This window comes from Defluviitoga sp. (assembly GCF_035349255.1).
GTDB lineage: Bacteria > Thermotogota > Thermotogae > Petrotogales > Petrotogaceae > Defluviitoga.
In genome coordinates, this window is sequence record NZ_DAOPSE010000007.1 from 1 (window position 1) to 57,671 (window position 57,671).

The following is a 57,671-nucleotide window of genomic DNA, read 5'->3' on the forward strand; positions in this document are numbered from 1 at the left end:
TTGTTTATTTTTTATTAATCCAATCACATTAATTTTACAAATAATACGCTTCATAATATTTTACTTTAACCAATTTTAATTATTTTTTATCAAGGAAATCCTCTTTATAAATCGTTTTGGATTTCAAATGATTTTTTCAATTGATAACTCTTCTTTCCGTAAAAGATCTTTGACAATAGATTCTACCTAAATTTATTTTTTAGGTTACCACAAAAAGAATATTCTGGTTGCAAAGTCGCCTGCTAACTTTCCGAATCTATATAGGTTAACTGATTCTAATTCTTGGGTCAAGCATCGCAAGTGCAATGTCTGCAATTAAATTTCCTATTTGAGTCATAAAGGCTATGAACATTAAAAAAGTCATTACTAAATATTGATCATGATTTAGCAATGCGTTATAAAAAAAGGGACCCATTGTTGGTAAATTTAAAACAATCGATGTGATTATTGTACCGCTGAATATTTCAGGCAGTTGCATGCCTGCTATACTTACTAAGGGGTTAACAGCATTCTTTATTACATGACGTCTAACAACTTTGTCTTCTAATCCACGAGCTTTTAGAGAAGTAACAAACGGAGCATTGACAACATCAAGCATATTACCCCTCATAACTCTCATTAAACCAGCAAGACCTGAGAATCCTATCACTACAATAGGTAACCAAATATGTTTTAGCAAATCAACCAACTTAGCCCAACTCCATGGAGCTCCAATATATTGAACCGAAAATAAACCTCCTATTGAAGTTACTCCCATTTGCAGAGCTAACCACATAAAAACTAAAGCAAGAAAAAAAACTGGCACAGAAATTCCTAAAAATCCTACAAAGGTAAGAATATAATCACTAACAGAATATTGATGCATTGATGTGTAGATTCCAGCAGGAACAGCTATTATCCATTGAAATATGATAGTCAAAAGGGCAATTGAAACCGTCCAACCCATTCTTTCCCAAATTAATTCACCCACAGGTCTTTTATAGGCAAATGAATACCCGAAATCTCCTTTTGTAATAATACCTTTTATCCACAGAAAATACCTCTGTATAGGAGGCTTGTCAAGTCCTAAAGATTTTTGCAATTCAATCACCTGTTCAGGAGATACGCGGGGATTGTTAAGATATTGGGTGGCGAAATCACCAGGCTGAAGTTCTGTAATGACAAAACAAATAACAGAAATTAAAATCATCATTGGAATCATGATGAGTAATCTTCTAATAATGAATGTTGTCATCTTTCAATCCTCCAATGTCTATATATTTCTAACAACATTAAACTTGATAGTCATGAATAAAGTGAGGGAGAGAGAAAATCTCCCTCACTATTAACAATAAAGACTATTTTTTAAATATTGTTTCATTAGAATATACAATAACTCCTTCTTCATTTAAAAAATAATTTGCGATATTTGCTTGTTTAGCGGATAACTCCATACCTTTACAAACAAATATAAATGGAACATAATAAGCATAAAGTGCTTGCCAATCATCATAATAAATTTTTCTTAATATTTGGTCCATTGTGACCTGAGCTTTTTCAAAATCTTCATAAACTCTTAACTCCCAATCTAACATTTCTTCAAATATTACTTCTCCTGTTTCTTTATTCATAGTTGAAAGGTGATTGTAATACAAATGATTTCCGGGTTGCCAAATAGCCTTTCTTAATTGAGGATCGGGTTGATTTCCAAAAGCTCCCAGTGCTGCTTCAAAATCACCAGATTGTGTAGTTTGTGAAACCAAAGTTGGATCAAGTATTTGTAAATAAACTTTAACTCCTATTTTTTCCAAATCTTGAGAAAATATATAAGCAATATCTTGAAATTCTTGAGCACTCGATGCTGTTAAAACAAATTCAAATCTTTTACCGCTGGGTAATTCTCTCCAACCATCACCGTTTCGATCTTTTATACCAATTGAATCGAGCATTTGTCCCGCCTTTTGTAAATCATATTTTCTTCTAATATTTTCTATGTTTGGATTGTAAAAAGACTTATTGCTTGGAAGAACTGGAGTTCCACCATAAACTGCCAACGTATTATACACTTCCTCTATTATTCTATCTCTATTTAAAGCATATTCCATTGCAAATCTAAATCTTTCATTCCTGAATACTTCTTTAAGTTCGGGATTTTTGGCATCAAAATTAAATGTGACATGTACAGGACTGGGTGTTGGTTTTATTGGTTGACCTTTAAAAACTTGTATTTTTCCTTTTGATATTTCTTCTTGCTTTAAATAGGGATAATCTCTTGGTGATACCGTCATATAATCTATTTTACCAGCTAGAAATTGAGCATTTGCCACTTCATCATCCTGAATAATTATGTAAACTAATTCGTTGACGTATGGAAGTTTATTACCCCATTTATCAACTTTCCAATAATATGGATTTTTCTCTAAAACAACTTTTTGCTCTGTCACATATTCTTTTAAAACAAATGGACCTGTTCCTGCAAATTCAGTTGGTGGTGTATTTGTTAGCCATAGGCGGTTAACCGATCCCATATCGCTTTTGTCAATTTTTGACTCTAATTTGTGTTGAGGAAGGATGTAAGCATGGCTAAGAACATTAAAAAAAGCTCCGTAAGGTTCTGGCAGATAAGCTTTTACGGTTCTATCATCAACTTTTTCCCACCTAACAAGTTCTCCGGCGATCGTGAATCTTGCAATTTCGTTACCTTCAGCAAACCTGTTCATTATAAAATAATTCATAGTGAATATTACATCATCTGCCGTGAATGGTTGACCATCACTCCACTTAATATCCCTTAAATGAAAAATTACCTCTTTTTCATCCTCGGAAGTTTCCCATGATTCTGCCAAAGCTGGTTCAATAACATTTGTGATAGGATTGAGATCAACTAGTCCTCTTAAAAATTGACCTGCTATAGTATAAGCTACATTATCTAGTGTGCCATAATAATTAAAAGATTGAGGTGCACTGGAAAGTCTTATCGTAAGAGTACCTCCAAGCTTAGGTTTTTCGGGGGTAAACATCTCATCAACGACAAAATTTGCTGCAAATATACTTAAAGCTAAAATGCCGACTAATAACAACGTGAGAAACTTTTTCATACCTAATAACCTCCTTTTGATAATTTTAAAATACTCAACCTGTAACTCAACATAGTTAAGGTGGTAAAGTAAGAATTTGACGTGACTAATTTGTGATAAAGTAAATACATTATCTTCCACAATAAAAATTTGTAACCTGTTTTCTTAACTATCTCATAAAACATTTATTTTTGCAAATCGGTAAAAACGAGCTTTTTTTATATATTTACCAATAATTAGTAATAGATAGTCAAGAATAACTGAAATTCTAAAAAATTGATATATTGTTATTACTTATTACTTATTACTTATTAAATACTAATTATCTATTTTTATTTTAGAACTTTAATTTAGAACAAAAATTTTCAAATCTTGTTTTTTTAATCATATAAATGGCACGCCACCTTATGTTCTGCTCCCAACAACTCCGGTTGAATTTTATCGCAAGCATCAATCTTATATGTGCATCTAGGATGAAAAGGGCATCCTAATGGTGGATTTATAGGACTTGGAGGCTCTCCTGTCACTAAAACTTTGTCCAACTTTCTATTCCCTGGATCCCAACTTGGCATAGAACTCATTAATACCTTTGTATAAGGATGTAGAGGATTCTCAAATAGCTCGTCTGCAGGTGCTTCTTCTATAGCATTTCCCAAATAAATAACCACTATCTTATCACTCACATGATGGATTAAATCTAAATTGTGAGATATAAAAAGGTATGATATTTTAAACTCGTTTTGAATTTCTTTTAATAACTCGATTATTTGGTTTTGAACTGAAACATCGAGAGCAGAAGTAGGTTCATCACATATAATTAATCTTGGTTTTAAGGTTAAAGCTCTAGCAATTGCAATTCGTTGTCTTTGACCGCCACTAAATTCATGTGGATATCTTGTGGTATAAGTTGCACTCAAGCCAACTCTTTCTAATAATTCGTTTATATAATCAATTTCTTCTTTTTTATTTTTAAACACTCTATGTATTTGAAGGGGTTCTTTAATTATTTCTCCAACTGTTAACCTTGGATCCAAAGAATCATAAGGATTTTGAAAGATCATTTGAATACTTTTTCTAAAAGTACTCTTTATTGACTTATCAAGCTTATTTGTTACATCATATTCATTTCCTTTCTCATCATAAAAATAAAGTGAACCTTCCGTTGGATCATATATCTTCGTTATTATTCTACCAAGAGTCGTTTTTCCGCATCCTGATTCTCCAACAATACCTATACTCTCAAAATCGTTTATTTCAATATTTATACTTTCTAGTGCTTTGACATAACCGGTAACTTTTAAAAACACTCCCCCTCTTATTGGAAAATATTTTTTTATATTCTTAGCCTTAATTATCTTCAAGTTTATTACCTCCATTCACATACAACCAACAAGATACCAAATGATCGTTTCCTATATTGATTTCATGGGGCTCTTCTTCTTTACAAATATTTCTGACAAAACTACAACGTGGATTAAATCTACATCCATCTGGAAAATGCTGGGGGGAAGGAACTGTTCCAGGAATATACGGTAGCGTTTTTGACTTATACTCCCTTCTGATTTTTGACTCCATCAAACCTTTTGTATACGGATGTTTAGGTTCTTTAAAAATTTCCTCTGTAGTGCCCTTTTCTACAAGCTTTCCTGCATACATAACATGTACTCTATCCGCCATTTCAGAGATTACTCCCAAATCATGAGTTATGAAAATTATTGAATTTCCAAATTCTTCTTGAATTGATTTCATTAAATTGAGAACTTGAGCTTGAACTGTGACATCTAGAGCAGTTGTTGGCTCATCTGCAATTAAAATTCTGGGATTAGTTAGAAGATTTAATGCAATCATAGCTCTTTGCAACATTCCTCCACTCATTTCATGAGGATATTGCTCATATCTTTTTTCAGGTTCTGGAATACCAACTCTTCTCATCATATCAATTCCCTTATCTCTACTCTCAGTTTTTGATAATTTTAAATGGGTTTTGCAAACTTCGTACATTTGTTCTCCAATTGTGTATAGAGGATCAAATGAAGACATCGGTTCTTGAAAAATCATACCTATTTCTTTTCCTCGAACTTTCTTGAAATCTTCCTCTTCTATTTCCAAAATATTTTTATCTTGATATAATATTTCTCCCGAAAGAATGGTAGCTTTTGGATTTAGTAACTTCATTATAGCCAAATTAGTTACAGTCTTGCCACAGCCTGATTCTCCAACCAATCCTAGAGTTTCTTTCTCTTTTAGTACAAAACTTATATTGTCAACAGCCTTAGAAATTCCTTCAAAGGTCTTAAAATAAATTTTCAAATTGTTTATCTCCAGAATGTTTTTTGAATTTTTCATGCTCTTTCACCCACTTTGTAAGGATCGGCGACATCCCTTAGAGATTCACCTACGAAATTAAAAGATAGAACAGCTAGAACGATAAAAATACCTGGTATCAAAAGCCATGGATAAGAAGAAAGAGCAGATAGAGATTGAGCTTGTCCTAGTAACAGTCCCCAACTGGTCATCGGTTCTTTGATACCCAGTCCTAAAAAGCTCATGGAACTTTCTCCCAAAATCATACCCGGAATTGAAAGTGTAGATACAACTATTAAATAGGACATTGTGTTTGGAATAAGATGTTTGGTAATTATCTTAAAACCAGAAGCTCCCATTGTTTTAGCTGCAATGACAAATTCTTTTTCCCGTAAACTAAGAACCATCCCCCTTACTACTCTTGCTACACCCATCCAACCTATGAACGAAAGAACCATCACAATAGCAAAATATACCATGGTACTCGGCCACTGCGGGGGAATAATCATTGCCAAAGCCAACCAAAGTGGAATTTGTGGAAAAGAACGAAGTAACTCAGTAAGCCTTTGAATAACTACATCTACCCATCCACCAAAGTATCCTGAAATAGCACCCATAATAGCACCAATAATCACGCTTATGAAAGTACCAACAAGTCCAATGGTCATAGAAACCCTAGAACCGTAAACAACCCTTGACAACAAATCTCTACCAAATTTATCTGTGCCAAACAAGCACAACAATGCATTTGTATCTTTAGAAATCCCAAAAAGGTGTAAGTCGCTTTCAAATATTCCCCATAATTTGTAACTGTCTCCATGAACAAAAAACTTTATCGGAACTATTTCACTAGTATCTTCTACATAAGTTAGTTGAAGTGTAACCGGATGTCTTTCTCTTTTTAAAGGGTGTATATAAGGGCCGATGAATTTGCCTTCATGAATCCATCTTACCTTACTTGGGGGAGCGTAGGTATAATTCCTATTTGAAGTCATATAACTATAAGGGGCTATAAATTCTGCAAAGATTACCATTATATACAAGAAAATTAGGATTATTAAACCAACTACTCCTAATTTATTTTTAAAGAATGCATTAACCATTCTTTTAGTTTGATCTTTCACACAAAGTCGCCTCCTAACTTTCCGAATCTAAATAGGTTAACTGATTCTAATTCTTGGGTCAAGCATCGCAAGTGCAATGTCTGCAATTAAATTTCCTATTTGAGTCATAAAGGCTATGAACATTAAAAAAGTCATTACTAAATATTGATCATGATTTAGCAATGCGTTATAAAAAAAGGGACCCATTGTTGGTAAATTTAAAACAATCGATGTGATTATTGTACCGCTGAATATTTCAGGCAGTTGCATGCCTGCTATACTTACTAAGGGGTTAACAGCATTCTTTATTACATGACGTCTAACAACTTTGTCTTCTAATCCACGAGCTTTTAGAGAAGTAACAAACGGAGCATTGACAACATCAAGCATATTACCCCTCATAACTCTCATTAAACCAGCAAGACCTGAGAATCCTATCACTACAATAGGTAACCAAATATGTTTTAGCAAATCAACCAACTTAGCCCAACTCCATGGAGCTCCAATATATTGAACCGAAAATAAACCTCCTATTGAAGTTACTCCCATTTGCAGAGCTAACCACATAAAAACTAAAGCAAGAAAAAAAACTGGCACAGAAATTCCTAAAAATCCTACAAAGGTAAGAATATAATCACTAACAGAATATTGATGCATTGATGTGTAGATTCCAGCAGGAACAGCTATTATCCATTGAAATATGATAGTCAAAAGGGCAATTGAAACCGTCCAACCCATTCTTTCCCAAATTAATTCACCCACAGGTCTTTTATAGGCAAATGAATACCCAAAATCTCCTTTTGTAATAATACCTTTTATCCAGATAAAATACCTCTGAACAGGGGGTTTGTCTAAACCCAACATCTCATTAAGCCTTACTAAATGCTCAGGAGAAATATTTGGATTTTCCATAAATTGAGAAGCAAAACTTCCTGGCTGTAACTCCGTTATGATAAAGCACATTACAGATATTAGAAACATTGTTGGAATCATGATTAACAATCTTCTCACAATGAATGACCACATGTAAATTCCTCCACTTTTAAACAATTTAAAAGTTAATGCTCATTAATCGGAGTTTCATACACTGGCAGAATTGATATTAAAAAACGCTTTGTTGACTACAATAAATGTATGAAACTCCGTGCAATTTATTTTTTAAATTGGCTTAGTAAATCTGTTTAGCCGATCTTTTTTATTTAACAAAAATTGTATAATAACTGTAAACCACTGGTCCATTTCCGTTTAATTGGAAAACATTACCTATACGTTTATTCCAGCCCCAAATATCCATCGGTTTACAAACGAATATATATGGAACTTTATCTGCGTAAATCTCTTGCCAGCGATCATAATATTTTTTTCTTTCGTATGGATCCATAGTAGTTTGTCCTTTTTCAAAAAGTTCATAAACCTCCAATTCCCAATCTAACATATTTTCAAAAACTGGTTTCCCAGTTTGTGGATCCCTAGTAGATATATGATTATAATAAAGCGGTCCACTCGGCTGCCATATCTCTTTCCTTAATTGAGGATCAGGTTGATTTCCAAAAGCATACATAGACATTTCAAAATTTCCCGCTAAGAGGGTTTCCATTATTACAGAAATATCTAAAAACTGCAAATGAAGTTTTACTCCGATCTTTTTCACATCTTCTGAAAAAATATAGGCAATTTCTTGGGCTTGTTGAGCAGTAGTAGTCAAAAATACTATTTCAAGATTTTTTCCACTTGGTAAATTCCTTATGCCATCTTTATCTGTATCTTTTAATCCTAGTTTATCTAATAGTTCTGCCGATTTAGTCAGATCATAAGGTCTTCTAATCTCTTCGATTTTTGGGTTATAAAAGAAATTTGAGGGTAAAGTCGGTGTCCCACCATAAACTGCTAATGTATTATATACTTCTTCTATTATTCTATCTCTATCCAAAGCGTATTCCATCGCCCTTCTAAAATCGTCTTCCCTAAATAGTTTTCGTAACTCAGGATCTTTCGCGTCTAAATTAAAGGTAATATGAAAAGGACTTGGTGTAGGATTAACTGGTTCTGCGGCAAAAATTCTAAATGGTGCGCCTGCTAATTCTTGACTTTTCAAAGTTGGATAATCTTTTGGATCTAGTACTGCAAAATCAACTTCTCCTGTCATAAATTTGGCCATTGTAACTTCAGGGTCAGGAATAACTATAAAGTTTATCCTATCAATATATGGCAAACGATTTCCCCACTTATCAACTTTCCAATAGTTAGGATTCTTCTTAAGAACAATTTTTTGATCAGTAACATATCGTTCAATAGTAAAAGGTCCTGTCCCAACTATTTCATTTGGAGGTGTGCTAGTAGTCCATATAAAGTTTACAGAACTCAGATCATTCTTATCAATTAAAGGTTCAAGTACATGTTTAGGAAATATTTTTACATGAGAAAGTGTCATAAGAAATGGACCAAAGGGTTCGGGTAATATAGCTTTCACAGTCATATCGTCAATTTTTTCCCATTTAACCAATTCTCCGGCTATTGTCAATCTAGGTATTGCATTATTAATAGCTTTTTCATTCATTGCAAAATATTTTAATGTAAACATAACGTCATCGGCACTAAAAGGATGTCCATCTGACCATTTGACATCTCTTAAATGAAAAATTACTTCTCTTCCATCCTCTGATATCTCCCAAGATTCGGCTAAAGCTGGTTCAGGCTGCTGATAAACAGGTTGCAAATCAATCAAAGGATTCAGAACGTGTATCATCACACTGAACGCGGGTGTAAAAAATGTCGCATAAAGATTAAAAGAATCTGGAGCACCGTTTAAAGCTAAATTCACTTCACCTCCCATTTTTGGCTCCTCAGGCGTTAGCCAATCAGGGACAACAAAATCTGCCGCAAAAACACTAAAAGCTAAAATCCCAACTAACAATAGCATAAAAAACTTTTTCATTTTCAAAAACCTCCTCTAAAAATTTTAAAAACTTTTAAAAGTAATAATGTAAATAAACTTGCTATATGAAATAAAATATGCATTATTTCCTGACTCTAACTTAATTTAATTCAAATGATTTCATCCTTTTACGGCTCCTGCTGTTAAACCACTTATAAACTGTTTTGACATTAATAAATAAAGTATTATCATTGGTATACTCGCAATCACCATCCCTGCAAACAAACTTGCCCAATCGGTCATATATTGTCCAAAGAATATAGTCATGCCAAGCTGGATGGTTTTTAAACTATCTGACCGGATAAAAAGAAGGGGAAAAAAGAAATCGTTCCACCATGGAACAAAATTAACCAAGGCAACTGTCGCTAGTGCAGGTCTAACTAAAGGCAACATTATCTTATAAAATATTTGAAATTCATTACATCCATCTACGCGTGCAGCATCAGATAATTCTGAAGGTATGGTTTTGAAAAAACCGGTAAATAGAAAAACAGACATAGGCATTCCACTAGCAGAATAAGTAAAAATTAGAGACAACCTGGTATCAAGTAAATTTAAATCTCTCATTAAAATAAACAGAGGTACTATTCCTAATCTTATAGGAATCATAATACCTGCAAGAAAAATCATAAACACTAAATTATTAAATTTAAAATTAAATTTAGCTAATGCATAAGCAGCCAAAGAAGCACAAAAAAGGAGAATGATTAATGAAGAAATAGTTATTAAAACGCTATTCAAAAAATATACTTTAAAATTTGCTTCATTCCATACCTTTATGAAATTCTGAAAGTTCCATTTCTTTGGCAAATTAAAAGGATTAAAAAATATTTCTGGAGTTGTTTTAAAGGATGATATAAACATTATAAAAATTGGATAAATAGATATAACTGCAAGAATTGTAAGGAACATATAATTTAAGACAACCAATATTTTTTTAGTCATTTTCTCACCCTTCAATATTCGATTTCGCTTTTTTGCATAATTCTTATTCCAAAATATGAAGCAAACCCAATTATGATCAACATTACTACTGCAATGGCGGATGCTACTCCTATATTTCCTCCCGCAGCCCCTGTCGTAGGATCTCCAAAAGCTGTTCTATAGAAAAACGTTGCTAACAAATCCGTCGAATAATGAGGATTACCACTTGAACCTTGCATAACAAAAACCAATTCAAAAGCATTAAAATCCCAAATGAAAGTAAGTATAGTAACCATAATTATCGTTGGTTTCAAAAGTGGAAGAGTTATGTATCTAAACAAATGCCATTTGTTTGCTCCATCGACTATTGCAGCTTCGTTCAATTCTTGAGGTATACTCTGTAGACCTGCCTTAAAAACAAGAACAGGATAGCCAAACCATCTCCAAAAATTTATCAATATAATTGTGTTTAAAGCAGTACTTTCTTGACCAAGCCATGGTGCTACCCACTTTTCCAGTCCTATAAGACTCAAAAATTGGCTAACAGCACCCCAATTTGGATTTAAAAGTAGTAACCACAAGAACCCTACAACAACCATCGATAACGTATAAGTAAGAAAATAAACAGCTTGAAAAAATTCCATCACCGGTTTTTCTTTATTTAATTGAATTGCGATATACAAACCAATAGTTGTTTGAAGAATAAAAGTCGTTAAAAAAAACTTCGCATTATGTCCGAGCGCTTTCCAAAATTTTTCTTTATATGGATATTCCCTAAGTACTTTGCGAAAATTTTCGAATCCTATAAACTCTTTTCTGATAAATCCATCCCAGGAAAAGAAACTGTATCCTAAAGCAGATACTAATGGATATATCATAAAAAGTCCGTATAGAATAACGCCTGGCAATAGAAAAAAGAGGTAAGGGTGTTTTTGAATCCATTTTTTCATGCAATTCCTTCTTTCGTTTGAAAGTTGGGTGTTACACAAAATAACCCGTGTGTAACACCCTTATTCAAATCAACTATTTTTTAAATGGTTCATACCAAGTTGCTATTCCTTGTTGTATTTTTCTCAGAGTAGTTTCTATATTTTGTGTTCCGGCCATTAATGCTTGAAGCTCATTTTGCAAAAGTGTTGAGCCACTTGGTTCTCCATATCTAAATGCAGTTAACATCATAAAAGGAGTAGGATTTGCAACATTAACGACTTCCCTTAAAGCCTTGTCTGTCGGTTCAACCCCTGGAACAGCTGAAATTTGAGCAAGCTCATCTGTAAACATTTGCCCAAATTTTTGACTAGCTGTAAATCTAATAAATTTGGTCGCTTCTTCTATATATTTGCAGTCTGCATTAATTCCATAAGAACCATCAACATAGATTGAACTATATGCTGGCGTGTCTTCCGTTTCTCCAGGAACGATAAAAGCACCTATTTCAACCGCTGGATTCATTTGTTTTATTGTACCAATTTCATAAGAACCCGCAACCCACATAACAGCCATTTCTTGTGCAAACATTATTTGCATGTCTGTATATCCTACTCCCGTATAATTGCGAGGTAAATATGGCCTCAGTTCAAGTATTTTTTCCAAAGCTCTTTTCATCTCTTCAGATTCAAAAGTTTTCTCACCTGAAACTACAGCTTCGTAAAATTCATCTCCACCATAAAAAGTTGGAGCAACTCCTCCAAATAAGGTTTCTAGGGTCCAAGCATCTTTTGTTCCATTAGCAAAAGGTATATATCCTGCATTTTTAATTTTTTCTGCAGTATTTAAAAATTCTTCCCAAGTTTTAGGTGTTTCAAGATGAAGTTCATTGAAAAGTCTCTTGTTATATAGAACAAGTACATGCTGTACAGCAAAAGGTACACCATAAATTTTTCCATCTCTTCTACTAGTTGCACCTTCTAAGACGTATTCCGGGAAATTTTCCAATTCAGGAATTTTATCATCCAAAGGCAATAAAAATCCCGCATTAGCCAAAGGTTCCATTCCTCCATATGCTCTTAGCTGGATTATATCTGGTCCCATACCTCCTTGTAAGGCAGTGGCAAGAATAGTGTTATACTCTGTATTTCGATAAGCAGTAAAGTTAATGTGAATATTTGGATATTCTTTGTTGAATTCCGAGATAAATTTTTGATAAGCTTTTATATCCTCAGTTCTCCAACTCCAAAAATCTAACTCAATTACGCCCTTTTCTCCAACCGCAGCTATTACATTTGTTACAGGAACTAGCACTAGAACCAAAAAAGTTAAAAACAATATAAACTTCTTCATTGCATAAAACCTCCTTTTGAGTATTGGTAAAACAAATCATTAAAACTTCATTAAACTATCTAATCCGATAATTTTTTATGCCTTTTCATCTGAATTAGCTCAATTCAAAAGATGTTCTAGTTGGTCAAAGTATCCTACAAAATAAGCATATGAAATATTTAAAAAATTTTATTTTGATGGCTAGATATCTAATTACAGGCTTTATGAACAATTTATAAATCTTTAAAACATTATGCTACTTCATCATTGCCAAAAACATCAAAACTTATAAGCACAATTAATATAATGACTGTAAAAAGTTTTTCATTCCTACAAACCTCTATTATGTAGTTAAAAACACTTGAAAAGTTTGAGCAAAATATTTAAAATATACTTTGTACCAGGTAAAAATACTAATATATATGTGACAAAGTAAATACATAGTTAATAAGATTATTGGTTTGTAATTTGTTTTTTTAATTATCCCATAAAATTATAAGTGTTTGCAAATTGAAAAAAACGATATTTTTTTATTTAATTGCCAATAATTAATCATAATAACTAAAAACAACATATTTTCAATAGATTTAGATTTGACATATTGTCATTACTTAATGTACAATTAAGATAAAAAGAAAGAAGGTGTATTAATTATGATATTCCAAGGAATAGACGTATTAGAAAAAAATCATTTTAAAGAACTAAACAATAAAAAAATTGCATTAATAACTAATTATTCTTTTGTAAATAAGATCATGGAAGATGGGATTGATTTAATGTTCAAAAATAATATCAATGTAGTTAAGATATTTACTCCTGAACATGGGCTTTATGGCTTACCTGATGGGCAAGAATTTAACGATCAAATTCATCCTATTTATAAGATTCCTGTAATAAGTTTATATGGTGAAAATAAAAAACCTACTTCTGAGCAACTAAAAGACGTTGATGTTCTTGTTTATGATATTCAAGATGTTGGATTAAGATTTTATACCTTTATATACACCTTAGCTTATTCTTTAATCGCTGCTAGCGAAAACGCTAAGAAATTTATAGTTTTAGATAGAATAAATCCCTTAGGAAGAATAGTTTTTGGACCTAGAATTAAAAAAGATTTTTTTACATTTGTTGGCAATTATGAACTTCCTTTAAGATACGGTCTCACCCCTGGTGAACTGGCAAGATACTACAAGAAATATCTTAAATTAGATATTGATTTAGAAGTTATTCAAATTGAAGGATGGCAAGGAGACACTTTCGATAAATTACAGTTAAAATGGAATATTCCTTCTCCTGCTTTACCCACTTTCGAAAGCACGGTAGCATATAGTGGTATGTGTTTAATTGAAGGTTCAAACATAAGTGAAGGGAGAGGAACACCTAAACCTTTTTGTTTTATTGGCGCACCATGGATAAACGAAAACGAATTATATGATTTCTTACGTAAAAAATTCCCTAATCTGATTTTAAGAAAAAGAAACTTTATACCAAATTTTTCTAAATTTCAAGGACGACTATGTAATGGTGTAGAATTTTTCCCTGAAACAAAAGATAACTTTGTAATAGTAGCAGTTGAGATGGTCAGATATTTAGCTCAAAAAGAAGATTTCGAATTTAGAAAATATATAGATAGAGAAAATCTTCATCAAAAAGATCACATTGAAAATTTACTAGGAGTTGAAAAGACAATATTTTTTGAAGACGATTTTTCATACTTAGAAGATTGGAACAAAAGTGCTCAAGAATTTATTGATTTTTGTGATGATATTTTACTATATGGAGGAATAAACCTATGGAAGATTTAGATAGAATATTGGGGAAATTATTTTTAATAGGTATACACGGGACGAGTTTAAATAAAGAAAATATGAAAGCATTGAATGCGATCAAACCTGGGGCAATAATTTTCTTTTCAAGAAACGTACAACACAAAAATCAGCTACACAAATTCATAGAAGATATTAAAAATTTTCTTGGTTATGAACCTCTGTTTAGTATTGATCAAGAAGGTGGAATGGTGACTCGTTTAGAAAAAAGTTTTTCTGTTGCTCCAAGTGCTATGGCTGTTGCTGCCACAGGCTATAGCGAAAACGCTTATATAGCAGCTAATACCCTCGCAAAAGAAATGCTAGCGGTTGGAATAGATTGGGATTATGCCCCCGTTGTTGATATAAACAATAATCCTTTAAACTCAGCAATAGGTATCAGAAGTTTTTCTGATGATAAGAATGTTGTACTCAAATTTGCATCTGAATTTGTTAAAGGATTACATGATGGTGGAGTGCTTTCATGTTTAAAGCATTTTCCTGGAATTGGAAATGTAAATATAGATCCTCACTTAGATCTTCCTCAATCAAATCTAAGTAAAGAAGAGCTTTTGCTGAATGAACTATTTCCTTTCTTAAACATAAAATCTTCATCTTGGATGCCCACCCATATTTACTTACCAAGGATACAAAACACAAGAGAGCCTGTTTCTGTTTCCAAAGAAATTCTTACTGATTTTGTTAGGAATGAATTAGATTTTAAAGGTGTGTTGGTTTCCGATGATTTACAAATGGGTGGGGTAAGCAATTTTTATTCTATAGAAGAAGCTACAATAAAAGCATTGAATGCTGGTATGGATATTGTTACTATATGTCATTCCTTTGATGAACAAGCAAAAGCTAAAGAAGCTGTTGTATTTGAATATAAAAATAATAATGACTTTAAAAAGATAGTTAAAAAGGCCTTAGAAAGAATAAACAATTTACATAATTATTCTCGCAATTTAAAAAATAAACTCTCAACTGAAGTTTCTTTAGCAGATGTTGGTTGTAAAAAACACTTAGACATTATGCAAAATATTTGTGATCAATCAATTACCTCCTTTATCGATAAAAAGTCTTCAAAGGAAGAAATTTCATCTATTGAAAAGTTAGATAATGTTTTTTACTTTTTAAAAGTTAAAAATACGATTGGAGTTGAAGACAGTGAGAATAAAAGTAAATGGTTAATTAATCAAATTTCTAAAGATTTCAAACTCAGTCCAATAGACCTAACACAATCCAAAAAAGAAGATGTCATTAATTTATCAAAAAATAAAATTAATTTGATCTTTACTGAAAACGCCTACTTGAATGAAGAGATATCAGATTTAATTTTAAAGATAGCTCACACATCTAAAGAAACATATTTAGTTGCACTAAGAAATCCTTATGATATCTTTTTACCTCAGATAAAGTATGGATTATGCTCATATGGATATCAATTAAATTCACAAATATCCTTGTATAAAACATTGAAGGGGGAAATGAAACCAATTGGAAAATTACCTATTGATCGGAGGTCTGAATATGCTAGAATTTCTAGAAACAGAAAAGAGTAATCCCAAAACCGCAAATTTAGATGAACTGAACATCTATGACATTTTAAGGGTGATTAATCAAGAAGACGCTACTGTGCCTTTAACAATTACAGAAAATTTGCAGACAATTGTTTCAATAGTAGAAATTTGTATTTCTACCATTGAAAATGGTGGAAGAATCGTGTATGTTGGAGCAGGAACTAGTGGTCGAGTCGCAGTCATAGATGCCGTTGAAACTGTTCCTACGTTTGATGTTGAACCTGGAACTTTTTTACCAATAATTGCCGGGGGAGAAAAAGCTTTTTTTACTGCGACTGAAAATGTAGAAGATTTTGAAGAAGGAGGCATAAAAGATCTAGAAAAAAACAATATAAGAGCACAAGATTTTGTAATGGGAATAACCGCTAGTGGTAGAACACCTTATGTAAAAGGAGCCTTAACAAAGGCACGTGAAATTGGTTGTAAGACAGCGTTAATTTGTAATGTTAAAGATCCAGAATTAAAAGATTTTTGTGATATTGTCTTATCTTTAAGAACAGGTCCTGAGGTAATCACAGGAAGTACTCGAATGAAAGCTGGCTCTGCTCAAAAAATGGTTTTGAATATGATAAGTACTACAACTATGATAAAATTAGGTAAAACTTACAAAAATTATATGGTTGATGTAAAAGTTATGAACAAAAAGCTTGAGGAAAGAGCAATTAGAATTATTTCTGAAATAACAGGATTAGATAGAAATACAAGTAGAGACTATTTACTAAAAGCTAACATGAAACCTAAATTAGCTATCTTAATGATATTGTCAGGTAAGGATAAAAATTCTTGTGAAAATGTTCTAAAAGAAACGAACGTTCTTAATGAAGCTTTGAAAAAATTGGGGGTGTGAGGAAATTATGGAAAAAGTACCAATACCACTTTATTATCAATTGTACCTTGAACTTAAAGAGAAACTTATAGAAGAATATAAAAAAGGTGAAAAATTTTTAACCGAAATGGAAATTTGTGAAAAATATGGTGTATCAAGACCTACGGTAAGAAAAGCACTAGATGAATTAGAAAGAGAAGGACTTATTGAAAGGAAAAGAGGCCAAGGTACCTTTTATACTGGCATTAAACAAGAAGAAGAATTAAGTAAATTAACTGGTTTTACCGAAGAAGCTCTAAAACAAGGGCATAAGACTTACTCATTAGTCTTAGAAAATAAGTTAGTAGAAATACCTACCGAATTGATAAAAGACTTTGAACTTCCTAAAAATGCTAGGGTAGTTCTCTTAAAAAGAGTGAGATATTTAGACGAAGAACCATATGCAATTGAAACAGCTTATTTAAACCCTGGGGCGGATATAAGAGTCTTGAATATAATTGAAAGAAATATGGGAAAAGAATCTTTGTATCAAATATTAAATAATGAGTACGGAATTAAATTTTCAAAAGCTATAGAAACTCTGGAAGTTACTAGACTAACAAAAGAAGAGGCAAAATATTTATCTCAAAAAGAAGGAGAACCAGCTGCACTCAGAACACGTTACACTTACACAGAAGCTAACCAATGCATTGAGTATGTAATTTCCATATACAGAGGAGATAAATATAAATTTAGAGTGGTGAGGGAAGTTTGAAGTTTCTAGGAATGGATGGTGGAGGTACCCATATTGCAGTTTCTATAGTTAATGAAAAAGGAAACAACCTGATGGAATTTGAAATAAATACCGGCGTTAATCTAACTTCTGTTGATCAAGAAAGATTAAAAAATATTTTTAAGGAAATTTATTACAAAACAGGTTTTGTTGATGGAATTGTTGTTAGTTTTTCAGGAGCAGGAACACAAAAAAGAAAAGATAATTTAAAATCTATAATTAAAGATGTCTTTAAAATCGATGAAATCATAGTATATAATGACGGAGAATCTATTCTCTACGCGTGTTATAATGGAAATAATGAGGCACTTGTAATTTCAGGAACAGGTACCGTTGTAATGGGAATGACCTCAGAAAAGCAAATAATAAGAAGTGGAGGATGGGGTCATCTTTTTAATGATGTTGGTGGAGGATTCTGGATCGCAACAAGAATTATTCAGGAGGCTTTCAGATATCGAGATGAATTAAGAGAATTCGATCCGATTTTTGAAAGACTTAAAATATATTACAGGGTAGATGCAATTGAAGAACTTACGAGTTTACAGGGAAAAGAAGATTTCAAAACGATTATTTCTTCTTTTACTAAAGATGCTTTAAAAGAACCTACTCTGTTAGTTAAAGAAATAGTTGAAGAAGGAATACAAGATCTTTCATTTAGGTGTAAAATGATATTAGACAAGCTTGCTCTTAAAGAAATTTACACACATGGAGGATTATTTGAGTCCAAATTCTACCAAAGTGTATTTAAAGAATTTATGCATCCATATTCTATATTACCTTTAAAAATAAATGTTAGCGAACAAATGGCATTACTTGCAAAAAAACATTCTACATAAAGGAGTGATTGCGTGTCTTATACATTAGAAGAAATTCTTAGAATACCGGCTTTGTTAGAAAATTTGAAAGATTTTAAGTTTGATTTTTCAAAAGATAAAAGTTATCTGTTTGTAGGGTGTGGCTCTTCTTTTAATTTGGGTTTTATCGCGAAAACATTGTTAAATATGAACGGTTATAAAGCAGATGTGATAACTAGTGGTTACGTAATGTTATTTAATAAGATTCCTAAAAGTGACGTCGCAATTCTAATCACCAGAACAGGAGAGACAACTGAAACTGTAAAAGCTGCACAAACTATTAAAAACTTCGGCATTAAAACCATTGGGATAACTTGTGCAAAAGATTCTACTATCAGTAAAATTTCTGATGAAAGTATAATATTAGATTTTGCTGAAGAAAAAAGCGTTGTTATGACGGGTTCTTTCGTCCTTATTTTGGCATTGCTTGTAAATGGTATCAATAAATATGATTTTTCTGAAGAAAGCAAAAAAGTTTTAAACTCATCAACCGAAGTTATTGACAAGCTAGATCTCAGCAAATATGAACATTTTGTTTTTTTAGGTTATGATGAAAATCTAGGTGTCTCAAAAGAAGGAGCTTTAAAATTACAAGAAATGGCTTTGCAATACGTTGAATATCATGAACCACTCGAATATAGACATGGACCAATATCAAGGCTTACTGAAAAAACTCTGGTTGTTATTAATTCAAAAGACAATCTTGAAGAAAAAAAATTAAAAAAAGACATAGAAAAATTAGGAGCCACAACATTAGAAATTTCCTTTCAAGGAGAAATAAAAGTCCCCAACTTCAATGGTTTTGAAATCCCTCTAAGACTGATACCTATACAATATTTAGGATACAAAAAAGCAATCCAAATGGGATATAACCCTGATACCCCAAGAAATTTATCAAAGTCGGTAAAGCTCGAATAGGAGGCTTAGATTATGAAGTTGGAAAAAGTCTTAATCGTTGATCCAATAAAAGGAGAATTTACAGGAGACGTTGAAATAGAAGGTAAAAAAATCACTAAAGTCTCTGTAAAAGATTACTATAGCTATGACAACATTGTTATGCCGGGTTTTGTTGACGTTCATACTCATGGTCAAAAAGGTATCAATGTTATGGATGCATCAAGTGAAGATTTCAAAAAATGGGCGGAAAACAATTTCTCATATGGAGTTACCTCTTTTATACCCTCGACAGTTTCTGCTTCTAAAGATCAAATTCTCAAAGTTTTGGAAAATTCAAAAGATGTTGGTTTATCGATAGAAGGAATTCACTTAGAAGGTCCATTTATAAGTCTAGAAAAGAAAGGAGCTCAAAATCCACAATACATTAGAAAACCCACTATTGAAGAACTCGAAGAAATCATAACTGAACAAGTCAAATTGATAACTATGGCTCCCGAAGTTGAAAACTTTTTTGATGTCATTGATTATTTAAAAGAAAAAAATGTAGTTATATCTCTAGGACATACTAACGCGGACTTTAATCTCTTTAAAAAAGCTTTTCAATCTGGAATAAATAGAATAACTCATTTTTCTAATGCATTAACTCCCTTGCATCATAGAAATATAGGTGGAACAGGGTCGGCACTATATTTGGACTTCCATCTAGAAATGATTTGTGACGGTATACACCTGAGTCGAGAATTCGTGGATCTAACTTATCAAATCAAAGGGTCAGACAAAATCATTTTGATAACCGATTCTTTTGAAGGTGCTGCACTTGAAGATGGTCATTATAAATTAGGAGGATTAGACGTAACAGTTAAAGACGCAAAAGCTTTCTTAGCAGATGGAACTATAGCTAGCAGCACTCTTGTATTTAACGAAGGAGTAAAAAACTTCAAAAAATTTACAAATTGTTCTCTCCAAGAACTAGCTAAAGTATCTTCTTATAATGCATTAAGAAACCTTAATATTTTAAATAAAGGAAGAATTGAAACTGGATACGTCGCTAATCTTGTGATTTTAGATAAAAATTTAGATTTAGTTCAGACAATATTCGAAGGAAGACGTGTATTTTAAAATCCGAGACTTCTTTAATGCTTATATTTTATGATTAAGTACAAAATTCAATAACAACTGAAAATCCTAAACAGAAGACATAATTTTTGTGGTATAATTTAATATAATGAAAAACTAGGGGGAGGCTAGATCAAAGCCTCCCATTTGCTTTATTAATTGGAGGTGAGTATTTTTGATAAAATCGGATAATGATTTCGATGTAATAGTTGTAGGAGCAGGTCACGCTGGAATTGAAGCTTCTTTAGCTTCAGCTAAAATGGGAATGAAGACATTACTTTTAAACATAAACTTGGATACTGTAGGTTGGACACCATGTAATCCAGCAATTGGTGGTCCTGCCAAAGGAGTTGTTACACGAGAAATTGATGCACTAGGAGGAGTACAAGCAAAAGTAGCCGATGACACGATGATAAATATACGTATGTTAAATACCAGTAAAGGAATAGCCGTGAGAGCTTTGAGGGCTCAAGTTGACAAATACGAGTATTCAAGAAGAATGAAAGAAATTTTAGAATCCACTAATAATTTAATTTTAAGGCAAGGCATTGTAAAAAAAATATTAGTTGATGGAAAAAGAGTAATAGGTGTAGAAACAGAATTAGGAATGAAATATTTCGCTAAAGCTGTCATTTTAACAACAGGAACATTTTTGAGAGGAAAAATATTTGTTGGAAGAGAATCTTTTGAATCAGGAAGAATCGGTGAATTACCTGCAAATTCATTAACTTTTTCGTTAATAGAAAATGGATTGAAAGTCGGTAGATTTAAAACAGATACTTCTCCTAGAATTCGTAATGATTCTGTTGATTTTACGAAGTTTGAAGTTCAAAATACTTCTGATGAACCTCTGGCTTTTTCATACTGGAATGAACCTAAATTACTATCAAAAGAATATCCCTGTTATCTTGGAAAAACCAATAATAATACCCATGAAGTTATAATGAAATATATTGATTATTCTCCCTGGTACGGAACAATAAAATTATTGTCAAGTAAAGGTCCAAGATACTGCCCTTCCATAGAAGATAAGGTTATGAAGTTTCATAAGGATTCTCACCAATTTTTTCTTGAGCCTGAATCAAAATATTCGAAAGAAATTTATTTAAACGGATTAAGCACAAGCCTACCTTATGAAGCTCAACTAGAAATGCTTAGAACAATTCCAGGCCTTGAAAATGCGATAATAGTAAGACCTGCTTACGCTATAGAATATGACTTTATTTATCCTAAACAATTGAAACACAATTTAGAAACAAAAGAGATTGAAGGATTGTTTTTAGCAGGTCAGATAAATGGAACAAGCGGATATGAAGAAGCAGCAGGGCAAGGTATTATCGCTGGAATAAATGCTGCTCTTAAAGTTAAAAATGAAGAGCCTTTTATTTTAGATCGATCTGAGGCTTATTTAGGGGTATTAATTGATGATTTAATAACAAAAGGAGTAGACGAACCATATAGACTCCTTACATCACGTGCCGAGTACCGGTTATTATTAAGGCATGACAATGCACATCTAAGATTATATAAATATGGTTACAAGTATGGTTTGCTAAACAAAGAGCAATACGAAAAAGTTCTAAATCTTGAAAAGCAGATAGAATATCATATTTCAAGACTAAATCAAATCAATATTAATCCAAGTGAAGTAAATGAGATACTACTTGAAAAAAGTTCCTCGAAAATAAAAAGTAGTGTTAAATTTGGGGAACTGTTAAGAAGAACTGAAATTTCTTATCATGATATTAAACATTTAGATCCTGAAGAGATTAAAGAAAAAGAAGTGATAGAACAAGTTGACATATTTTTTAAATATGAGGGATATTTCAAAAGAATGAACGAAGAAATTGCTAGGATGAAAGAACTAGAAAAAGTGACAATTCCAAACGATATAGACTATGATGAAATACCTAATATAGCGTTTGAAGCGAAAGAAAAGTTAAAACAAATAAAGCCAGAAACGCTTGGACAGATGTCAAGAATTCCTGGAATAAATCCAGCAGATATAATAAACCTAAATATCTATTTAAAACAGAAATATAAATCTAAATAAAAAATAACTGCCTGAGCGAGGCTTCTCAAGCAGTTATTTTTTTATCCAAGAATTTTTTTATTTTATAGTATATTTTAAAACAAACACATCTTTCATATCGTCTGCACCCAAATCAGGTGACTCAGAATAACCTCCAAGATAAAGATTTCCCTTATTATCTATGTCTATAGAGAAAGCAACATCGTCTCCGTAACCGCCGATAATTCTTTCGCTGAGTAAATTCCCGTTTACATCATATTCTAATATGACAATGTCTTTGTCTTTATAATCTTTATTTGGATTTGTAATATAACCTGTTACAAAAATATGACCATTAGGAGCTATAGCTAGCGAGTATCCATGATCACCTTCTATATCTCCATAAAATCTTTCCCATACAATTTTACCGTTATAGTCAACTTTTACAACATAAATGTCAGTCCACTTTGTTTTCCAAGAACCTTCATAACCAACAGCGACATAACCACCTGGAACTTCCTTAACGTCGAAACCTCTTGCATATTCTCTTGGAGAAAATACTTTAGTCCAAATTTCTTCTCCGTTCTTATCCACTTTAGTTAGATAAAATTTTGTTAAGTTTTCGAAAATTTGTACAATCGTTCCCGCTATAATAAAATTGCCATCAGATGTTTTTTCTATACTCAATGGTTTAGTATCAGATCCAGGAACAAAATAAGGTAGCCATTTTTGATAAACGATATTGCCAGATTTATCTAATTTTACTATAATGCCCCTCATGTTTAATGTTTCGGGATCAGAACCATAACCAATTACTATAAAACCATCATTTACTTCCACAAAATCAGTACCTTTATCCTGTCCTAATTTTGTCAAATTTTTTGTAAATTTGTTTTTACCTATCTTATTAATATATATATCAAAATCACTTCCATATGAACCCGATGTACCAACAATGACTAAATCACCATCTGATGCGACTCCACCACTACTAATCCAATCATTATAGATACCGCCTAATGTGTTCTCATAAACCAAATTACCTACTTGATCAAACTTTAAGATCAACATATCTTCGTTAAAACCCATCTCATCTGTGTAACCAAAAGCATACACTCCATCTTCCACTGCTGCTACTTTGAATATTTCTTGGGCACCTGGTAGGGTATAAACTCTTCCCCAATCCAAAGTGACTGAAGCCATGGAAAGAATGGAAACAACTAAAATCAATACTAACAAAATTTTGGTCTTCACCACAATCCCTCCTATCTTTTATAATTTTTTTAAAATTTTGATTACTTATAGATACAAATTTTACTTATGAGACAATTTAAAATCAATTAAATTTTAAATTCTACATAATTATAACATAAAAAAAGAAAAAAATACAACTTATAATTCAAAAATAACAACTCAAATAATATTTAAATCTTTACCAATCTTTTCAAATTTAGATAGAGCGAAATCTAAATCTTCTTTTGAATGAGTAGCACTAATCATGACTCTAATTCTTGCTTTTCCTCGTGGAACAGTAGGATAGACAATGGCTGATGCGAAAATTCCTTCTTCGTAAAGTTTAGCGCTAAAGTCTCGAGTCTTTTTTTCATCATAGATCATAACAGGTGTTATAGGGGTTTCAGTCTCACCAATATTGTAACCCATCTTTTTAATAACATCTTGAAAATAGTGGGCATTTTGCCATAATTTGTTTACCAATTCGTTTGATTCCGAAAGGATTTTAGTAGCTTCTAATGCTGCGGCTGTTTCAGCAGGTGACAAAGAACTTGAAAATAAAAATGGTCGAGCTTTTTGCTTTAGATAATCTATTAATATTTTTCTACCCGCAATAAAACCTCCAACCACACCAAAGGCTTTTGATAGAGTGCCTATTTCGATATCTATCTCGTTACTTAACTTAAAGTGATCAGCAACTCCTCTACCATTCTCTCCAAGCACTCCTTCTCCATGGGCATCATCAACCATAACTAATGCATCATATTTTTTGGCTAGATTAACTATACCAGGAAGGGGAGCGATATCTCCGTCCATGCTAAATACACCGTCAGTTATTATCAGTTTTCTTCTAAAATTCTCATTTGAAGCTTTTATCAATTGTTCTTCTAAAGATCTAAGATTTTTGTGTTCCCAAATATATCTCTTAACCTTTGATAATCTAATCCCATCTATAATACTAGCATGATTTAGCTCATCAGAAAAAATCGCGTCATTTTCATTAGTAATAGCAGGGATAACTGCTTGATTAGCGTTAAACCCAGATTGCACAACCAGTGTAGCTTCCACCTTTTTGAAATCTGCTAGTCTCTGTTCTAATTCTTCGTGTATCTTCATTGTGCCAGCAATTGTTCTAACTGCACCTGGTCCAACACCCCATTGTTGGATTGCTTTGACGGCTGCCTCTTTCAATCTTGGATGATTTGCTAAACCCAAATAATTATTGGAACAAAGATTTAAAACCTTTTTACCACCCACATTTATCCACGACCCTTGAGGACTTTCAAGAGTTCTTATATTAACAAGTAAAGCAGAATCTTCCAATTCTTTCATTTCTTTTTGTATTTGATCATAAAAATTCACATTAACACCTCCCTCAATATAGTGTCCATAGATGTTTTTTAGAATTCTATTTAGTTCTTTTATATAATTTATGTTTTTATTTAAGATCTTGTTCCTTTAAAACTTGATCAAAAACTTGATCAAACTTAAGTTTAGTTTTACTAAACTCAACATATTAATCAGCAGCAACATTTAAAACTATTTTACCACTTTGTCCACTGGCCATCAATTCAAATGCTTCTTCAAAATTATTGAAATCAAATTGGTGAGTAACAATTTTACTTAAATCTAATTTTTTATATTTCAACCAAGAAGCTGAAAGATACCAAGTCTCAAACATTTTCCTTCCAGTTATTGTATGAATGGTTAAATTTTTAAATACTGCAGCATTCATTTCAAAATTAATTCTATCTTCAGGATAAACACCTAAAATTGAAGCTACTCCAGTATTTTTTAGAGAAAGAATTCCATCATTTAATGCGCTTTCATTTCCTGACATCTCCAAAAACACATCGGCTCCTAATCCATCTGTAAGTTCCATAATTTTATCAACAACTGAATTATTCACTGGATTAATTACCAAATCAGCTCCAACATCCTTTGCCATTTTTGACCTATATTCAGATATTTCACTCACTACAACAAAAGATGCCCCTGATATCTTAGATACAGCTAACGCCATTAACCCTATAGGCCCAGCTCCAGTAATCAGAACCAAACTTCCCCTCAAATCTGCAACCGTAGTCGTAAATATTGCGTTACCTAACGGTTCCATAACAGATGCATATTCTAAGGGAATACTCTCATCTATTTTCAACAAAACAACATCCGGAAGAACTATATATTCAGAAAACACACCATTTGTATCTACACCCAGTATTTTAAGACTTTGGCATACATGCATATTTCCATTTCTACAATGGTAACAGTGCCCACAAGGTATATGACTATCTCCAACTACCAAATCACCGGGTTTAACATTTTTTACCTCTTCTCCAACTTCAATAACTTTTCCAACGAATTCATGACCATCTATCTGGGGTAAAGATTTTATTCGATTTTTTGCCCAATTATCCCATTTGTAAATGTGAACATCAGTTCCACAAATAGATGCCTTTAGAACTTTAATTTTAACGTCATGGGAAAAACTTATCGTAGGTTCATTAACTTCTACAAGAGAAAAACCTTTTTTTGGTTCAACCTTTACTATAGCTTTCATATTTTTCACTCTCCTAATTACTAAATTTTTATGTCTATTTAAAGTTTAACGCATTATGAAATTTTTTTCAAATATTAGGAGAGCTATTGATACCTAAAAACTAACAATGAGAAGGAAATAAAGCAAAATAAAAGGAAATAAATAAAGAAAAATGTTATACACTTCTTATTAGCGCTCGTAAACAATTTCACCATTAATTATTGTTTTAACAACATAACTCCTAAAATCAAATGGATGTCCACTCCAAATTACTAGATCAGCATCCTTACCGACATCCAGACTTCCTACTCTTTCTTCTATTTCCAAAATTTTGGCAGGATTAATAGTAAGCATCCTTATCAAATCCTCCTCTTTTGCTCCATATCTCAGAGCAGTTGCAGCCTGAATAGACGCGTGTTCTAAAGGTATAACAGAATGATCACAAGTCAATGCTGCTAATATTCCTTTTTCATTTATGATAGAAATTGAATGATAGCTCATATTTCTTGTTTCTAGCTTGGTTCTAAACCCAAGCAGTGGACCTAATATTACAGGAATATCTTTAGCTTTTATATAGTCAGGGATTTTATAGGCTTCTGTTGCATGTTCAATTACAAGATCAAATCCAAATTCCTCAGAAAGACGAATAGCAGTAAGAATGTCGTCTTTTCTATGAGCATGAATTCTTGCTGTTACTTCTTTTTTTAATACCTTTTCTCCAATTTCATATTTAATATTAAATTCTGTAAAATCCTTACCTTCTTCTTTTGATAATTCCTTTTTCTTAATATAATTTTTAACTTGAATAAAATAGTCTCTAATTATTGCTGCATTACCAAGCCTAGTTGATGGTGATTTGTTTAACGTTCCATACACTCTTTTCGGATTTTCACCAAGTGCCATTTTTAATCCAGCTGGTTCCCTTATAATTGAATCGTCTGTTATTTGAGAATTCAACTTAATAATCGCGCTTTGACCACCTATCGGATTAGCACTACCTGGAACAATCATTACTGTAGTCACACCACCTGCCAATGCCCTTGTAATTGCAATATCGTCTGGATAATAAGCGTCTATCGCTCTGACATGTGGAGTTACTGGATCTGTAGCTTCGTTCCCATCTTGATAATAATTTCCCACACCTTCTTCAAACAATCCGATGTGTGAATGTGGATCTATAAAACCAGGAAATACAAATTTGCCAGTTATATCTATTGTATCAACGGATTTTTTTTCGATTTGTTCACTTATTTCTGCTATTTTTCCATCTTCAATTAGAATATCCCCAATAAAAGGTTTTGTTGAAACAGGATATATTATCCCTTTTTTTAAGAGTAGCTTTTTCATCCTATCACCTCCAAAAATTAAAATTTATTTTTTGCAATACTATTATTAAAGTATAACAAAATTTAAATATACTACCGAAACTGCAATATTAAGAATCATTATCAAGAATCCATATTTGAAAAATTCTCCAAAAGATATTTTTTCTCCTGTTGATTTAAATAAAATAGTCAAAGCTATTATATTTGGAAGAGATGCCACGGGCGTTGCAATCCCTCCTAAACATGTACCAAGCGATAAAGCATACCAAACAGGGTTTAAATTTGAAAAAACTAAAGGATTTAATGTTGGCAAATATCCTACTAAAGGAATGAACGCAGCAGTAATTGCTATATTATTCATAAATGCAGATGCAAATGCTGAAATTAACATTATAATAATACTAATCGATTTTAGAGACGTTCCAGCAAAGTCAACCAATAACTCAGTTATATAACTTATTGCTCCTGTTTCAACTAAAGCACCAACTACAACAAAAAGTGCGAAAATAAACAAAATAATATCCCATTCTATTTTAGCAAGCATTTCTTCTACTTCTTTTGGACCAATTAAAAGCAAAGAAACAAACCCTGCAGCTAAAGCAACGGTTGAACTTTCAATGTTAAGTTCATGGTGAAAAATAAAAGCCAAAACCACTACGATGAATAAAATTACTGCAATTGAAAACTTTTTTTTATCCTTGGAAAAACCTTTATTAAAGTTTTTCAATCGGTCCCTATCTATTTTAACTGAAAAATCTTTTTTAAAAAAAAGCACAATCAAGAGATTTGATATAACTAAATTGATAATTGCAATTGGATACATTACTGCAGAAAATTCTGAAAACGTAAACATAGAGGCTGAAGATATCATTATATTGGGGGGTTGACCCATCATCGTTGCCATACCACCTATTTGAGACGCAAAAATAATCCCGAGCGTAAAAGGCAAATGATTAACCTCTAAGAAATCTGCTATCGAAAGTGCAATCGGAACAAAAATTAAGATAGTTGCAATAACTTCGATATATCCAGCTATTATAGCAACAAAAATAGTTAATCCCCAGAATAAAGAATAAATATTGCCACCAAAAATTTTTAAAATCAATGAAGCAAACGATTCGAACAAACCCGTCTTTTTTAAAACATCTACAAATAACATAATCCCAACTAGAAAAAGAAGCGTGTTGAAATCAACATAATTTCTAATAGCTACCATTGGTTGAGAAAAAATGCCTATTACTAAAAGAAAAACTGCGCCCAACATTGAAATTAACGTCTTATCAACCTTTTGAGATAAGATACCGATTACCACAACAACAAATACTATCAGAGAAACTACGGCACTTATGCCCACTTATATCACCTCTTGTTTAGATTTTGATTTATAATGTATTGTGCTTAGATATATTACAATATTTATTGTATCATTTATAAAACAAAAGTAGATAAATTTATTATTTATCTACTTTTAATAAATTAAACTTAAAAAAGAGGTGTGACTATGTCTTATCTAAAGCTGATTTTGTTCATAGCATTGTATTATATTTCCATATTCTTTATTGGTAAGTTTTTATTAGAAAAAACAAAATATGACGTCTATAAAGCAAATTGCTTAATTGGGATATTCAGTATCTTAATTTCAATTGTTTTGATTTTTTTCTCAGATATCAACTTCAAACAAGCGGGCTTCAAAATTGGAAACATAAAAAATGGTCTAGTAATGGTAGCAATCTCTTTTTTAATAATTCTTATCTCTATCTATAGCATGAAAAAGATGACTTACTCAGACCTTCTCAAAATTCCTTACATCAATTTTGGAAAAAACAAATTACTTTTATTATACATGTGGGCCCTTGTCGGACCTGTAGAAGAGATTTTTTATAGAGGTTTTATTCAAGGAAGTTTAGAACAACTAATAACTGGTTCTTTTTTAACAATAAGATATTCTACCTTAATTTCTATGTTGATTTTTATATTAGCTCATTTAAGTAATGTTTTCTTCGGAAAAGAGAATTTAAAGCAATTTCTGAATCTTTTGCCGGGTAGGATAATCATGTCTTTTATTCTTTGTTATACCTTTCAAATAAGTCAAAGTCTATTGTATCCTATAATAATACATAACTTTACCGATGGGATTACCATTAGCTATTTGTTACGTTTAAGAAAGAAACATATAAATGAATATCAGTCTTAATTTTCAATTGCTAAAATTTTTAATTACATTTATATTTAGTTATCATTTCTTATTTATAAATAGTAGATTATATTTACTTATCCTTATTATATTTTTCTCTTGATTTTTTCTATTTTATATAGTATAATATGGATGATAGAAAAAAATCATAGGGGGTGGTTGTCAATGCTACCAAGAAGAAGAGATGAAAGAGACGAAAGAGATGATTGGTTAATTCCAAGGGATTTCTTTGAAAGAGAGTTAGAAGAATTCTTTAGACCATTTTTTCAAAGTTATGACATCATTTCAAGAGGGGTAATGGATGTTTACGAAACAGACGAAGATTTCATCATTGAATGTGATCTACCAGGTCTAGATAAGAAGGACATAAGAATAGATTTAAAAGATGATTTACTAAGAATATCTGCAGAAAAGAAAGCATCAGAAGAAACTAAAAAAGGACGATTCTACAGACAAGAAAGATATTACGGAAGAATTGAAAGAGCTGTTAGATTGCCGGATTATGTAAATAAAGACAAGATACAAGCTAAATACGAAGATGGCGTTCTGAAAATCTCGATACCCAAGAAAGAAAGTGCAAAAGCAGAAGTTAAAAAGATCCCAATTGAATAAATTTAGCATTTTATTGCAAGAGCAGGTTATAAACCTGCTCTTTTATTTTTCTAATAATAAACATTAATAAATAAAATTATTTTGAATTAAATACACCTATTTTTTGAAATTATCCTTTTTTATAAATTAAATTTATGCTATAATGTAGTTAAGTAAAGGTCTTGTTTCCCGTTTTCTAACAATAAAATTTAATTAAGTCTATCATTTTACCTAAAGGGAGGAGATTGTTATGCAGCACATAGTAAAAATCGCCTTTGAAGGAAAAACTTATGATATTACAGATTTAACCCCTTTTCCTTTTTTGCTTTGTGAATTTCTATATGAAGGCGATTTTGAGCTAATGAAAGAAGATTTAAAAAATAACCAAAAATTTATTCAAGAAGCTAATAAAATTGAGGAACTCTTAGAATACCTACCTGGTTTAACTTCAAATTTTGTTGTTTCACCATTCATTCTTAGTGAATTTCTATCCTATCTTGATGAATTTCAAATCAGTATTGGGGATTTGTCCCATGTATCTTTGAACGGGTTATTTGACTCAGTTTTATTGGAATGTGAAAATCGAAATTACAAAATTGTTGAAGACTTGATTGATTTTATACTAAAGATTGAACCAAGCTTTGCGCCTGCATATGAATTGATGGGATCTATATATATAGAAGAAGGAAATTTAGAAAAAGGGCAAGAATATTTAGAAAAAGCTTTACAAATCGATCCTTGGAATGTTGCCGCATTGTCTGAACTAGGTCAAGTGTATTTTAATCTAGGAGACTTCAGAAAAGCGGCTGAAATGTGGAAAAAAGAACTTGATCTTTCTCCTAATAATTTTGTTACATATTTTATGTTAACAAATGCTTATATTCAAAGCCAAGAATACGCTAAAGCGGCGAAAATTTTGGAAAAACTTTTAAATAGATTCCCTAAAAGCATACTTGGAAAGTATCAATTATCTCTAATTTACGAAAATTTGGGTAGATTTATAGAAGCTAAGGGATTACAAGACGAGATTTTGAGTACAACTCCTGAATATTCGAGTGATGTAGAAATTTGGGTTAAAATAATGTACGAAAATGGTAAATACCAGGAAGCCCAAACATTTTTAGAAAAGTTTTTATCAGAAAATCCACAAAATGAGCATTTCAAGCTATTATTAATTGTACCATGTCTAAAATCTGGAGATTTCCATAAAGCAAAAGAAATATATGAAGAAATAAGAGATAAATATAAATGGTACATTTATGGCCTAAAAGACATGCTAAAAATGAATTTTTCACCAGATGAAATCAAAACGATAGAAAAGGTGCTTCTATAATTAACAAATATTTTAAAATTGTTTTTATTACTATATTATTTTGCCTTTTAAACTTAATTTGTTTTTTATGTGGCATGACTCTTTATACAAAAGTTTTTTTAAATACTATATTTTATATAGGAATCTTTGATTTCCTGACTTTTATCATTCCTGACTCTGGTTTGCTAGTTTTAATTGGACTTATCGTTTTTAATTTTAATATTTACAACCTTTTTTACTCAATTTTCTTATTTATTCTCACTTTAATTTATTGGAAAAAAGGGAAAATGGGTTTTGGGGATGTAAAATTATTGACTGTTCTTACTCTTCTTTTAGGTAAAAGAATATTTGTAATAATTATCAGTTCGCTAGTTATTGCAATGATTGCTAATTTGATAAAGAAATGTGAAAAAATACCGTTGGGATTCTATCTTTCTGTTAGTGTTATAATATTCTCGTTTTTGGGGGGCCAAAACTTTGCTTTATGACATCTTTACATCTTTCATTGAAATACCTGGAATATTTATTTCAATCCTTCTTTTTTTGATAATAATCAAATTATTTCATTCTAAAAAATTTTCTTTCTCACTATTTTTAGTTACAATACTTATATATATTTTCTCGTGTGGTTGGTACGCAAGAATTTTTGTTTTTCCTCTGGAAAATAATTATCAGCCTTTATCCTACGAAATTACAAACTTTCAAAATGACGACAATGCTGCGATAGTAATCTTAGGAGGCGGTATAATATCAAATACACCCAAAAGCAAAATAGGAGAATTATCCGATAGCGCTTTGAAAAGGGTTTTCGAAGGATTTTTGATATATAAAAGAACTGAAATTCCTATTATTGTTACAGGCGGTAAACTCAAAGGAATAGAAATACCTGAAGCAGAAGTAATGAAAGAAGAATTGCTAAAATTAGGCGTCTCTAGCGAAGATATTTATGTAGAATCAAACGCAAAGAACACTAAACAAAATGCACAGTTTGTAGTTGAAATTCTTGAAAATGAAGATTTTGATACTATTTTGTTAGTTACTAGCGCGGTACATATGACAAGAGCTATGAACTATTTCAACAAATACGCTAAGTCAAAGAAAGTTATTCCTATTCCAACTGGTTACTTAATTTCTCAAGATAGGCCAAATTGGTATGATTTTTTACCACAAATAGAATTTTTGAAGGCAAACGCTTCAGCATTGCACGAATATTTAGGCTTAATAAAAATGAAAGTTTTTGAAAACTAAACCTAAACACAAAACAATCAGGAGGATTAATTAATATGTCAAATAAAAAAAACCCTACAGAAATCATCAATATTATCGTGAGTTACAATTTATCTCCACTGGATAGTGCAATTATCTGTATAGACTGCCAAAACGGCTTCACAGAACGATGTCCTAATGAACTTCCCGTAGAAGGAACAAGCGAGATATGGATAAACGAAATAAACGAATTTTTAAAAATTGCAAAAAGTACAGGTTTTAAAATATTTGCTAGCATCGATGATCATCCAGAAAATCATATCTCTTTTAAAATTTGGCCACCTCATTGCATCCAAGGAAGCTATGGAAATGAATTGTTCATTTCTACTTATGATACAATTATTAGAAAAGGTTTTAATCCTGATGCTGACAGTTATTCAGCTTTTTATTCTGATGTTGACAAAAACATTGAATCTGAATTAAATTTATTATTGAAAAAAGAAAATATTGAAAACTTGATAATTTTAGGCCTGGCTGGAGATGTATGTGTTATTTCAACTATTCAAGATGCTTTAAAACGAGAATATAAAGTGTATCCTATTGAAAGATATATTAAATCAGTGAATAAAAAAAGTATGAGAGAAATCATAGCAGAAAAATTTGGAAAAATAATTTGATAATCTTATCAAAAAAAGAAAAAAGGGACAAATTAAGTGTCCCCTTTTTTACTTTTTGTTGGTCGGAGCGACTGGACTTGAACCAGCGACCTTCAACACCCCATGCTGACGCGCTACCAACTGCGCTACGCTCCGTTCATCAATGAAAATTATACCACATATTTATATTTACGTCAAATTTTTATAGTAAACTTGATTCTTGAGGTGAGAAACTTGAATTGCAAATTGATTCTAGCGCCTATGGCTGATTATACAGATTATCCCTTTAGAGAAATATGTAGAAAATTTGGTGCTCAATATACTTTCACAGAAATGATTTCAGTTGATTCTATAATTATGAATAATCCCAAAATTCATAAAATGCTTCCTCAGAAAAATGAAAAAAACATTGGGATTCAACTTTTTGGCAACGACCCAATAAAATTTGTAAAAGCCGCAAAAGAACTTGAAAAATTAGCAAGTTGGATTGATATAAATGCTGCTTGTCCAGTTAACAAAGTCGTCAAAAAAGGTGCGGGAGCAGCTTTGCTTGATACACCAGAACTTTTAGCTAATATAATATATACATTGAAGAGTTCTGTGAAAATACCAGTTGGAGTTAAAATAAGATTAGGATTTAATAAAACAAACATAGAAGAAATTATTCAATTGATTGAAGCTGCAGGTGCTAATTATATCATAATTCATGGACGAACAAGAAATCAATTCTATTCTGGTAAAGCCGATAAAACCATCATCAAAAAAATAAAAGAAATGGTGAGTATACCTGTTGGAGCTAGTGGCGATGTATTCTCACAAGGAGATGTTGAAGAATACCTAACAACCTATAATGCCGACTTCGTTTTAGTTGCAAGAGGAGCTATTGGTAATCCTTGGATCTTTTTAAACTCTGAGTATGAACCTTCTGTTGAAGAAAGAAAAAAAGTATGCTTAGAACATTTAAAGCTATCAATTGATTTTTATGAAAATGAAACTTACGCTGTAAAAAAATTTAGAAAAATTTTGATTAAATATTTTACGGGAGTTGAAGGAGTGACTGAAATAAAAAGAAGAACTTCTTCCTTGCACTCATATGAAGAAGTAAATAACCTTTTAAACGAAATTTTTTCAAAAAATAAAGTTTAGGCTTTCTCATCAAATAGAATCCCTTCTAGTTCATTTAAAGCTCTTGCAAGTTTGAGAGAAACTTCTGGTGGAATTTGTCTTATAACTTTTTCTGTTCCTTTTTCTATTATTTTTATAATTAAAATATCTAAATCTCTATCAATTTCAAAGTGAGCTTCACCTTTAAAAATTTGAGAGAGTTTTTCTAATCGTTGCTCTATTATTTTTGAAATTTGGTCTAACTCTTCGGTAGAAAAAATTGTTTCCTGATTTTTATCTCTATCTGTCAGAGGAGGTACATTTTTTAAATTACTTTGCAGTTGTTCACTGTTTTTATTAACCATGTAATCCAAGTTGTCTACTTTTAGGTTGTGTTTTCCCCCTACATTTGGTATTTCCATAATATCACCCCTAATGATAAAAGTTATTTCAATATTTATATCGACTAAATATAAATTAACTTTAATTGCGACTTGGGACTCAGATAATAAACATTGCATCTCCAAAAGAGAAAAAACGATACCTTTTTTCAATAGCCTCCCTATAGGCTTGCATTATAAAATCATAGCCTGCAAACGCTGATACTAAGAATAACAAAGAGGATTTAGGTAAATGAAAATTTGTTATCAAAGCATCAATTATTTTAAATTCAAAGGGGGGATAAATATAAAGTTTTGTCTTGCCTATTAATTTATCTGGTTCTTGTGCAATAGACTCCAAAGTTCTTACGACCGTAGTACCAACAGCAATCACCTTTCTTCCTTTAGCTTTGGTTCTAGCAATTTTTTCAAGTATTTCTCGTGATACGCTGAAATATTCTTCATGTATATCATATTCTCTAATATCAAGTTCTTTAACCGGTCGAAAAGTTCCTAATCCAACATGTAAGGTGATTTCTGCTATTTCCGCTCCAACTTTTTCTTGTAATTCATTTAACAATTCTTTAGTAAAATGCAAACCTGCCGTAGGTGCAGCTACTGCTCCTTCGTATTTTGCATATTCTGTTTGGTATAGTTCAGGGTCATCTAATTGTTTTTTTATGTATGGTGGCAAAGGAATCTGGCCAACTTTAAATATTTTCGAATAAAAATCTGGATCTTTAAATTCCAAAATCCTTGTTCCATCATCCAAATGATCTAAAACTTCGCATACTATATTTTCAGGAAATAGAAGTTTATTTCCTTTTTTGATTTTAGAACCAGGTCTTACTAGTGCTTTCCAGACGTTTTGGTTCCCGTTTTTTTCTAATAATAATACCTCAACTTTTGCTCCGGTTTCTTTTTGACCGTATAATCTTGCTGGTATTACTTTAGTGTTATTTATTACTAATAGATCTCCGGGTTGTATATATTTTTTTATATCTCTAAATATTTTATGCTCTATGCTTCTTTTACTTCGATCTAGAATCATTAATCTACATAGATCTCTAGGTTCTACTGGTTCTTGGGCAATTAATTCGTCAGGTAACTGGTAATCATATTTCTCTAAATTAAATGTTTCTTCACTCATCTATAAACCTCCGTAAATCTAAAAGTTTGTTTTCTTCAAATTCATACTGTTCAAATTTATCATCACTAATCATATAATAACCCATATGATTACTCAAATAAATAATTAATTCATCAGCTGGTGATTCAAAATAGATGCGTTTTTTCTGTGATAATTTATTCAAAACATCCCTGTCTTCTTGGTCTTTTAAGATGAATTCTACATTTTTATCGAATACAATAAAACAAGGAAAGAATGCAATATCAACAGTATACAGATTGTCTAACAAATTTAACAAAATATCTATTTTGTTTATATTTTCATGTCTAACGACGTTGCTACCGTCTACAACAACACCTTTTATATTTTTTGATGTCAGAAGTTTGTAATGATAAAATGAAATATTTTTTAGTTGTAGTTCAATTAACTGTTTCTCATAGGGGCTTAACATCTGAAAAATATCTTTTATCTTTTTATAAAAAGAAACAGAAGTTTCTAAAGGATCGATACTTAAAATCTCATCTAAAAGATTTTGAACAAAAGGTGTTTTTATATCTAAAGGTACATACGTAATCAATGAATATAAATCTATATAATCTGAGAAGTTCAGCCTTTTTAAAATAACTTCAGGATTATAAAATTCTACTCCGTATTTCTTTAACTTTTCGTTGTAACCTCCTGGCGGATATTTCTTCGGAAACATTATAAATTTTAAATTATCAATCGTTTCCTTTTTTAACTTATAATATTTTCTTAAATCTTCAAATCTGTTTTCTTTTGGTTTATCTAAAATATGCATAACCAAAAACTGAAAATCGTTTATATGTTTTTTAGATATTTTTATCTCAGCTTCTTTACCCAATACCCTATATATCCAAAACATTTTTCTCTCATTTAATTCACGAGGTGCCAAAATTATTTGATTTGTCTTTTCAACTAATTTTCTAGTTTTTTTGTTATGCTGTTTATAGTCATTTTCTGAAATTACATTGATTATCCTCTGTAGTGACACTTTTAAACCACCTTAATTTTTTTACTTAATTCTTCTTCAATTAATTTATATTTTTCCCCTTTCCCCTCAATAGTAATATCTCTATATCTAATATCTATATTATAAAACAAATAAATATTCAAACTCTCATCGGGCGTTAAATAGCTTAACATATCTGCCCATTCTATTATATAAATAGCAGTTGGATCAGAAAAAATATCTAAATATTCTATCTCGCTCACATCGCTAAGTCTATAAAGGTCTATATGATAAACCGTAGGATTAGTAGCATACACTTTTATTAAAGAAAATGTTGGACTAGTGACAATTATTTCTTCATTCGATAACCCATTAATTATAGCAGATGCCAACGTAGTTTTTCCTGTACCTAACTCTCCAAATAAAAGAATTTTGGCTCCAGGAAATAAGCATTTTGATATATAAAACCCAATTTTCTCTAAATGTTCTATATCTACTTTTTCATTGTGAATTATCTTCGATTCTCCTCTCATTCATGAGTTAAAAAATATATTCTTACTTTGAAACACATATGTTGTCAGACTTTTCAAACATTGTGTTATTTATATGAACAAAAAGATTAACTTTGTATCAAACTCAAATTCAAGAGTTATTTATACAAAAATCCTTTCTTCAAAAAGCATACTAGAAATGATAGTATATAGATTTTCCTATCCTTCTTGAATTTCTCCTGCTTTTGCTAATGCAAACTTAGCTATCGGAGGGCCAATGAGTTCATAAATAATGACTGCAGCTAAAATAATTGTTCTAACTTCTTCCCCAAATGGAGGTGGCAATATTTTCTGAGCAACCATCGATAATCCAATTGCTACACCTGCTTGAGGTAAAAGTGCAAGACCTAGATAATTTCTTACAGTTTCTGGACTTTTGGCGGCGACGGCTCCCAAGTACCCACCTAACATTTTACCTACCGCTCTTAATATTACATAGGCAATCCCAACCAATCCTACAGATTTCAAAATTGAGAGATTTAATTCAACGCCTGATATGGTAAAAAACAAAACTAGTAAAGGAGGCGTAAAATTTTCAATTACAGTAAATACTTTTTTATTATGAGGCAAAATATTGGTTAAAGTTGTTCCTAACATCATACAAGATAAAAGGGACGAAAAATTAAATTGTATAGACAATCCTGCAGTTAAAAATATAAAGGCAATAACAACTCCTAATAATTCATCTTCCCCTTTCACTTTTTTGGATATCCAGGCTAGTATAAAACCCATAAAAAAACCTAAAGCTAAAGCACCTATAATTTCGAATATTGGTGAAAGAATTAAAGAAGCAAGTGAAACTGATTCAACGCCTTCTATCAATATTTTTGCAATAGCCGACGCTATACCAAAAATCATAATACATACTGCATCATCCATTGCAACAACTGGTAACAACGTATCAACTAAGGGACCTTTTGCATTATATTGTTTAACCACCATTAAAGTAGCAGCCGGCGCAGTTGCAGCAGCTATTGCACCTAAGACAACACTTAAGTGTAGAGGTTGTTTAAAAATAAAAATCATTCCTAAAGTTACACATAGCGTAGCACATAAAGCCTCTAAAACAGTTATTAAAACTACGCCCTTGCCTAGTTTTTTCAAATGTTCAATGTTTAGCTCGCTTCCTATACTGTAGGCTATGAAAGCTAAAGCAGCCTCAGATATAATTGAAAAACTTCCTACTACCTCACGTGGAATAATTCCCAAAACAGAAGGACCTATCAATAATCCACCAATAAGATAACCGGTTACGTTTGGTAATTTTAATAACCTAATTATTTTGGCCATTATTAGACCGGTTAGTAAAATAACTGAAATATAAAATAGCATGTGCATAATTATTTGATCAACTCCCCTGTTTATTTAAACTTTCAAAATAATTCACAGGCATCGTAAACATGACCCCAACATTTTCTCCTTTGATTTCACCTGCTACCTTTCTTACACATTCCATCGCGATTGGAACCTTTTCATCTGGTAACACCATGAAAATGGTTTTATTAAAAGGCCTGTTTTCACCCAAGATAGTTCTTAAAGATCCAAACAATAATGAATTAGGATAAGATTCAACCAAAGTTTTTGCCATCCCAGAACTATCAATAATTGTGCCTGTTACTATTTTTTTATCACTTAATTCAAGTAACAGGTCATTTAATTTTTCTATCCTATTTAAAACTACCACGAGCATCTGCATAAATTTACCTCCTAAACTCTTTTTTATAAAAATTACATTCTGACTGTAAAAAACAATCGAAACAATTAGGCTTTTTTTTACAGAATTCTTTTGAATGTTTAACTATAAGAGCATGATACTCATTGTAAAGTTTTTCGTTCTTACCCAAGGAAGCTTCAAAAAATTCCTGAATTTCATCGTAATCTTCAGGCAATCCCAATCCTAATCTATCAAATAACCTTTTTGTGTAAGAATCGACAACAAAAACAGGAAAATTAAAAGCATATAATAAAATAGAATCTGCAGTTTCTTTGCCTATTCCTTTTATTTTCAAAAGTTCTCGACGAAGCTCTATGTAACTTTTATTTTTAATCTTCAATTCGTCAAAATCATATTTTTTCAACCATTCTAAAAAATTTTTTATTCTTTCACTTTTTAAGTTATAAAAACCACAGGGTTTGATCATTTGGGCCAGTTCAGTTTTTTCTATCGTATATAACTTTCTTGGATTTATTAAATTGTTTGATTTCAAATTATTTATGGCCTTTTCCACATTTTTCCACGATGTGTTTTGAGTCAATATTGCACCTATTGTTACTTCAAACCAATTATTTGCTGGCCACCAATATTGGGGTCCATAAAAATCATATAATTTTTCATAAATTAACAAAAGTTTTTCTCTTTTCGTCAATTTTTCTTCCACACCAGATTGTCTGGTTCTTCTCCACTTAACACTTTAATAACATCGTTTGCTACCATTACTGACATTTTACTGCGTGTCTCATAAGTAGCGCTTCCAATATGCGGAGTCAACACAACATTATCGAGTTTGAGTAGATCCGGAAATATCTTTGGTTCATTTTCATAGACATCCAAAGCCGCCCCAGCTATTTCTCCATTCTTAAGTTTTTGACATAAAGCTTTTTCATCGATAACTGGACCTCTTGCAGTATTGATCAAATAGGAGGTTTTCTTCATTAGTGACAATTTATTTTCGTTCAATAAATGATAAGTTTCTTTAGTCAACGGAACATGCAAACTTACGAAATCAGATTCCTTAAGCAATTCATCTAAAGTCATATAAGCAGCATTCAAGCTTTTTTCAACTTCAGAAGGCACTCGATGCCTTTGATAATAATACACCTTCATATTAAAACCTATAGCCCTTCTTGCAACTGCTTGCCCAATATTTCCAAAACCTATAATTCCCAATGTTTTGCCGTAAACATCGCTTCCTAAAAAAAGTTCTGGCTTCCAACCATCAAATTTACCCGATCTGGTGAAAGCATCTGATTCCACAATTCTCCTAGACACAGCCAACATTAAAGCCCAAGTTAAATCTGCAGTAGTCTCAGTTAATACGCCAGGTGTATTAGTAACATAGATGCCTAATTTCCTTGCTTTTTCAATATCTATATTATTATATCCTACAGCATAATTAGCAACGATTTTTAAACTACCTTTACCGCTTTCCAAAACTTCTTCGTCAATATTATCTGCTAACATTGTGATTAAAGCATCTGAGTTAGAAGCGGCTCTTATCAATTCATTTTTGTTTAATAATCTATCGTATGGATTAATAAAAACATCAAATTTTTCTCTCAATAAATTCAAACCCTGATCTGGAATTTTAAATGTAACAAAAACAACAGACATAAATTTACCTCCTATAAAATTAACTTATAATGAATTTAGAAATTTTAAAACATAAATTTTATAAAGATTTTAAATTTAGATCTCTGAAAAAGCCCTTTGGTAAAATACTCTCATGTAGACTGTTTCTGCAATTTTTTTGTACTGGTTTTGAGAAGAAAAAGGGCTGTTGTGCTCGAACCCATTTAAATTCACAGCATTACTATTTGCAAACTTTTTTCTAAAGTATTTAAATGAAAAATTAAACATGTGGTCGACATAATTTATTATAACAAATAATTTTTATGTAAATATTCTATATATTACATTTCAATTTCTAACTATTATTATTTTTCTATCGAGACATGATTTTAGTCATGTTTCAATTACGAATTTTTTAACATCTGTGATATAATTTTATATGATTAAAATGCTTTTAACAACGTGTTTTGCTTTGATAAATAATTGGAGGTGTAGTTTTGTACGATCCGAATTTTATTAGAAATGTAGCTATAATTGCTCATATTGACCATGGGAAAACAACTCTCATGGATAGAATTCTGGAGTTAACTCACACCATAGACGAAAGAAATATGAGAGAACAGTTCTTGGATTCTATGGACTTAGAAAGAGAGAAAGGAATTACAATAAAATCACATCCAGTAAAAGTGTTTTACAAATCAAAAAATGGACAAGATTATGAATTAAATATTCTAGATACTCCTGGGCATATTGACTTTACTTACGAAGTCTCCAGAAGTTTAGCTGCTTGTGAAGGAGCAATATTGCTAGTGGATGCCACGCAAGGTGTGCAAGCTCAAACAGTTACTAATGCATACTTGGCACTAGAAAACGATTTAGAAATTATTGGAGCAATAAATAAAATTGATCTTCCAAGTGCAAATATTGAAGAAACCTTGTTAGAAATAAATGATTTGGTGGGTATAGATCCTGATTCAATTGTAAAAATTAGTGCTAAAACTGGTGAAGGAGTTACGGATCTTCTTGAATTAATTATAGATAAAGTTCCTCCACCTACATTAAAAGGTTCTCCAAACGATAAATTAAAAGCTCTTGTGTTTGATGCGAAGTATGATAAATATAGGGGTGTCATAGTATATTCAAGAATATTTGGAGGTACAGTAAAGAAAAATGATAAAATCTTGTTTATGGCTAGCGGAAAATCATATGAAGTATCAGAGGTTGGCGTTTTTCATCCTGATATGATTGAAATAGACAGTTTGTCTGCTGGAGAAATAGGATACCTAATAGCGGGTATTAAAGAAATTCAAGAAGCAAAAGTGGGGGACACTATTACTAATGCACAAAATCCAGCAGATAAACCCTTGCCGGGTTATAAAGAGGTTAAACCTATGGTATACGCTGGGTTATACCCTGGTTTGCCAGAATACTATGAGGATTTAAGAAAGGCTCTTGAAAAATTAAAATTAAATGATGCTTCTCTTGTTTTTATGCCTGAAAATTCTCCAGCTCTAGGTTATGGATTTAGAGTCGGATTTCTTGGTCTGTTACACATGGAAATAATAAAAGAAAGAATTCAACGTGAATTTGGTTTAGCTGTAATCCTTACAGTCCCAAGTGTAATATACAAAGCTAAGCTCAAAAATGGAGAGGAAGTTGAAATTACAAATCCTTCTCAATTTCCAGACCAAGAATACATTGAGGCTGTATACGAACCTTATTGTAAGCTTGACATAATTACTCCCCCAGAATATATGGGAGATTTAATAAACTTAGCTCAAATTGAAAAAAGAGGAGAGTTTTTATATGTTTCAAATGCAGGAAAGAATAGAGTCGTCCTTCATTTTGAAATTCCTTTAGCAGAAATAATCTTTGATTTTTTTGATAAAATGAAAGCTTTAAGTAAAGGGTATGCCTCTATGGATTATGAATTGATTGGTTATAGAGAATCAAAATTAGTCAAAATAGAAATTTACATAAATAAAGAAAAAGTTGATGCCTTATCCTATATTGTGCACGAATCGAAAGCTTACGATGTCGCTAGAAAATTAGTCGATAAACTCAAAGATTTGATTCCTAGACATCAATTTGAAATACCTATTCAAGCATATTGTAAAGGTAAAATTATTGCTAGATCGACAATAAAAGCATTAAGAAAAGACGTCCTTCAAAAATGTTATGGGGGAGATGTAACGAGAAAAATGAAACTTTTAGAGAAACAAAAAGAAGGTAAAAAGCGAATGCGAGAAATTGGAGAAGTTAGTATTCCACAAGAAGCATTCTTAGCGCTGCTAAAAATAGATGAAGATGAAAAGTAAAAAGGTGCAAATGAATTTGCACCTTTTAATTTTGCTTAATATTATACTTTCTTGTTATTCTTTTTATCTCGTCTCTATATCGTGCTGCATCTTCATATCTTAACTCGGATGCTGCTTCATACATTTTCTCTTCTAGAAGAGCTAGATAGTCTTCAGGCGAAATGCTTTCTTCTACAGCAAATATTAGATCATTTTCTTTAATTTCCGATTCTTTAAATGGGGCAAATATATCGTCGGGCAACTTTTTTATTATACTTTTTGGTGTAATGTTATTTTCTTCGTTATATTTCATCTGAATTTTTCTTCTTCTGTTTGTTTCATATATAGCTGTTTTCATTGCTTCTGTTACTCTATCAGCATATAATAATACCTTTCCGTTTATATTACGTGCGGCTCTTCCTATTGTCTGGATAAGTGTAGTTTCAGATCTTAAAAAACCTTCTCTATCGGCATCCATGACAGCGACCAAGGATACTTCCGGTAAATCTAATCCTTCTCTCAATAAATTAACTCCTACAACTACATCAACTTCACCATTTCTCAATTTTTTAACTACGTCGGCTCTCTCTATAGTGTCTAACTCTGAATGAAGATACAGCGATTTTACTCCCAACAAATTAAGATGATCGGATAAAATTTCGGCATCTTTTTTAGTTAAAACGACGGCGAGAGCTCTTTCTCCTTTTTCAACCACATTTTTAACCTCAGAAATAAAATCATCCACTTGTCCTTCGGTAGGTTTTACAACAACTTCAGGATCTATTAAACCAGTTGGTCTAATAATTTGCTCAACAACTTGTTCAGATATTTCCATTTCAAATGGTCCTGGGGTTGCAGATACAAAAATAATTTGATTAGTTCTATCCAAAAATTCGTCGAATCGTAATGGACGATTATCCAAAGCCGCAGGCAATCTAAATCCGTAATCTACCAAATTCTTTTTTCTAGCGTAATCTCCTCTAAACATTGCTCTTAATTGGGGAACCGCTATATGAGATTCGTCTATAAAGGTTACAAAATCATCATCAAAATAATCTAAAAGAGTCCAAGGTGAATCTCCGGGATTTCTTCCATCAAAATACCTTGAATAGTTTTCTATACCCTTACAATATCCCAAAGTTTGGAGAAATTCTATATCCTGTCTTGTTCTTTGTTCTATTCTTTGAGCTTCTAAAAGTTTTCCTTCCTTTTTAAAATGATCTATCTGTTTTATTAGATCTTTTTCTATTTCACTTATTGCTGATAATATCTTTTCATCACTAGTTACAAACTCTTTAGCGGGATATATAATGATCTTGTCATATTCTTCTATAATAGTACGATTAAAAACATCAAAAGCCTCAATACGCTCAACTTCATCATCAAAAAAGGTTATCCTTATTCCAAAATCTTCATACGGAGGAAATATTTCTAATATTTCTCCCTTCCAACGAAAAATTCCTCCAAGATAATCTTTTTCCTGACGTGTATATTGCATTCTACCTAATTTTAACAAGATATTTCTCCGTGGATAACTTTCTCCTACTCTCAAATATAGATTAATATTAGAGAAATCATCCGGGTTTCCAGAAGCATATATAGCAGACACACTTGAAACAACAATTACATCTCTTCGAGTTAGTACAGACTTTAAAGTTGAAAGCCTCATTTTAACCAAGATATCGTTTATATCCGCGTTCTTTTCTATGTATATATCTCTTGAAGGTATATATGCTTCGGGTTGATAATAATCGTAGTAACTGACAAAAAATTCGACTTTATTTTCTGGGAAAAACTCTTTAAATTCATTGTATAATTGGACAGCCAATATTTTATTCGGTGATAAAACTAAAGTAGGTCTATTGATTTTAGCAATCACATTTGCCATCGTAAATGTTTTTCCTGAACCTGTTACTCCAAGAAGAGTTTGAAACCTATAATTCTTTTCTATTCCTTTAACTAAATCATCAATTGCCTTGGGTTGATCTCCTTGTGGTTCATACTCAGAAACTAGTTTAAACATATCGATCGTCGCCTCCTAGAAACTAAAAACTAAAATCTTATGGAAATCCCCAAATTTATAGTTAAATTGTTTCCTAAATCTAATTCGCTTTTTTGTGGTAGCAATATATTATAACCAAGCCCACAATTTAAACCAATTTTTTTATTTAAATAATAAGAAAATTCGGTCTTAGGAGTCAACTTAAAATATACATAAGAATTTCCTTCTTTTGTGCTTACATTTTTTAATCCAATAGACGTACCCAGAAACAAAATTGAATCTCTTTGTGTAAAATAGTTCAAATAACCTAATTTCAAATCTATATCAAAAGAGAGAAGATTTTTTTCAAACAGAAATTGAAAATCAGTACCCATGTAAAAATGTTTGTAATTATCAATACCTATCTCAAAACCAAATCCATTCCTTTGAAAACTTTCGTTTAAATAATAAACATCAACCACATTCCTAAAAGGAGATAAATAGGGATTTTCTATAACACAAACATTTTCATTTTTGTAATCAAAACTCCTCGGTGCTTCTAATATTTTTAATTTACTTTCAAAATCCCAAACCTCTTCTGCTATCAGTACTCCTTCATATTTATCAAGAGATTGTCCTTGATACTCGATTGTATTGACAAATTCAAACATCATCCCTTTGTGTACACCAATGTTTTCTCCGGCATCGATATATACATAACTATCTTCAATTCTTAAAATATTAGCTTTTATCTTAAAAAGATTATTCAAACTCATTACAATATAAGTAGTAAGATTGTTAACTGCGTTCCTTCTAGCACTAAAATATGCTTCCAGATCACTTTGATATCTTCCTACGGTATAAGTTCCTTGAGAAGAAAAAATTTGAGAGTAAAAACTTTCTCCAGTGGATACTTTTATAACTTCACATTTTGCAATAATATTATACTCCCACCACACCAAATCAGGCGTTATTTCCTTATTTGGAAAGCTTTCTAGTATCTTAATATACACCAAAAAATCTACATCCAGATCAATTTTATCGCTTTTACCCAAGATATCACTTATATTTTTCAAAAAAATATCATCGCGAGTCACTACTTTATATTTACCTTGTTGCTGCATTATTGTTTTTAAATTGTAATCTAACAATGAAGATATTTCTGAATCTCCTTCTGTATAAATCAAAAAGGTCCTTCTTAAATCAAAATCCGTGCTTGAACGTGAATATCCCAATGATAACATTAGAATTAAAAACAAAATTACTAAAGATATTTTTTTCAATCTCAATCCACCTTCTTTATAAGGCAGAAATTTTCTCTGCCAAATCTTTTTGGCCCCTTTTGACAGCACATTTATAAAGTTGAAGTTTCTCATCAAGAATTATCCCTGCATCAAACAACAATTTTTCATCTAAAAGTATAAAATCATTAAATTCTCCCTTAAACAATTCTCTACCCTCTTTTAATAAGAATACTTTAGGTTTAAAATTAGCAAATTCATTTATCCAATGCGTAGAAACTATTATTGTTTTACCCAAATCATGTAAATCTTTTATTAATGAAAATATTGATTGCTTCGTACAATAGTCAAGACCAACAGTGGGTTCGTCAAATATTATGTATTCTGGATTATACGATAGAATAGATATAATCGCAACCTTTCTCATCTCTCCACCTGACAATTCGAAAGGATTTTTGTCAAGATAATCAAGAGGAAGGTTGACTAAGTCTAAGTAATATTTAATTTGTTCTTCTGTCAATTCTATCCCAAAATTGTTGGGTCCAAATAAAATTTCTTCTTTCACCGTGGGCAAAAAGAATTGAGATTCTGCATATTGAAAAACTATTCCTATTTTTTTTCTGATATCTTTAATGTTTATTCTCTTATCTTTTGTGGACATCCCTTCTACTTTTACATCTCCTGATTGAGGGAGAAGTAAGCCGTTCATTAAACTAATAAGAGTGGTTTTTCCAGATCCTGTATGACCAACTATTAACCACATTTCACCTTTGTTTATTTCCAAATTTATGTCAAATAATGCTTCTTTTTCAAATGGAGTCCTTAAACCATATGTATAAGATGCATTTTCTACTCTTATCGACATAATTCATCAACCAACTTTTCAAATCCTAAATTTAACTCTTTTTTAATTTTAGTTCTAAAAGGTAATTCAACTTCTATTATATTTTTAGAATAAAATTCCTCTTTTGGTCCATCAAAAATTATATCACCTTTATCTAAAGCTATTATTCTTGTAACATCTTCCAAATCAGAAGGTTGATGCGAAGCAATAACTATAGTTTCTCCCATCTCTATAAGCTTTTTGATAACATTATAAATTTCATTTCTGCCTTTAGGGTCAAGCATCGAAGTAGGTTCATCCATCAAAATTACTTCTGGTTCCATAACAAGAATAGAAGCAATAGCCAACCTTTGTTTTTGTCCTCCAGAGAGCGTATTAGGATCAGCATGTTCCAGCCCTTTTAAATTAACCGTTGATAAAGCCCATTCTATTTTTTCTATCATTTTTTCTCTAGGTACGCCTATGTTTTCTAAACCAAACGCTACATCCTCTTCAACAGTTACGCCGATAATCTGATTTTCTGGGTTTTGAAAAATATACCCTATCTTTCTTCTGTTTTTTTCATCTAAAGCATGATTCTTAAAATAAACTTCACCTGAATAAGGCTGAAGTATACCCGACATAACTTTTAGCAAAGTTGACTTTCCGCTTCCGTTATAACCAACCAAGCCTATAAATTCACCTTTTTCTATATTAATATTAATATTTTTTAAAACTTCATTTTCTCCATACTTGAAAGATAAATTTTTACACCCAAAAAACATGTTACTAATCCCTCTTCATTGAAAGATAAACTCTAAAGCCACCCGATTTTTCGACTTCACTTACATTTCCAAAAATTTTTTTCATGTACAGCGACAAACTACTACCACCTTTATTGTGGTAAGCAACTAAAAAAAGTTTTCCATTTGACACCAAAAACACCTTGGCTTGCTCAACTAACTTATGTAAAACAGTTTTACCTGCAACAATTGGGGGATTACAAACAATCACATCAAAAAGTTCGTTCCCCCAAGGTTCAAACAAATTACCTTGCTTTATAATTGCTTGCGCATTGTTATCTTTAGCATTAATTTTTGAAAAATCAACTGCTCTTGAATTAATATCACTCATGTAAAGAGTAATATCTGGGTATTCTTTCTTCAAGGTAATTCCTATAACTCCATATCCACAACCCATATCCAAAACTTTTTCATTAGTCAGTTTGACACTTTCTATTAATAATATAGAAGCTTTGTCAATTCTTTTTTTGCCATAGACACCTGATGGAGCCTTAAACTTATATTGATGGCCGTTCTTTAGTGTCAAAATATGCTCTTTTACCCTTAACTCCGAAGTAGGGTTTTCAGTATAATAATGTTCAAACCGATCTACAGGAGTTTTAGCAGTCACTTTTTCTTCTAGCAAATCAGACATTAAATCACTGTTTACCTTAGCTATTACTTCTTCAACGCTAAGAAAAGCTAAATCTTCGGGACCATATATCTGAACATCCTCATAAACTTCTTTGCCTTTCTTTCGAGTCATACCAACTTGTACCTCCTCAATCACTAAAGATGGCTGGGTTGTACTGCCGCACCTGAGAATCACCGCTTATGGCTGCTCCCTTCCGGGCCTGACCAGGTTCACGGGTTCCCATTGCGCAGGACCCAGCCACATGTATATTTCCACCAACATTATAACATTTTTTTTATTAAAATTCAACTTATTAGTATTAACTCATACATAAATATTATTTATTATTAGTCTATAAAAATGGTAAAATTGGATCGGTACGACTTTGTTTTTTAAAAGTATTGAGAATACTAAGGAGGAATCTAGAATGGAAATTTTAAAAGAGATTTTAAATCGTAGGAGCATTAGAAAATATAAAGACAAGGAAATTCCAGATGAAGTAGTAGCAAAGCTTTTACATGCAGCCATGCAAGCTCCTTCTGCTAACAACCAGCAACCATGGGAATTCATTGTTGTCAAGAACAAAGAAACACTAAAAAAGATCTCAGAAGTTCAACCTTATGCAAAAATGGTTAAAGATGCAGCAGTTGCAATAATAGTTTGTGGAGATCTAGAAAAAGAAGTCTCAAAAGGCAGATGGGTTCAGGACTGTAGTGCAGCTACAGAAAACCTTTTACTTGAGGTTGTACATCAAGGATTAGGTGCTGTCTGGGTTGGCGTACATCCTAACAAAGAAAGAGAAGAAGCTCTTAGAAAATTGTTTAATTTGCCTGAAAACATTGTACCTTTATGCATAGTTCCAGTAGGATATCCCGCTGAGGAAAAAGGATATGAAAATAGATTCAAAGAGGAAAGAATACATTATGAGAGGTGGTAAGAAGCCATATTGGCTTTTTACCACTCTCATTTTTTGTTTTATAATATTTAATTTAAAAATCGTTAGGATCTGCTCCATATCTTTTGTTTTGATCTAAACTGTCTATTATTTTCATATCTGACACACTTAACTCAAAATCAAAGATATCTGAATTTTCTTTGATTCTTTCTTTGCGAACAGATTTTGGTATAGTTATAACTTCATGCTGTAAATCCCATCGTAACACTATCTGAGCAGGAGTTTTATTATATTTTTTTGCAATATTTACAATTTCTGGAATTTCGTTAACTTTTCCTCTCATCAAAGGGCTCCATGCTTCAACCTGAATTTTATTACTTTTACAAAAATTTAAAAGATCCCATTGTATCAAATGGGGATGAAATTCAATTTGATTGACCATTGGCACTATTTCGCATTTATCCATCACATCTTTTAAGTGATTTATTAAGAAGTTACTTACACCTATTGCCCTAACCTTCCCATCTTTATACAATTTTTCCAATGCTTTCCATGTCTCAATATATTTTCCGCTTACTGGCCAATGAATCAAATATAAATCTAAATATTCTATATCCAATCTTTTTAAAGATTTTTGAAAACTTTTCAAAGTGCTTTCATAACCTTGGTTTGTGTTCCACACTTTAGACGTTATAAAAATTTGCTCTCTAGGAACTCCACTATCTTTTATGGCTCGACCTATTTCTCTTTCGTTCTCATACATTTCTGCTGTATCTATCAATCTATAACCTATACTTAAAGCATATTTTACTCCTTCTTTTAATTCATTTCCATGTGCTTTATAGGTACCATAACCTAGCCAAGGCATTTTTACTTTGTTCGCTAATTCAGTTGTATCATAAATACTTGAAATTTCCACTTAAGACAACCTCCTCACTAACCCTTGTTTGAACATTTTAAAAATTCTTTTGAACCATCTTAAATCTAAACTCTTTTTTCTAAAGGTCTATTTAATCTTGAAATCTCTGTCTCTTCTTTTTTCTTTTTTAGTTTTATATAACAGTCCCTACACACAGCAATGTATTTATCAAACCCTCCTATGTCTATTATCTCATCTCCATTTCCAACAATCTTATATGTCAATGTTCCATTGTACTCTCCACATTCATGACATACTGCTTTCTTTTTTATTATATTATCTGCATGAGCCATAAGAAGTGCGGTGACAATAAACGGCTCAGCCTTAAAGCTCAAATCTAAACCAGCACAGTAAACATCTATTCCAGAATCAACCATTTCTAGTACGACTTCTCTTAATGTTTCATCTAAAAATTGTATTTCGTCAATAAAAACAGCCTTTTCATTACCTTCCAAATACGTTAAAATTTCTCTTGGTTGAACTATTGCGATAGCATCAACTGCAGATTTTGAATGAGAAGTTATTTGGGTATTATTATATCGAAAATCTATCTTCGGCTTGAAAGCTTTTATTTTTTTCTTTCCTAAAGAATAAATTTCAATAAAGGATATTAACTCAGAAGTTTTTCCGGAATACATTGGACCAACAATAACTACTAAACTGCCTGAACTCATATATTTCATTCACTTCCTTATGAATGTGTTATGTCATTTAATTAATGAATCTGGATAAAAAAACTAAAAATGTTCCTTAACTAAAGGTCCTACTTCGTTAAAAGCTTCTTTCCACAAAACGTCTATTCCATAATCTTTCAAAATATTTATTGATGGAGTTTTAAATATGTAATAATCTTTGTAATTGATTCTTCCAAATGTTATAAAATATAATACGTACGCTAAAATAGCTTTTACATAGTAAAAATCATATAAGAGAGAAAAATTTTTTAAAAATGTACCGTATACTTCTTTAATACGGGCATCTTCAATCCCATAATTATTATATAATTCCTCCTCAAAAATTCTAACAAATCTTGCTGGCAATCTTTGAGGAAAAAAATTCTTATCTAATCTAGCAACTGTTGTATGCCATTCTCTTTTTAATAAGGCAGCATCAATTAATGTTTCTAATTTTGTATGAGATTTGCCAGTAATTCTTTCCAAAATTGTTATTTGAGGATGAATTTTTTTGTCTAAGTAATTATGCAAATAATATCCTAGTGCATACTCTCGACTTTCTATTTCGAGTTTCTTAATTAAATTTGTTGTGTCAACTTCATGCAATGTATCCGCAATTATTTTATATTTAGGATCAGATTTATCGTAATAAAAAATATCTGGACCCATTAGACCTATATTAAACATCTTGACATTTTTCATGTTTCCAGGGAAAATCTTATGTCCAAAAATAATGTGTGTTAGATAACCCGGCATTTCATTCTCCTACCCCATTTTATTTTTCAACAATATATCTTTACATTAATTTTATCACATTTTAACCTCATTCGAAATTAAAGAAATGAATCATTTTTTAAAACTTGCTTGTACACTCGTAAAAAGTTTTCTCCTAAAATTTTCTTTATATCTTTATCACTATACCCTTTTTCTAAAAGTGCTTCTACTAGAACAGGTATATTTGAATGATTTTCTAAAATCTCAAATGAACGTGATACCTTATTTTGAGTTACTATGAGAGGTTCGAACTTTCTCAAATGCCCACAAAAATCGAATCCCAAACCTACAAAATCGATTCCAACTAAATTAACTATATGATCAATATTGTTCACTAAATCATAAACATCTGCATTTTCTGGCATTCTGGAAGCAAATTTATTTAACGCGTTTATACCAATTACTCCTCCTGTAGAGGCAAGAGCTTTGATCTGTTCATCTGTCAAATTTCTTTCTATATTTACAATACTTCTGCAATCTGAATGAGAGGCTATAATAGGCTGAGTAGTAATTTTCATTACATCCCAAAAACCTTTATCATTGAGATGACTTACATCAATTATCATACCCATTTTTTGAGCTTTTTTTACTAATTCAAACCCAAAGTCTGAAAGACCATTTGAATTTTTTTCGGGATCTGGCTCAGAGAATCTACTACCATCAGCGGCATAATTTCTTCTACTCCAAGTAATCCCCACAAACCTTACTCCCAATTCATAAAAAATTTCGAGTAAATTCAAATCATTATATAATGGTTCTACGCCTTCAAAAGATAAAAATATGCCAATTTTATTTTCTTCTTTTGCTTTTTGTACATCTTCAAAAGTTTTACACATCATGAAATAACTTGGTGATTCTCTAATCTCTTGGTATAGAGCACTTATTTGATTTAAAGACTCCCTTAAAGATAATTCTGGAATCATGTAGTTTTCAATAAATATTGAAGAAACAACACAATTTAATTTTCCTTTTTTAAAATTCTCAAGATGATCCTTTTCCATAACTTTACAAAACCCTAATTTTCTTTGAGCGGATAAATCCATCAACAAATCAAAATGAGCATCAATTACAATGTTCTCATCAAGAATTTCTTCAGCTTTTTTATCTAGACTATTCACAAAATATTCTCCTTTCACTGGCCGTTTTTAGTTAATTGTTTTAGATATAAAATTATACCTTATTTTTAATATTATATTATTTAAAGTCTATTATATTTCAATGAAAATAGTTTTGTAATAATAATATATAAAAAAACATTCGCCTTCTTTTGACGAATGTTTCAGAAATTTCTGAATTCTTAACGAGTAATATTTTTAATATTTGATATCAAATTTTGGATCTAAGGAGCCAGCGTTAATTTGCCTTGAAGTTTCAATATCTTTTTTCACAACCTGTCTCCAAGTTTCATAAAGATCTTGAATTAACGACTTTACTTCTGATAAAATACTTATATCTTTTTTCAAATTTGCTTGAATCAATTGCTGATAAATGTAATTATATAGCGACCTAAGATTTTTAGCAACATCTCCACCTTTTTCGATATTTAACGAAATATTTAATTCTAAAATAATATCTTCAACTCTTATAATCTCTTTGTTAGCTTCAACTAGATTATTTTGTTCTATCGCCTTTATTGCCCTTTCAAGTCTTTCAATTGAATTTTTATATAATAATTCGACGAGTTTGGTAGGACTTGCAGTTTTTACACTGTTCTCAAAATAAATATTAGAATTTTGAAAATTGGTCATAAGACAGCCTCCTTAGATACTACTGTAAAATATTATGTGCCTTATCCAGCAAATGTTCGAATATATCCAAAATCTTTTCAAACTCAGAGCCGACAATGTCTGATAGTTCCAAAAAATCGTTGTTGTTTTGAGCATCGATCAATTTTGAAAGAATGTTTTGAATCTCTTCAAGTTCTGAATATTCGTAAAAATTTATTCCTGTATAAATTCGTGTTTGTTCTATTATGTCTAACAAAGCTTGCATACCTTCAGCTACACTATTCAATAAATTATGACCTTCCGGTGTATTCAACAAAATTTCCTGCGAAACTTTTTCTAAGCTTTCACGAACTTTGTTAATGTATTCATAAGACTGCGAAATAAGAAGTAAAAGGACCGAATCTCTAGAACTGAACTCTAGTTCAACCTCTTCTCCACCTTCAAAAAAAGCGTCTTTTATTTCATCATAATAAGTCAAAGGAATTTCTTTTTCGTTTATCTTTATTTTTGTTAAAACTCCTTGAGTAATGTCTATATAATTTTTCACCATTTCTTCAAAATTACTGTATTTATCAGAATCAACTATTGATTCTTCGTTTTTGATTCCTGTTATTTTTATACGAACTTTATCCTCGTCAAACATTTCCTCACATCCTTTTCAATCTGATATTGATTATATAAATATCACTTTATAACTAATTACTTATCGGATGAAAAAATACTTTCTTTAGAAAAATTCCTAAAATTAAAAAGTGCTATTCATTAAATGATATAATAAAATTACAGGAAGAAAATTAAAACTAAATTAAAAAATATTACTTTTGATTAGAAATTAAGATTTTTCAAAAAGAACTTACAAATTAAAATATTTAAAGAGTAAAAAAGTGTTGTTCTTTCTTCCGTTAAGATGTATAATGTGAGATGAATTCCTGCTTTTAATATTTCAATCTAAAATATTTTAAAATGAATACTTTAGACAATTTAAACTTCTATAAGCAACAAACAAAAATCACTCAGGAGGCCACAAAATGTCTATTGTTAAATTAAGAAGAGAAAAACTTCTGAATTCTTTAGATGACAACTCTTTGGTAATATTTTATTCATCCAAGAGTCCTATTAAAAGTGGAGATGAACGTTACTTATTTTCTCCAAATAGAAATTTTTTTTATTTCACTAACCTAGCTATAGAAAATTCATTTTTCGTAATATATAAAACTGAAGGCGAGATTTACGAAAAATTATTTATTGAAAGAAATGATCCTATTTTAGCAAGATGGATAGGAGAAAAACCTAGTAAAGAAGAATGTTCTGAAAAGTCTGAAGTAAAAATAAATAACATATATTACATTGACGAATTTTTTAGTTTCCTAGGTAATACTCTTTGGACATACCATATAGAAGATGTTTATTTTTATTTAAAAAATGTAGATTGGGAAAATAATACTACTGAAAAAAAACTAGCAAAAGAAATAACTTATAATTTTCCTTATGTAAAAATCAAGGACGTTTCAAAAATAGTCAATAGATTAAGAGTGAAAAAAGATGAAACTGAAATTGAAAATATCAAAAAGGCTATTTCAATAACTCAAGAAGCCATAATTTATTTGATGCAAAATGCGAAACCAGGAATGTATGAATACGAATTAGAGGCTTATTTTGATTTTATTTTAAGAAAAAATGGGGTAACAGATTTTGCTTTCAAGCCAATAGTAGCATCTGGAATAAATTCAACAATTTTACATTATTCCTCTAATAACTGTAAAACTAATGAAGGAGACTTAGTCTTACTAGATCTAGGAGCTCAATACCAATACTACAGCGCCGACATTTCAAGAACCTTTCCCATTTCCAGAAAATTTACAGATAGACAAAAAGAAATATATCAAGTGGTCTTAAATACAATGAAAGAAGTCCAAAACGAAACAAAACCTGGTATAACCCTTTTTGAATTAAACGAAATCGCAAAGAAAAGTCTGGCCAAAGGATGTAAAGAAATTAATTTAATTAATTCAGATGAAGAACTTTCTAAATATTATTTTCACTCCATTTCACACTTTTTAGGATTGGATACCCACGATGTAGGAGGGAAAAAAATAAAGCTTGAACCCGGCATGGTTATTACAAACGAACCAGGTCTTTATATACCAGAAGAAAAGATTGGTATAAGAATTGAAGATGATTTATTAATAACAGAAAATGGATGTGAAAACTTGTCTAAAGACATACCAAAAGAAATATATGAAATTGAAAATATTTGGGGAACATAAAATGGTAATATTAGGTATAGATCCGGGATATGGTAAGATAGGATACGGTGTACTTGAAAAAAACAGAAACAATTATAACACTTTAGATTATGGAGTTATTTATACTGATAAAGACTTAAATTTATCAAAGAGACTTTTAAAAATAAAGAAAGATTTAAAAAATTTGATTAATTTCTATAAGCCAGACGAAGCAGCTGTTGAAGAACTATTCTTTTTTAAAAATGTTGCTACAGCAATTCAAGTTGGAGAAGCAAGGGGAGTCATACTACTAACACTTGAAGAAGAAGGAATTCCCATATATGAATATACACCTTACCAAATTAAGCAAGCTGTTACAGGTTATGGTCATGCTGAGAAGGGGCAGATTCAAAGAGCTTTAAAATTGATTTTAAAATTAGAAAAAACCCCCACTCCTGATGATGCAGCTGATGCTTTAGCAGCTGCTTTTTGTCATGCAAATTTTAGGAGGAATTTATTAAAATGAAAGATTTAAACGAATTTTTTTTAGAATATTTAGGCTTTATTCCTTTCAAAATTAAAGGAAACATTAGTTTTCAAGAAAATCAAGTTGAAGTAAATTTACACAATTCTGATACCAATATTTCAATTGACAAACTAAAAATGTTTTTCGAAAGACTATTAAAGAAAGATGTTACAATTAACTCTTCAAGTTACAAAAATCCGGAGTTCATTGTAAACAATTGGGAAAAAATTATACATTCTCATCCACTTAAAGATTATCTACGATTCTTGTCCCCCAATGTAACTGAAGGTGATAAGTTAATTTTCAAAACTCCTTATCCAATCGTAAAAACAAGATTGATGAATTCAATTAATGAGTTCGAAGAACTATTGTTCAAACTACTAGGTGAAAAAATATTTTATGAGATTGTTGTAGAAGAAACCTTTAAACAAAATACAACAAAATCTTCAATTACTTATGATCCAGCAATAGCTTCGCAGCCTGATGTAATAAATGCAGAAGGTTTAGAAATTATCTTGGGGAAAGAATTCAAAAAAATTCCAATGCCTTTAAACATACTTCCAATGAATGAGGGAGTTTCTGTTGTAGTTAGTGGAAAAATATTTTATATTGAACATAATGAAAGAGGTCCAATAACTTCAATTTATATAACAGATAAAAAAAGCTCAGCCGTTATAAAAGCTTTTTCAGAAACTGCGATTACACTATATAAAAATCTCGCTGTAAACGATATTTTACTTGTTGAAGGAACGACATTTTACGATAATTTTATAAAGGAATTTGCTATTAGACCTATAAATCTGATTAAATTATGCTTGGATCCTTTTGAAAGAAAGGATACCTACCCTCAAAAAAGGATTGAACTTCATTCACATTCAAAACTAAGTTCAATGGAAGGTTTACTTGATATAGAAGAAATCGTAAATACTGCTAAAAGATGGGGGCATGAGGCTATTGCGATTACAGATATTGGGGTTGTCCAAAGTATTCCCGAATTCTATGACATAGCAGTTGCAAAAGGTATTAAATCAATTTTTGGTATGGAAGCCTATGTAGTAGATGAATTTATAAACATTATTTCATTTTTAAAAGAAGATAAAATAATAGAAGAAGCTGAATATGTTGTTTTTGACTTAGAAACAACTGGTTTGGAACCTGCTTTAAACGAAATCATAGAAATAGGTGCAGTGAAAATAAAAGATATGAAAATTGTCTCCAAATTTCATAGATTAGTTAAACCAAAAAAAACAAT

At 31.2% G+C, this 57,671-nt stretch carries 54 protein-coding genes, 1 tRNA gene and 1 other RNA gene (1 of these 56 running past the window's edge); 20 read left to right on the top strand and 36 right to left on the bottom strand.

Going from position 1 to position 57,671, the window contains the following annotated elements:
- Positions 1–265 precede the first annotated feature (265 nt).
- From PKN74_RS03085 to PKN74_RS03130, 10 genes are all read right to left on the bottom strand, one after another.
- Complete coding sequence (locus PKN74_RS03085) at positions 266–1,234, bottom strand: ABC transporter permease (protein ID WP_472308494.1); 969 nt, start codon at positions 1,232–1,234, stop codon at positions 266–268.
- 103 nt (positions 1,235–1,337) lie between these two features.
- Positions 1,338–3,077, bottom strand: a complete 1,740-nt coding sequence (locus tag PKN74_RS03090; RefSeq protein WP_472308496.1) for an ABC transporter substrate-binding protein — start codon at positions 3,075–3,077, stop codon at positions 1,338–1,340.
- A gap of 359 nt (positions 3,078–3,436) precedes the next feature.
- Positions 3,437–4,417: an ABC transporter ATP-binding protein gene (locus PKN74_RS03095; RefSeq protein ID WP_472308498.1), complete on the bottom strand. Its 981-nt coding sequence runs from the start codon at positions 4,415–4,417 to the stop codon at positions 3,437–3,439.
- Positions 4,404–5,402, bottom strand: coding sequence for an ABC transporter ATP-binding protein (locus PKN74_RS03100; protein WP_472308500.1), 999 nt, complete (start codon positions 5,400–5,402; stop codon positions 4,404–4,406). Before PKN74_RS03100 ends, PKN74_RS03095 begins: the two co-directional genes overlap by 14 nt.
- Complete coding sequence (locus PKN74_RS03105; protein WP_472308600.1) at positions 5,399–6,463, bottom strand: ABC transporter permease; 1,065 nt, start codon at positions 6,461–6,463, stop codon at positions 5,399–5,401. Before PKN74_RS03105 ends, PKN74_RS03100 begins: the two co-directional genes overlap by 4 nt.
- A 57-nt stretch (positions 6,464–6,520) precedes the next feature.
- The gene (locus tag PKN74_RS03110) at positions 6,521–7,489 is read right to left on the bottom strand and encodes an ABC transporter permease (RefSeq protein ID WP_472308502.1); all 969 of its coding nucleotides are present in this window, start codon (positions 7,487–7,489) and stop codon (positions 6,521–6,523) included.
- Between the two features lie 169 nt (positions 7,490–7,658).
- A complete protein-coding gene (locus PKN74_RS03115) occupies positions 7,659–9,398 on the bottom strand; it encodes an ABC transporter substrate-binding protein (RefSeq protein WP_472308504.1) in 1,740 nt (579 codons plus the stop codon).
- Between the two features lie 120 nt (positions 9,399–9,518).
- Positions 9,519–10,343, bottom strand: a complete 825-nt coding sequence (locus tag PKN74_RS03120) for a carbohydrate ABC transporter permease (protein WP_472308506.1) — start codon at positions 10,341–10,343, stop codon at positions 9,519–9,521.
- Between the two features lie 11 nt (positions 10,344–10,354).
- Positions 10,355–11,272, bottom strand: coding sequence for a carbohydrate ABC transporter permease (locus PKN74_RS03125; RefSeq protein ID WP_472308508.1), 918 nt, complete (start codon positions 11,270–11,272; stop codon positions 10,355–10,357).
- A 73-nt stretch (positions 11,273–11,345) separates the two neighbouring features.
- On the bottom strand, positions 11,346–12,602 hold the full coding sequence (locus PKN74_RS03130; RefSeq protein ID WP_472308510.1) for an extracellular solute-binding protein: 1,257 nt from the start codon (positions 12,600–12,602) through the stop codon (positions 11,346–11,348).
- A 632-nt stretch (positions 12,603–13,234) separates the two neighbouring features.
- Between PKN74_RS03130 and PKN74_RS03135 the strand changes: the two genes are divergently transcribed.
- From PKN74_RS03135 to mnmG, 8 genes are all read left to right on the top strand, one after another.
- Positions 13,235–14,386 carry an exo-beta-N-acetylmuramidase NamZ family protein gene (locus PKN74_RS03135; RefSeq protein ID WP_472308512.1) on the top strand — a complete coding sequence of 384 codons (1,152 nt, stop codon included), beginning with the start codon at positions 13,235–13,237 and terminating at the stop codon, positions 14,384–14,386.
- Entirely contained in the window at positions 14,374–15,948 is a 1,575-nt protein-coding gene (nagZ, locus tag PKN74_RS03140) for a beta-N-acetylhexosaminidase (RefSeq protein ID WP_472308514.1), read from the top strand. The genes PKN74_RS03135 and nagZ overlap by 13 nt, the downstream gene beginning before the upstream one ends.
- Entirely contained in the window at positions 15,917–16,813 is an 897-nt protein-coding gene (gene murQ, locus PKN74_RS03145) for an N-acetylmuramic acid 6-phosphate etherase (protein WP_472308516.1), read from the top strand. The genes nagZ and murQ overlap by 32 nt, the downstream gene beginning before the upstream one ends.
- A gap of 7 nt (positions 16,814–16,820) precedes the next feature.
- Positions 16,821–17,546 carry a GntR family transcriptional regulator gene (locus tag PKN74_RS03150; protein WP_472308518.1) on the top strand — a complete coding sequence of 242 codons (726 nt, stop codon included), beginning with the start codon at positions 16,821–16,823 and terminating at the stop codon, positions 17,544–17,546.
- Positions 17,543–18,400, top strand: coding sequence for a BadF/BadG/BcrA/BcrD ATPase family protein (locus tag PKN74_RS03155; RefSeq protein ID WP_472308520.1), 858 nt, complete (start codon positions 17,543–17,545; stop codon positions 18,398–18,400). The genes PKN74_RS03150 and PKN74_RS03155 overlap by 4 nt, the downstream gene beginning before the upstream one ends.
- Positions 18,401–18,412: 12 nt before the next feature.
- Positions 18,413–19,336 carry an SIS domain-containing protein gene (locus PKN74_RS03160; RefSeq protein ID WP_472308522.1) on the top strand — a complete coding sequence of 308 codons (924 nt, stop codon included), beginning with the start codon at positions 18,413–18,415 and terminating at the stop codon, positions 19,334–19,336.
- A gap of 12 nt (positions 19,337–19,348) precedes the next feature.
- A complete protein-coding gene (gene nagA / locus PKN74_RS03165) occupies positions 19,349–20,434 on the top strand; it encodes an N-acetylglucosamine-6-phosphate deacetylase (protein WP_472308524.1) in 1,086 nt (361 codons plus the stop codon).
- A 175-nt stretch (positions 20,435–20,609) separates the two neighbouring features.
- The gene (mnmG, locus tag PKN74_RS03170; RefSeq protein ID WP_472308602.1) at positions 20,610–22,484 is read left to right on the top strand and encodes a tRNA uridine-5-carboxymethylaminomethyl(34) synthesis enzyme MnmG; all 1,875 of its coding nucleotides are present in this window, start codon (positions 20,610–20,612) and stop codon (positions 22,482–22,484) included.
- 57 nt (positions 22,485–22,541) lie between these two features.
- Here the strand turns inward: mnmG and PKN74_RS03175 are convergent, their stop codons facing one another.
- The 5 genes from PKN74_RS03175 to PKN74_RS03195 form a co-directional block, all read right to left on the bottom strand.
- Positions 22,542–23,696 (bottom strand): hypothetical protein, encoded by a 1,155-nt coding sequence (locus PKN74_RS03175; RefSeq protein WP_472308526.1) that lies wholly within the window; start codon positions 23,694–23,696, stop codon positions 22,542–22,544.
- 159 nt (positions 23,697–23,855) lie between these two features.
- Positions 23,856–25,037, bottom strand: a complete 1,182-nt coding sequence (locus PKN74_RS03180; RefSeq protein ID WP_472308528.1) for a glycine C-acetyltransferase — start codon at positions 25,035–25,037, stop codon at positions 23,856–23,858.
- Positions 25,038–25,191: 154 nt separating this feature from the next.
- On the bottom strand, positions 25,192–26,235 hold the full coding sequence (gene tdh / locus PKN74_RS03185; protein WP_472308530.1) for an L-threonine 3-dehydrogenase: 1,044 nt from the start codon (positions 26,233–26,235) through the stop codon (positions 25,192–25,194).
- A 168-nt stretch (positions 26,236–26,403) separates the two neighbouring features.
- Positions 26,404–27,561: an amidohydrolase gene (locus tag PKN74_RS03190; RefSeq protein WP_472308532.1), complete on the bottom strand. Its 1,158-nt coding sequence runs from the start codon at positions 27,559–27,561 to the stop codon at positions 26,404–26,406.
- A gap of 45 nt (positions 27,562–27,606) precedes the next feature.
- The gene (locus PKN74_RS03195; protein WP_472308534.1) at positions 27,607–28,893 is read right to left on the bottom strand and encodes an ArsB/NhaD family transporter; all 1,287 of its coding nucleotides are present in this window, start codon (positions 28,891–28,893) and stop codon (positions 27,607–27,609) included.
- Positions 28,894–29,040: 147 nt separating this feature from the next.
- Between PKN74_RS03195 and PKN74_RS03200 the strand changes: the two genes are divergently transcribed.
- From PKN74_RS03200 to PKN74_RS03225, 6 genes are all read left to right on the top strand, one after another.
- Positions 29,041–29,733, top strand: a complete 693-nt coding sequence (locus tag PKN74_RS03200) for a lysostaphin resistance A-like protein (RefSeq protein ID WP_472308536.1) — start codon at positions 29,041–29,043, stop codon at positions 29,731–29,733.
- Between the two features lie 165 nt (positions 29,734–29,898).
- Complete coding sequence (locus tag PKN74_RS03205) at positions 29,899–30,345, top strand: Hsp20/alpha crystallin family protein (protein ID WP_472308538.1); 447 nt, start codon at positions 29,899–29,901, stop codon at positions 30,343–30,345.
- A gap of 229 nt (positions 30,346–30,574) precedes the next feature.
- The gene (locus PKN74_RS03210) at positions 30,575–31,657 is read left to right on the top strand and encodes a tetratricopeptide repeat protein (RefSeq protein WP_472308540.1); all 1,083 of its coding nucleotides are present in this window, start codon (positions 30,575–30,577) and stop codon (positions 31,655–31,657) included.
- 74 nt (positions 31,658–31,731) lie between these two features.
- Positions 31,732–32,124, top strand: a complete 393-nt coding sequence (locus tag PKN74_RS03215) for a prepilin peptidase (protein WP_472308542.1) — start codon at positions 31,732–31,734, stop codon at positions 32,122–32,124.
- Positions 32,114–32,884 carry a YdcF family protein gene (locus PKN74_RS03220; protein ID WP_472308544.1) on the top strand — a complete coding sequence of 257 codons (771 nt, stop codon included), beginning with the start codon at positions 32,114–32,116 and terminating at the stop codon, positions 32,882–32,884. The genes PKN74_RS03215 and PKN74_RS03220 overlap by 11 nt, the downstream gene beginning before the upstream one ends.
- A gap of 35 nt (positions 32,885–32,919) precedes the next feature.
- A complete protein-coding gene (locus tag PKN74_RS03225; protein ID WP_472308546.1) occupies positions 32,920–33,519 on the top strand; it encodes an isochorismatase family protein in 600 nt (199 codons plus the stop codon).
- Positions 33,520–33,578: 59 nt separating this feature from the next.
- On the opposite strand, the gene PKN74_RS03230 is transcribed toward PKN74_RS03225, so the two are convergent.
- Positions 33,579–33,654: transfer RNA gene (locus tag PKN74_RS03230), tRNA-Pro, on the bottom strand.
- Between the two features lie 78 nt (positions 33,655–33,732).
- Here PKN74_RS03230 and PKN74_RS03235 point away from each other — a divergent pair.
- On the top strand, positions 33,733–34,644 hold the full coding sequence (locus tag PKN74_RS03235; RefSeq protein WP_472308548.1) for a tRNA dihydrouridine synthase: 912 nt from the start codon (positions 33,733–33,735) through the stop codon (positions 34,642–34,644).
- Here the strand turns inward: PKN74_RS03235 and PKN74_RS03240 are convergent.
- The 8 genes from PKN74_RS03240 to PKN74_RS03275 form a co-directional block, all read right to left on the bottom strand.
- On the bottom strand, positions 34,641–35,156 hold the full coding sequence (locus PKN74_RS03240) for a flagellar protein FlaG (protein WP_472308550.1): 516 nt from the start codon (positions 35,154–35,156) through the stop codon (positions 34,641–34,643). The genes PKN74_RS03235 and PKN74_RS03240 overlap by 4 nt on opposite strands.
- Positions 35,104–36,132: a tRNA preQ1(34) S-adenosylmethionine ribosyltransferase-isomerase QueA gene (queA, locus tag PKN74_RS03245; RefSeq protein WP_472308552.1), complete on the bottom strand. Its 1,029-nt coding sequence runs from the start codon at positions 36,130–36,132 to the stop codon at positions 35,104–35,106. Before queA ends, PKN74_RS03240 begins: the two co-directional genes overlap by 53 nt.
- The gene (locus PKN74_RS03250; RefSeq protein ID WP_472308554.1) at positions 36,125–37,123 is read right to left on the bottom strand and encodes a hypothetical protein; all 999 of its coding nucleotides are present in this window, start codon (positions 37,121–37,123) and stop codon (positions 36,125–36,127) included. The genes queA and PKN74_RS03250 overlap by 8 nt, the downstream gene beginning before the upstream one ends.
- Before the next feature lie 2 nt (positions 37,124–37,125).
- Positions 37,126–37,614: a tRNA (adenosine(37)-N6)-threonylcarbamoyltransferase complex ATPase subunit type 1 TsaE gene (tsaE, locus tag PKN74_RS03255; RefSeq protein WP_472308556.1), complete on the bottom strand. Its 489-nt coding sequence runs from the start codon at positions 37,612–37,614 to the stop codon at positions 37,126–37,128.
- 177 nt (positions 37,615–37,791) lie between these two features.
- Positions 37,792–38,970, bottom strand: a complete 1,179-nt coding sequence (locus tag PKN74_RS03260) for a cation:proton antiporter (protein ID WP_472308558.1) — start codon at positions 38,968–38,970, stop codon at positions 37,792–37,794.
- A gap of 10 nt (positions 38,971–38,980) precedes the next feature.
- Positions 38,981–39,328 (bottom strand): hypothetical protein, encoded by a 348-nt coding sequence (locus tag PKN74_RS03265; RefSeq protein ID WP_472308560.1) that lies wholly within the window; start codon positions 39,326–39,328, stop codon positions 38,981–38,983.
- A 4-nt stretch (positions 39,329–39,332) separates the two neighbouring features.
- Positions 39,333–39,998 (bottom strand): endonuclease, encoded by a 666-nt coding sequence (locus PKN74_RS03270; protein ID WP_472308562.1) that lies wholly within the window; start codon positions 39,996–39,998, stop codon positions 39,333–39,335.
- Positions 39,995–40,963 (bottom strand): 2-hydroxyacid dehydrogenase, encoded by a 969-nt coding sequence (locus tag PKN74_RS03275; protein ID WP_472308564.1) that lies wholly within the window; start codon positions 40,961–40,963, stop codon positions 39,995–39,997. The genes PKN74_RS03270 and PKN74_RS03275 overlap by 4 nt, the downstream gene beginning before the upstream one ends.
- A gap of 455 nt (positions 40,964–41,418) precedes the next feature.
- Here PKN74_RS03275 and lepA point away from each other — a divergent pair, with 455 nt between their 5' ends.
- Positions 41,419–43,239 carry a translation elongation factor 4 gene (gene lepA, locus PKN74_RS03280; RefSeq protein WP_472308566.1) on the top strand — a complete coding sequence of 607 codons (1,821 nt, stop codon included), beginning with the start codon at positions 41,419–41,421 and terminating at the stop codon, positions 43,237–43,239.
- Positions 43,240–43,264: 25 nt separating this feature from the next.
- Here the strand turns inward: lepA and uvrB are convergent, their stop codons facing one another.
- The 6 genes from uvrB to ffs all read right to left on the bottom strand — a co-directional run bounded on the left by uvrB (position 43,265) and on the right by ffs (position 48,939).
- Positions 43,265–45,241: an excinuclease ABC subunit UvrB gene (gene uvrB, locus PKN74_RS03285; protein ID WP_472308568.1), complete on the bottom strand. Its 1,977-nt coding sequence runs from the start codon at positions 45,239–45,241 to the stop codon at positions 43,265–43,267.
- A 29-nt stretch (positions 45,242–45,270) separates the two neighbouring features.
- The gene (locus PKN74_RS03290; protein ID WP_472308570.1) at positions 45,271–46,482 is read right to left on the bottom strand and encodes a hypothetical protein; all 1,212 of its coding nucleotides are present in this window, start codon (positions 46,480–46,482) and stop codon (positions 45,271–45,273) included.
- 16 nt (positions 46,483–46,498) lie between these two features.
- Positions 46,499–47,305, bottom strand: a complete 807-nt coding sequence (locus PKN74_RS03295; protein WP_472308572.1) for an ATP-binding cassette domain-containing protein — start codon at positions 47,303–47,305, stop codon at positions 46,499–46,501.
- Complete coding sequence (locus tag PKN74_RS03300) at positions 47,296–48,048, bottom strand: energy-coupling factor ABC transporter ATP-binding protein (protein WP_472308574.1); 753 nt, start codon at positions 48,046–48,048, stop codon at positions 47,296–47,298. Before PKN74_RS03300 ends, PKN74_RS03295 begins: the two co-directional genes overlap by 10 nt.
- A gap of 4 nt (positions 48,049–48,052) precedes the next feature.
- On the bottom strand, positions 48,053–48,700 hold the full coding sequence (locus PKN74_RS03305) for a class I SAM-dependent methyltransferase (protein ID WP_472308604.1): 648 nt from the start codon (positions 48,698–48,700) through the stop codon (positions 48,053–48,055).
- A gap of 139 nt (positions 48,701–48,839) precedes the next feature.
- An RNA gene (gene ffs / locus PKN74_RS03310) (signal recognition particle sRNA small type) lies at positions 48,840–48,939 on the bottom strand.
- Positions 48,940–49,106: 167 nt separating this feature from the next.
- Between ffs and PKN74_RS03315 the strand changes: the two genes are divergently transcribed.
- Positions 49,107–49,616, top strand: coding sequence for a nitroreductase family protein (locus PKN74_RS03315; protein ID WP_472308576.1), 510 nt, complete (start codon positions 49,107–49,109; stop codon positions 49,614–49,616).
- Between the two features lie 52 nt (positions 49,617–49,668).
- Here PKN74_RS03315 and PKN74_RS03320 read toward each other — a convergent pair whose 3' ends face one another.
- The 6 genes from PKN74_RS03320 to PKN74_RS03345 form a co-directional block, all read right to left on the bottom strand.
- Entirely contained in the window at positions 49,669–50,487 is an 819-nt protein-coding gene (locus PKN74_RS03320; RefSeq protein WP_472308606.1) for an aldo/keto reductase, read from the bottom strand.
- Between the two features lie 71 nt (positions 50,488–50,558).
- Complete coding sequence (locus PKN74_RS03325; RefSeq protein WP_472308608.1) at positions 50,559–51,167, bottom strand: thymidine kinase; 609 nt, start codon at positions 51,165–51,167, stop codon at positions 50,559–50,561.
- Positions 51,168–51,230: 63 nt separating this feature from the next.
- Complete coding sequence (locus PKN74_RS03330) at positions 51,231–51,923, bottom strand: hypothetical protein (RefSeq protein WP_472308578.1); 693 nt, start codon at positions 51,921–51,923, stop codon at positions 51,231–51,233.
- 77 nt (positions 51,924–52,000) lie between these two features.
- Positions 52,001–53,059, bottom strand: coding sequence for a dipeptidase (locus PKN74_RS03335; RefSeq protein WP_472308580.1), 1,059 nt, complete (start codon positions 53,057–53,059; stop codon positions 52,001–52,003).
- 195 nt (positions 53,060–53,254) lie between these two features.
- A complete protein-coding gene (gene fliS, locus PKN74_RS03340) occupies positions 53,255–53,689 on the bottom strand; it encodes a flagellar export chaperone FliS (protein WP_472308582.1) in 435 nt (144 codons plus the stop codon).
- A 19-nt stretch (positions 53,690–53,708) separates the two neighbouring features.
- Positions 53,709–54,311 carry a hypothetical protein gene (locus PKN74_RS03345; protein WP_472308584.1) on the bottom strand — a complete coding sequence of 201 codons (603 nt, stop codon included), beginning with the start codon at positions 54,309–54,311 and terminating at the stop codon, positions 53,709–53,711.
- 385 nt (positions 54,312–54,696) lie between these two features.
- Between PKN74_RS03345 and PKN74_RS03350 the strand changes: the two genes are divergently transcribed.
- The 3 genes in view from PKN74_RS03350 to PKN74_RS03360 are tightly spaced (at most 1 nt apart) and all read left to right on the top strand, a layout consistent with a single transcriptional unit that may run on beyond the window.
- Positions 54,697–55,935, top strand: coding sequence for an aminopeptidase P family protein (locus tag PKN74_RS03350; protein ID WP_472308586.1), 1,239 nt, complete (start codon positions 54,697–54,699; stop codon positions 55,933–55,935).
- A gap of 1 nt (position 55,936) precedes the next feature.
- A complete protein-coding gene (gene ruvC, locus PKN74_RS03355) occupies positions 55,937–56,419 on the top strand; it encodes a crossover junction endodeoxyribonuclease RuvC (RefSeq protein WP_472308588.1) in 483 nt (160 codons plus the stop codon).
- A protein-coding gene (locus PKN74_RS03360) for a PolC-type DNA polymerase III (RefSeq protein WP_472308590.1) crosses the window boundary here: on the top strand, positions 56,416–57,671 show its start. It continues 2,890 nt past the right edge of the window; 1,256 of the gene's 4,146 nt are visible here — the first part of the coding sequence; its start codon is at positions 56,416–56,418; its stop codon lies beyond the right edge, outside the window. The genes ruvC and PKN74_RS03360 overlap by 4 nt, the downstream gene beginning before the upstream one ends.

What these genes read in the sequence shown, in the direction of transcription:
- PKN74_RS03330 (WP_472308578.1), bottom strand. Translation starts at nt 51,923, where the DNA reads ATGCCGGGTTATCTAACACACATTATTTTTGGACATAAGATTTTCCCT.
- PKN74_RS03215 (WP_472308542.1), top strand. Translation starts at nt 31,732, where the DNA reads ATGACTCTTTATACAAAAGTTTTTTTAAATACTATATTTTATATAGGA.
- tdh (WP_472308530.1), bottom strand. Translation starts at nt 26,235, where the DNA reads ATGAAAGCTATAGTAAAGGTTGAACCAAAAAAAGGTTTTTCTCTTGTA.
- PKN74_RS03205 (WP_472308538.1), top strand. Translation starts at nt 29,899, where the DNA reads ATGCTACCAAGAAGAAGAGATGAAAGAGACGAAAGAGATGATTGGTTA.
- PKN74_RS03120 (WP_472308506.1), bottom strand. Translation starts at nt 10,343, where the DNA reads ATGACTAAAAAAATATTGGTTGTCTTAAATTATATGTTCCTTACAATT.
- PKN74_RS03090 (WP_472308496.1), bottom strand. Translation starts at nt 3,077, where the DNA reads ATGAAAAAGTTTCTCACGTTGTTATTAGTCGGCATTTTAGCTTTAAGT.
- PKN74_RS03305 (WP_472308604.1), bottom strand. Translation starts at nt 48,700, where the DNA reads ATGTCTGATTTGCTAGAAGAAAAAGTGACTGCTAAAACTCCTGTAGAT.
- PKN74_RS03100 (WP_472308500.1), bottom strand. Translation starts at nt 5,402, where the DNA reads ATGAAAAATTCAAAAAACATTCTGGAGATAAACAATTTGAAAATTTAT.
- PKN74_RS03295 (WP_472308572.1), bottom strand. Translation starts at nt 47,305, where the DNA reads ATGTCGATAAGAGTAGAAAATGCATCTTATACATATGGTTTAAGGACT.
- PKN74_RS03275 (WP_472308564.1), bottom strand. Translation starts at nt 40,963, where the DNA reads ATGTCTGTTGTTTTTGTTACATTTAAAATTCCAGATCAGGGTTTGAAT.
- nagA (WP_472308524.1), top strand. Translation starts at nt 19,349, where the DNA reads ATGAAGTTGGAAAAAGTCTTAATCGTTGATCCAATAAAAGGAGAATTT.
- PKN74_RS03125 (WP_472308508.1), bottom strand. Translation starts at nt 11,272, where the DNA reads ATGAAAAAATGGATTCAAAAACACCCTTACCTCTTTTTTCTATTGCCA.
- PKN74_RS03260 (WP_472308558.1), bottom strand. Translation starts at nt 38,970, where the DNA reads ATGCACATGCTATTTTATATTTCAGTTATTTTACTAACCGGTCTAATA.
- PKN74_RS03110 (WP_472308502.1), bottom strand. Translation starts at nt 7,489, where the DNA reads ATGTGGTCATTCATTGTGAGAAGATTGTTAATCATGATTCCAACAATG.
- PKN74_RS03190 (WP_472308532.1), bottom strand. Translation starts at nt 27,561, where the DNA reads ATGAAAAAGCTACTCTTAAAAAAAGGGATAATATATCCTGTTTCAACA.
- murQ (WP_472308516.1), top strand. Translation starts at nt 15,917, where the DNA reads ATGCTAGAATTTCTAGAAACAGAAAAGAGTAATCCCAAAACCGCAAAT.
- PKN74_RS03350 (WP_472308586.1), top strand. Translation starts at nt 54,697, where the DNA reads ATGTCTATTGTTAAATTAAGAAGAGAAAAACTTCTGAATTCTTTAGAT.
- PKN74_RS03225 (WP_472308546.1), top strand. Translation starts at nt 32,920, where the DNA reads ATGTCAAATAAAAAAAACCCTACAGAAATCATCAATATTATCGTGAGT.
- PKN74_RS03315 (WP_472308576.1), top strand. Translation starts at nt 49,107, where the DNA reads ATGGAAATTTTAAAAGAGATTTTAAATCGTAGGAGCATTAGAAAATAT.
- PKN74_RS03085 (WP_472308494.1), bottom strand. Translation starts at nt 1,234, where the DNA reads ATGACAACATTCATTATTAGAAGATTACTCATCATGATTCCAATGATG.
- PKN74_RS03150 (WP_472308518.1), top strand. Translation starts at nt 16,821, where the DNA reads ATGGAAAAAGTACCAATACCACTTTATTATCAATTGTACCTTGAACTT.
- PKN74_RS03345 (WP_472308584.1), bottom strand. Translation starts at nt 54,311, where the DNA reads ATGTTTGACGAGGATAAAGTTCGTATAAAAATAACAGGAATCAAAAAC.
- PKN74_RS03200 (WP_472308536.1), top strand. Translation starts at nt 29,041, where the DNA reads ATGTCTTATCTAAAGCTGATTTTGTTCATAGCATTGTATTATATTTCC.
- tsaE (WP_472308556.1), bottom strand. Translation starts at nt 37,614, where the DNA reads ATGAGAGGAGAATCGAAGATAATTCACAATGAAAAAGTAGATATAGAA.
- queA (WP_472308552.1), bottom strand. Translation starts at nt 36,132, where the DNA reads ATGAGTGAAGAAACATTTAATTTAGAGAAATATGATTACCAGTTACCT.
- uvrB (WP_472308568.1), bottom strand. Translation starts at nt 45,241, where the DNA reads ATGTTTAAACTAGTTTCTGAGTATGAACCACAAGGAGATCAACCCAAG.
- PKN74_RS03105 (WP_472308600.1), bottom strand. Translation starts at nt 6,463, where the DNA reads ATGGTTAATGCATTCTTTAAAAATAAATTAGGAGTAGTTGGTTTAATA.
- PKN74_RS03210 (WP_472308540.1), top strand. Translation starts at nt 30,575, where the DNA reads ATGCAGCACATAGTAAAAATCGCCTTTGAAGGAAAAACTTATGATATT.
- PKN74_RS03135 (WP_472308512.1), top strand. Translation starts at nt 13,235, where the DNA reads ATGATATTCCAAGGAATAGACGTATTAGAAAAAAATCATTTTAAAGAA.
- PKN74_RS03265 (WP_472308560.1), bottom strand. Translation starts at nt 39,328, where the DNA reads ATGCAGATGCTCGTGGTAGTTTTAAATAGGATAGAAAAATTAAATGAC.
- nagZ (WP_472308514.1), top strand. Translation starts at nt 14,374, where the DNA reads ATGGAAGATTTAGATAGAATATTGGGGAAATTATTTTTAATAGGTATA.
- PKN74_RS03130 (WP_472308510.1), bottom strand. Translation starts at nt 12,602, where the DNA reads ATGAAGAAGTTTATATTGTTTTTAACTTTTTTGGTTCTAGTGCTAGTT.
- ruvC (WP_472308588.1), top strand. Translation starts at nt 55,937, where the DNA reads ATGGTAATATTAGGTATAGATCCGGGATATGGTAAGATAGGATACGGT.
- PKN74_RS03115 (WP_472308504.1), bottom strand. Translation starts at nt 9,398, where the DNA reads ATGAAAAAGTTTTTTATGCTATTGTTAGTTGGGATTTTAGCTTTTAGT.
- PKN74_RS03300 (WP_472308574.1), bottom strand. Translation starts at nt 48,048, where the DNA reads ATGTTTTTTGGGTGTAAAAATTTATCTTTCAAGTATGGAGAAAATGAA.
- PKN74_RS03325 (WP_472308608.1), bottom strand. Translation starts at nt 51,167, where the DNA reads ATGAGTTCAGGCAGTTTAGTAGTTATTGTTGGTCCAATGTATTCCGGA.
- fliS (WP_472308582.1), bottom strand. Translation starts at nt 53,689, where the DNA reads ATGACCAATTTTCAAAATTCTAATATTTATTTTGAGAACAGTGTAAAA.